The 55,599-nt window shown below is 63.7% G+C and carries 54 protein-coding genes, 1 tRNA gene and 1 pseudogene (2 of these 56 cut by a window edge); 31 read left to right on the top strand and 25 right to left on the bottom strand.

All coding sequences use genetic code 11. The features are described from left to right. The 10 genes from shn_RS03240 to shn_RS03285 form a co-directional block, all read left to right on the top strand. Nucleotides 1-488, top strand: the final stretch of a protein-coding gene (locus tag shn_RS03240) for an amidohydrolase family protein (RefSeq protein ID WP_064329124.1). It extends 709 nt beyond the left edge of the window; the window shows 488 of its 1,197 coding nt (coding positions 710-1,197); the start codon falls outside the window, past its left edge; the stop codon is at nucleotides 486-488. A gap of 45 nt (nucleotides 489-533) precedes the next feature. Beyond that, entirely contained in the window at nucleotides 534-1,373 is an 840-nt protein-coding gene (locus shn_RS03245; protein WP_064329125.1) for a transporter substrate-binding domain-containing protein, read from the top strand. A gap of 72 nt (nucleotides 1,374-1,445) precedes the next feature. Next, the gene (locus shn_RS03250) at nucleotides 1,446-2,945 is read left to right on the top strand and encodes an amidohydrolase family protein (protein ID WP_064329126.1); all 1,500 of its coding nucleotides are present in this window, start codon (nucleotides 1,446-1,448) and stop codon (nucleotides 2,943-2,945) included. Between the two features lie 151 nt (nucleotides 2,946-3,096). Further along, nucleotides 3,097-4,452, top strand: coding sequence for an FAD/NAD(P)-binding protein (locus shn_RS03255; RefSeq protein WP_064329127.1), 1,356 nt, complete (start codon nucleotides 3,097-3,099; stop codon nucleotides 4,450-4,452). A 63-nt stretch (nucleotides 4,453-4,515) separates the two neighbouring features. Then, nucleotides 4,516-4,980 carry an Rrf2 family transcriptional regulator gene (locus shn_RS03260; protein ID WP_064329128.1) on the top strand — a complete coding sequence of 155 codons (465 nt, stop codon included), beginning with the start codon at nucleotides 4,516-4,518 and terminating at the stop codon, nucleotides 4,978-4,980. Nucleotides 4,981-5,049: 69 nt separating this feature from the next. Further along, nucleotides 5,050-6,363, top strand: coding sequence for an FAD/NAD(P)-binding protein (locus tag shn_RS03265; RefSeq protein ID WP_064329129.1), 1,314 nt, complete (start codon nucleotides 5,050-5,052; stop codon nucleotides 6,361-6,363). Between the two features lie 243 nt (nucleotides 6,364-6,606). Beyond that, nucleotides 6,607-7,632, top strand: a complete 1,026-nt coding sequence (locus tag shn_RS03270) for a sulfate ABC transporter substrate-binding protein (protein WP_064329130.1) — start codon at nucleotides 6,607-6,609, stop codon at nucleotides 7,630-7,632. A gap of 5 nt (nucleotides 7,633-7,637) precedes the next feature. Beyond that, nucleotides 7,638-8,504 (top strand): sulfate ABC transporter permease subunit CysT, encoded by an 867-nt coding sequence (gene cysT, locus shn_RS03275; protein WP_064329131.1) that lies wholly within the window; start codon nucleotides 7,638-7,640, stop codon nucleotides 8,502-8,504. Beyond that, nucleotides 8,494-9,354 carry a sulfate ABC transporter permease subunit CysW gene (gene cysW / locus shn_RS03280; protein ID WP_064329132.1) on the top strand — a complete coding sequence of 287 codons (861 nt, stop codon included), beginning with the start codon at nucleotides 8,494-8,496 and terminating at the stop codon, nucleotides 9,352-9,354. The genes cysT and cysW overlap by 11 nt, the downstream gene beginning before the upstream one ends. Before the next feature lie 18 nt (nucleotides 9,355-9,372). Beyond that, nucleotides 9,373-10,425, top strand: a complete 1,053-nt coding sequence (locus tag shn_RS03285; RefSeq protein WP_064329133.1) for a sulfate/molybdate ABC transporter ATP-binding protein — start codon at nucleotides 9,373-9,375, stop codon at nucleotides 10,423-10,425. Nucleotides 10,426-10,590: 165 nt separating this feature from the next. On the opposite strand, the gene shn_RS03290 is transcribed toward shn_RS03285, so the two are convergent. The 4 genes from shn_RS03290 to shn_RS03305 all read right to left on the bottom strand — a co-directional run bounded on the left by shn_RS03290 (nucleotide 10,591) and on the right by shn_RS03305 (nucleotide 15,450). Then, nucleotides 10,591-11,994 (bottom strand): amidohydrolase family protein, encoded by a 1,404-nt coding sequence (locus shn_RS03290; protein ID WP_064332408.1) that lies wholly within the window; start codon nucleotides 11,992-11,994, stop codon nucleotides 10,591-10,593. 107 nt (nucleotides 11,995-12,101) lie between these two features. Further along, on the bottom strand, nucleotides 12,102-12,959 hold the full coding sequence (locus shn_RS03295) for a LysR substrate-binding domain-containing protein (protein ID WP_064329134.1): 858 nt from the start codon (nucleotides 12,957-12,959) through the stop codon (nucleotides 12,102-12,104). Between the two features lie 115 nt (nucleotides 12,960-13,074). Beyond that, nucleotides 13,075-14,313, bottom strand: coding sequence for a saccharopine dehydrogenase family protein (locus tag shn_RS03300; RefSeq protein WP_064329135.1), 1,239 nt, complete (start codon nucleotides 14,311-14,313; stop codon nucleotides 13,075-13,077). Between the two features lie 36 nt (nucleotides 14,314-14,349). Continuing rightward, a complete protein-coding gene (locus shn_RS03305; protein ID WP_064329136.1) occupies nucleotides 14,350-15,450 on the bottom strand; it encodes a carboxynorspermidine decarboxylase in 1,101 nt (366 codons plus the stop codon). A gap of 533 nt (nucleotides 15,451-15,983) precedes the next feature. On the opposite strand from shn_RS03305, the gene shn_RS03315 reads away from it, so the two are divergent. Together shn_RS03315 and shn_RS03320 are read left to right on the top strand one after the other, a co-directional pair. After that, nucleotides 15,984-18,233, top strand: coding sequence for a heavy metal translocating P-type ATPase (locus shn_RS03315; protein WP_064329138.1), 2,250 nt, complete (start codon nucleotides 15,984-15,986; stop codon nucleotides 18,231-18,233). Then, nucleotides 18,230-18,799, top strand: a complete 570-nt coding sequence (locus shn_RS03320) for an SCO family protein (RefSeq protein ID WP_064329139.1) — start codon at nucleotides 18,230-18,232, stop codon at nucleotides 18,797-18,799. The genes shn_RS03315 and shn_RS03320 overlap by 4 nt, the downstream gene beginning before the upstream one ends. A 6-nt stretch (nucleotides 18,800-18,805) precedes the next feature. Here the strand turns inward: shn_RS03320 and shn_RS03325 are convergent, their stop codons facing one another. Further along, nucleotides 18,806-19,222 (bottom strand): helix-turn-helix domain-containing protein, encoded by a 417-nt coding sequence (locus tag shn_RS03325; protein ID WP_064329140.1) that lies wholly within the window; start codon nucleotides 19,220-19,222, stop codon nucleotides 18,806-18,808. Between the two features lie 474 nt (nucleotides 19,223-19,696). On the opposite strand from shn_RS03325, the gene shn_RS03330 reads away from it, so the two are divergent. After that, nucleotides 19,697-20,632 (top strand): murein L,D-transpeptidase family protein, encoded by a 936-nt coding sequence (locus shn_RS03330; RefSeq protein ID WP_133034430.1) that lies wholly within the window; start codon nucleotides 19,697-19,699, stop codon nucleotides 20,630-20,632. Nucleotides 20,633-20,646: 14 nt separating this feature from the next. Next, complete coding sequence (locus shn_RS03335; protein ID WP_145925854.1) at nucleotides 20,647-21,369, top strand: L,D-transpeptidase; 723 nt, start codon at nucleotides 20,647-20,649, stop codon at nucleotides 21,367-21,369. Between the two features lie 163 nt (nucleotides 21,370-21,532). Here the strand turns inward: shn_RS03335 and shn_RS03340 are convergent, their stop codons facing one another. The 3 genes from shn_RS03340 to shn_RS35695 all read right to left on the bottom strand — a co-directional run bounded on the left by shn_RS03340 (nucleotide 21,533) and on the right by shn_RS35695 (nucleotide 25,436). After that, nucleotides 21,533-24,094 carry an FAD-dependent oxidoreductase gene (locus shn_RS03340; RefSeq protein ID WP_064329142.1) on the bottom strand — a complete coding sequence of 854 codons (2,562 nt, stop codon included), beginning with the start codon at nucleotides 24,092-24,094 and terminating at the stop codon, nucleotides 21,533-21,535. Between the two features lie 365 nt (nucleotides 24,095-24,459). Then, nucleotides 24,460-25,029, bottom strand: coding sequence for a helix-turn-helix transcriptional regulator (locus shn_RS03345; RefSeq protein ID WP_064329143.1), 570 nt, complete (start codon nucleotides 25,027-25,029; stop codon nucleotides 24,460-24,462). Between the two features lie 44 nt (nucleotides 25,030-25,073). Next, nucleotides 25,074-25,436, bottom strand: coding sequence for a hypothetical protein (locus tag shn_RS35695; protein ID WP_145925855.1), 363 nt, complete (start codon nucleotides 25,434-25,436; stop codon nucleotides 25,074-25,076). On the opposite strand from shn_RS35695, the gene shn_RS34785 reads away from it, so the two are divergent. After that, nucleotides 25,429-25,575: a DUF1127 domain-containing protein gene (locus tag shn_RS34785; RefSeq protein ID WP_064496051.1), complete on the top strand. Its 147-nt coding sequence runs from the start codon at nucleotides 25,429-25,431 to the stop codon at nucleotides 25,573-25,575. The genes shn_RS35695 and shn_RS34785 overlap by 8 nt on opposite strands. Nucleotides 25,576-26,163: 588 nt before the next feature. On the opposite strand, the gene shn_RS03350 is transcribed toward shn_RS34785, so the two are convergent. The 6 genes from shn_RS03350 to shn_RS03370 all read right to left on the bottom strand — a co-directional run bounded on the left by shn_RS03350 (nucleotide 26,164) and on the right by shn_RS03370 (nucleotide 30,844). Beyond that, entirely contained in the window at nucleotides 26,164-26,352 is a 189-nt protein-coding gene (locus tag shn_RS03350) for a YegP family protein (RefSeq protein ID WP_064329144.1), read from the bottom strand. Between the two features lie 236 nt (nucleotides 26,353-26,588). Continuing rightward, nucleotides 26,589-26,855: a hypothetical protein gene (locus shn_RS34855; RefSeq protein ID WP_084437735.1), complete on the bottom strand. Its 267-nt coding sequence runs from the start codon at nucleotides 26,853-26,855 to the stop codon at nucleotides 26,589-26,591. A gap of 10 nt (nucleotides 26,856-26,865) precedes the next feature. Further along, nucleotides 26,866-27,390: a hypothetical protein gene (locus tag shn_RS03355; RefSeq protein WP_064329145.1), complete on the bottom strand. Its 525-nt coding sequence runs from the start codon at nucleotides 27,388-27,390 to the stop codon at nucleotides 26,866-26,868. Between the two features lie 23 nt (nucleotides 27,391-27,413). Then, nucleotides 27,414-28,523, bottom strand: a complete 1,110-nt coding sequence (locus tag shn_RS03360) for a hypothetical protein (protein ID WP_064329146.1) — start codon at nucleotides 28,521-28,523, stop codon at nucleotides 27,414-27,416. Between the two features lie 111 nt (nucleotides 28,524-28,634). Further along, the gene (locus shn_RS03365; RefSeq protein ID WP_064329147.1) at nucleotides 28,635-29,597 is read right to left on the bottom strand and encodes a hypothetical protein; all 963 of its coding nucleotides are present in this window, start codon (nucleotides 29,595-29,597) and stop codon (nucleotides 28,635-28,637) included. Further along, nucleotides 29,594-30,844: an MBL fold metallo-hydrolase gene (locus shn_RS03370; RefSeq protein ID WP_064329148.1), complete on the bottom strand. Its 1,251-nt coding sequence runs from the start codon at nucleotides 30,842-30,844 to the stop codon at nucleotides 29,594-29,596. The genes shn_RS03365 and shn_RS03370 overlap by 4 nt, the downstream gene beginning before the upstream one ends. A gap of 130 nt (nucleotides 30,845-30,974) precedes the next feature. On the opposite strand from shn_RS03370, the pseudogene shn_RS34860 reads away from it, so the two are divergent. The 3 genes and pseudogenes from shn_RS34860 (at nucleotide 30,975) to shn_RS03380 (ending at nucleotide 33,314) form a co-directional block, all read left to right on the top strand. Continuing rightward, nucleotides 30,975-31,234: pseudogene (locus shn_RS34860) on the top strand (helix-turn-helix domain-containing protein). A gap of 164 nt (nucleotides 31,235-31,398) precedes the next feature. Then, on the top strand, nucleotides 31,399-32,667 hold the full coding sequence (locus shn_RS03375) for an AAA family ATPase (protein WP_064329149.1): 1,269 nt from the start codon (nucleotides 31,399-31,401) through the stop codon (nucleotides 32,665-32,667). After that, complete coding sequence (locus shn_RS03380; protein ID WP_064329150.1) at nucleotides 32,664-33,314, top strand: hypothetical protein; 651 nt, start codon at nucleotides 32,664-32,666, stop codon at nucleotides 33,312-33,314. Before shn_RS03375 ends, shn_RS03380 begins: the two co-directional genes overlap by 4 nt. A 98-nt stretch (nucleotides 33,315-33,412) precedes the next feature. Here shn_RS03380 and shn_RS03385 read toward each other — a convergent pair whose 3' ends face one another. Further along, nucleotides 33,413-34,492, bottom strand: coding sequence for an IS5/IS1182 family transposase (locus shn_RS03385; protein WP_064328982.1), 1,080 nt, complete (start codon nucleotides 34,490-34,492; stop codon nucleotides 33,413-33,415). Between the two features lie 161 nt (nucleotides 34,493-34,653). On the opposite strand from shn_RS03385, the gene shn_RS03390 reads away from it, so the two are divergent. Both shn_RS03390 and shn_RS03395 read left to right on the top strand, forming a co-directional pair. After that, entirely contained in the window at nucleotides 34,654-35,010 is a 357-nt protein-coding gene (locus shn_RS03390) for a hypothetical protein (RefSeq protein WP_064329151.1), read from the top strand. A 1-nt stretch (nucleotide 35,011) separates the two neighbouring features. Further along, nucleotides 35,012-36,700 (top strand): 6-hydroxypseudooxynicotine oxidase, encoded by a 1,689-nt coding sequence (locus tag shn_RS03395; RefSeq protein WP_064329152.1) that lies wholly within the window; start codon nucleotides 35,012-35,014, stop codon nucleotides 36,698-36,700. A gap of 57 nt (nucleotides 36,701-36,757) precedes the next feature. Here the strand turns inward: shn_RS03395 and shn_RS03400 are convergent, their stop codons facing one another. Then, complete coding sequence (locus shn_RS03400; RefSeq protein ID WP_145925856.1) at nucleotides 36,758-37,894, bottom strand: hypothetical protein; 1,137 nt, start codon at nucleotides 37,892-37,894, stop codon at nucleotides 36,758-36,760. 167 nt (nucleotides 37,895-38,061) lie between these two features. On the opposite strand from shn_RS03400, the gene shn_RS03405 reads away from it, so the two are divergent. Then, on the top strand, nucleotides 38,062-39,126 hold the full coding sequence (locus shn_RS03405; protein WP_145925857.1) for a hypothetical protein: 1,065 nt from the start codon (nucleotides 38,062-38,064) through the stop codon (nucleotides 39,124-39,126). A 129-nt stretch (nucleotides 39,127-39,255) separates the two neighbouring features. On the opposite strand, the gene shn_RS03410 is transcribed toward shn_RS03405, so the two are convergent. From shn_RS03410 to shn_RS03420, 3 genes are all read right to left on the bottom strand, one after another. Then, complete coding sequence (locus shn_RS03410; protein WP_145925858.1) at nucleotides 39,256-39,681, bottom strand: hypothetical protein; 426 nt, start codon at nucleotides 39,679-39,681, stop codon at nucleotides 39,256-39,258. A gap of 89 nt (nucleotides 39,682-39,770) precedes the next feature. Further along, nucleotides 39,771-41,537 carry a site-specific integrase gene (locus shn_RS03415; protein ID WP_064329156.1) on the bottom strand — a complete coding sequence of 589 codons (1,767 nt, stop codon included), beginning with the start codon at nucleotides 41,535-41,537 and terminating at the stop codon, nucleotides 39,771-39,773. A 54-nt stretch (nucleotides 41,538-41,591) separates the two neighbouring features. Further along, nucleotides 41,592-41,665 (bottom strand) — tRNA-Gln (locus tag shn_RS03420). Between the two features lie 237 nt (nucleotides 41,666-41,902). On the opposite strand from shn_RS03420, the gene shn_RS03425 reads away from it, so the two are divergent. From shn_RS03425 to shn_RS03435, 3 genes are read left to right on the top strand one after another with little or no spacing between them, the layout of a single operon-like run. Next, a complete protein-coding gene (locus shn_RS03425) occupies nucleotides 41,903-43,453 on the top strand; it encodes a Ppx/GppA phosphatase family protein (RefSeq protein WP_064329157.1) in 1,551 nt (516 codons plus the stop codon). Then, nucleotides 43,450-44,187 (top strand): RlmE family RNA methyltransferase, encoded by a 738-nt coding sequence (locus shn_RS03430; protein ID WP_064329158.1) that lies wholly within the window; start codon nucleotides 43,450-43,452, stop codon nucleotides 44,185-44,187. Before shn_RS03425 ends, shn_RS03430 begins: the two co-directional genes overlap by 4 nt. Next, nucleotides 44,187-44,570, top strand: a complete 384-nt coding sequence (locus shn_RS03435) for a VOC family protein (RefSeq protein ID WP_064329159.1) — start codon at nucleotides 44,187-44,189, stop codon at nucleotides 44,568-44,570. The genes shn_RS03430 and shn_RS03435 overlap by 1 nt, the downstream gene beginning before the upstream one ends. Nucleotides 44,571-44,604: 34 nt before the next feature. On the opposite strand, the gene shn_RS03440 is transcribed toward shn_RS03435, so the two are convergent. Beyond that, nucleotides 44,605-46,014, bottom strand: coding sequence for a DHA2 family efflux MFS transporter permease subunit (locus tag shn_RS03440; RefSeq protein WP_064329160.1), 1,410 nt, complete (start codon nucleotides 46,012-46,014; stop codon nucleotides 44,605-44,607). Nucleotides 46,015-46,325: 311 nt separating this feature from the next. Between shn_RS03440 and shn_RS03450 the strand changes: the two genes are divergently transcribed. After that, a complete protein-coding gene (locus shn_RS03450; protein WP_064329162.1) occupies nucleotides 46,326-47,321 on the top strand; it encodes an MBL fold metallo-hydrolase in 996 nt (331 codons plus the stop codon). A gap of 69 nt (nucleotides 47,322-47,390) precedes the next feature. Here shn_RS03450 and shn_RS03455 read toward each other — a convergent pair whose 3' ends face one another. After that, nucleotides 47,391-47,699 (bottom strand): ATPase inhibitor subunit zeta, encoded by a 309-nt coding sequence (locus shn_RS03455; RefSeq protein ID WP_064329163.1) that lies wholly within the window; start codon nucleotides 47,697-47,699, stop codon nucleotides 47,391-47,393. 280 nt (nucleotides 47,700-47,979) lie between these two features. Between shn_RS03455 and guaB the strand changes: the two genes are divergently transcribed. The 4 genes from guaB (at nucleotide 47,980) to shn_RS03475 (ending at nucleotide 51,489) form a co-directional block, all read left to right on the top strand. Further along, nucleotides 47,980-49,476 (top strand): IMP dehydrogenase, encoded by a 1,497-nt coding sequence (guaB, locus tag shn_RS03460; protein ID WP_064329164.1) that lies wholly within the window; start codon nucleotides 47,980-47,982, stop codon nucleotides 49,474-49,476. Between the two features lie 147 nt (nucleotides 49,477-49,623). Beyond that, nucleotides 49,624-49,983: a hypothetical protein gene (locus shn_RS03465; protein ID WP_064329165.1), complete on the top strand. Its 360-nt coding sequence runs from the start codon at nucleotides 49,624-49,626 to the stop codon at nucleotides 49,981-49,983. 128 nt (nucleotides 49,984-50,111) lie between these two features. Beyond that, a complete protein-coding gene (locus tag shn_RS03470; RefSeq protein ID WP_064329166.1) occupies nucleotides 50,112-50,531 on the top strand; it encodes an MAPEG family protein in 420 nt (139 codons plus the stop codon). Between the two features lie 82 nt (nucleotides 50,532-50,613). Further along, on the top strand, nucleotides 50,614-51,489 hold the full coding sequence (locus tag shn_RS03475; RefSeq protein WP_064329167.1) for a dienelactone hydrolase family protein: 876 nt from the start codon (nucleotides 50,614-50,616) through the stop codon (nucleotides 51,487-51,489). Between the two features lie 22 nt (nucleotides 51,490-51,511). On the opposite strand, the gene shn_RS03480 is transcribed toward shn_RS03475, so the two are convergent. Further along, nucleotides 51,512-52,084, bottom strand: a complete 573-nt coding sequence (locus shn_RS03480; RefSeq protein ID WP_206362197.1) for a GNAT family N-acetyltransferase — start codon at nucleotides 52,082-52,084, stop codon at nucleotides 51,512-51,514. Next, nucleotides 52,081-53,034, bottom strand: coding sequence for a LysR substrate-binding domain-containing protein (locus tag shn_RS03485; protein WP_064332411.1), 954 nt, complete (start codon nucleotides 53,032-53,034; stop codon nucleotides 52,081-52,083). The genes shn_RS03480 and shn_RS03485 overlap by 4 nt, the downstream gene beginning before the upstream one ends. 275 nt (nucleotides 53,035-53,309) lie before the next feature. On the opposite strand from shn_RS03485, the gene shn_RS03490 reads away from it, so the two are divergent. Both shn_RS03490 and shn_RS03495 read left to right on the top strand, forming a co-directional pair. Further along, nucleotides 53,310-53,606: a DUF1127 domain-containing protein gene (locus tag shn_RS03490; protein ID WP_064329168.1), complete on the top strand. Its 297-nt coding sequence runs from the start codon at nucleotides 53,310-53,312 to the stop codon at nucleotides 53,604-53,606. A 176-nt stretch (nucleotides 53,607-53,782) separates the two neighbouring features. Continuing rightward, complete coding sequence (locus shn_RS03495; protein WP_064329169.1) at nucleotides 53,783-54,268, top strand: GNAT family N-acetyltransferase; 486 nt, start codon at nucleotides 53,783-53,785, stop codon at nucleotides 54,266-54,268. Nucleotides 54,269-54,310: 42 nt separating this feature from the next. On the opposite strand, the gene shn_RS03500 is transcribed toward shn_RS03495, so the two are convergent. Next, entirely contained in the window at nucleotides 54,311-55,156 is an 846-nt protein-coding gene (locus tag shn_RS03500; protein WP_064329170.1) for a DUF937 domain-containing protein, read from the bottom strand. 83 nt (nucleotides 55,157-55,239) lie between these two features. Then, nucleotides 55,240-55,599 carry the end of a glutamate--cysteine ligase gene (locus shn_RS03505; RefSeq protein ID WP_064329171.1) on the bottom strand. The gene runs 1,014 nt beyond the window's last position, so 360 of the gene's 1,374 nt are visible here — the last part of the coding sequence; the start codon falls outside the window, past its right edge; its stop codon occupies nucleotides 55,240-55,242.

Here is a 55,599-nt window from a genome sequence, read left to right on the forward strand (position 1 = left end):
CGAACCGGGTGACGGTCAGCCACGGCTTCTGCCTCGGCATGCTCGCCGACAAGCCGCTGGCAAGGCTCGGCGGCATGATGGCCGAGGCCGGCGTGCACCTGATGACCAAGGGCGGTGCGGCAAGCCCGCGCCCGCCGGTGCTCGATCTCACCGAGATGGGCGTCAACATCGCCTCCGGCTGCGACGGCGTGCGCGATACGTGGCAGCCCTTCGGCAACGCCGACATGCTCGACCGCGCGGCGATCGTCTCCCAGCGCAACGATTTCATCAACGATGTCCACATCGAGCTGGCGCTTCGCCTCTGCACCTATGGCGGCGCGACGATGATGGCCATCGACGGCTACGGCCTTTCGGCCGGCTGCGATGCGAGCTTCGTGCTCGTCAGTGCCGAGACGCCGGCCGATGCCGTGGCATCCCGTCCGGTTCGCCGGGCGGTCTACCGGAAAGGGGTTCCGGTTGCCCGGGACGGCGCGCTCGCCGCCGCCTGAGGCAAGGGGAAGGTTTTGGAACATAGGCTAGGAGGAACTGCCATTATGTTGAAGTCGCTTGGTAAGACAGTCATCGCCCTCGGGGTGATTCTCGGCGCATCCGCGGCGCAGGCCGAGGAGCGCACGATCACGATCGCGACGGAAGGCGCCTATGCGCCGTGGAACTTCACGGAGGCCGGCGGCAAGTTGGCGGGCTATGAGATCGACATGCTGGAGGATCTCTGCCCGCGCATGAAGGTCAAGTGCGAGATCGTCGTGCAGGACTGGGACGGGCTGATCCCGGCGCTGAACGCTGGCAAGTTCGACGCCATCGTCGCCGGCATGCTGCAGACCGAGGAGCGGGAAAAGGTCATCACCTTCTCGCGCAACTACGGCACCGGCTCGGCCGCTTTCCTGGTGCGCAAGGATTCGCCGCTCGCCGACATGCCGGTCGGCAAGCAGGTCGACATGGGCAAGGACAAGGAGGCCGCCAAGGCCGCAGCGGCGGAAATGCTGCCCTTCATGGACGGCACCGTCATGGGCGGCCAGGGCGCGACGACGGCCGGCCAGATCATGGCCGAGCTGTTTCCGGGCGTCGAGTTCCGCGAATACAAGTCGACCGAGCAGCATGACCTCGACCTGGAGGCGGGCCGCATCGACGGCGTGATGGCCTCGCCCGTCGCGCTCGACCGCACGATGGAGAAGATCGGCGCCGACCAGGTGGTCTTTGCCGGCACCGAGTTCACCGGCGGCCCGCTCGGCGGCGGCCAGTCGGTCGGCCTGCGCAAGGCCGATACTGAGCTGAAGGCGATGTTCGACGCGGCGATCAACGCGGCGATCGACGACGGAACGCTGTCGCGCCTCGCCGTCAAATGGTTCAAGCGGGACATCTCGCCGAAGAAGTAATCCGGCATGGAAAGACCGGGCCGCGCGAAAGCGCGGCCCGCGCATGATCGATAGAACGACAGGACGAGCACCATGACGAGACTTCCCGCTTCCGGCCGCATCGACGGCCCGGTCCTTCTCACCGCCCGCTGGGTCGTCGGCCATCGTGATGGCCGCCATGTGATCTATGACGACGGCGTCGTCGTCTTCGAGGGCGACGAGATCGTCTTCGTCGGGCACGACTATCCGGGCGCGGTCGCCGAGCGCATAGACTACGGCAATGCCATCCTGTCGCCCGGCTTCGTCGATCTCGACGCGCTCTCCGATCTCGACACGACGGTGCTCGCCTTCGACAACCAGCCGTCCTGGAAGAAGGGCCGGGTCTGGCCGAAGAGCTACATGGACCGCGCCTACGAAATGTACACGCAGGAAGAGCTCGCCTTCCAGAAGCGCTACGCCTTCGCCCAGCTCATCCGCAACGGCATCACCACCGCGCTGCCCATCGCCTCGCTGTTCTACCGCGAATGGGGCGAGACGGATGCGGAATTCTCCGCCGCCGCCGATGCCGCGCATGAGCTCGGCCTGCGCGTCTATCTCGGCCCGGCCTACCGTTCGGGCAACAGCTATGTCGACGAGAACGGCAAGATCGCCTTCTTCTACGACGAGGAGCGCGGCTTCCGCAGCCTTGCCGAATCGCTCGCCTTCGCCGAGCGCATCGAGGGGCTGGCCTCGCCGCTGGTGCGCGCCATGCTGGCGCCGGACCGCCTCGAGACCAACACGCCGGACCTTTTGCGCCGCACGGCGGATGCCGGCCGCGATCTCGATATCCCGATCCGCCAGCATTGCTGCCAGTCGGGGCTCGAATTCGACCGCATCACCGGCGCCTACGGCATGACGCCGCTGGAATGGATGGATTCCCTCGGCGTGCTGAACGAGCGCATGCTGCTGCCGCATGGCGAATATGTCGCGGGCACGCGCAATGTCGATCGCCCCGGCCGCGACCTGGATATCCTGAAGAATGCCGGCGCGACGCTGGTGCATTGCCCGGTCGTCTCGGCCCGCCACGGTGGCTTCATGGACAGTTTCTCGAAGTTCCGCGACATGGGCGTGCGCATCGGCCTCGGCACGGATACCTGGCCGCCGGATTTCATCCAGAACATGCAGGTCGGCATCCTGCTTTCGCGGGTGACGGACGGCTCGATCGAGAGCGTGCGCGCGGAACACTATTTCGACGCCGGGACGCTCGGCGGCGCCGATGCCCTGAGACGGCCCGATCTCGGCCGCCTGCAGGCCGGCGCGAAGGCCGACATCATCGTCATCGACATGGGCCACGACCGCATCGGCCATGTCATAGACCCGATCCAGACGCTGATGATGTCGAGTTCCGGCCGCGACGTCACCAATGTCGTCATCGACGGCAGGTTCGTCATGGTCGATGGCCGGATCCCCGGCTTCGATGCCAAGGCGGAACAGGCGCGGGCGCAGCGCCAGTTCGACGGCCTCGTCGCCCGCTATCCCGAGCGCACCTACGGTCATCCTCCCGTCGAGGAGATTTTTTCCTCCGCCTATCCGCGCCTCGGCCGGAAGGGATGAGGCCAATCCTCGGTTCCGGCGGCAGGAGAGCCGCCGGAACCTGCGCCGCATCCCGGCCGTTTCCCTTTGCGCACCGTGCTTGATAATAGTCTATAGATTTAATGGATAAATCTCGCTAGAGTGTCGGCACGGTCTTCGCAGGAGGAAATGCATGACGCTGCAAACGGATGTGGCCATCATCGGCTCGGGTTACTCGGCTGTCGCCTTGGCGCTGAATCTCGTCGATCTCCTGCCGCCGACGGCGAAGGTCAGCCTGGTCGGCAAGGCGGCCGGGCAGGGCCGGGGCATTGCCTATGCCACCAAGGCGGAATGCCACCTCCTCAACGTGCCGGCCGGCCGCATGAGCCTTTTTGCCGACCGGCCGAACCATTTCCTCGCCTGGCTCGCCGGGCAGGGCTATCCCTGGTCGGCCGACGATTTCGTGCCGCGCCGCATCTACGGCACCTATGTGCGCCATTGCCTCGACGAGACGATGAAGCGCACCGGAAACCGCGCCGCGCTCACCCTTGTCGATGCCGAAGCGCTGGGTGCCGAGGCCTTGCAGGATGGCGGGCTCGTCTTCACGCTTTCCGACGGGGAACGGCTGTCGGCCCGCGTCTCGGCGCTCTGCACGGGAGCTGGCACGCGCCGTCTGCCGCTGCCGGAGGCGGCGATCCCGTCCGCGGCGCGGCCCTTCGTCGTCGAGGATCCCTGGGCCGATGCCTGGTGGGAGCGTCTGCCGGCGGATGCGGATGTGCTCTTCGTCGGCACGGGCCTCACCACAATCGACCAGTTGCTGCTGCTGAAGCGCCGCGGCTTCCGCGGCACCATGCATGCCCTGTCGCGGCACGGCCTGTTGCCGCAGCCGCATCTCGCCCACCGGGCCGATCCGGTGGAGACGGTGCTCGTTCCGGGTGGGGGCGAGGTCAGCGCGATGCTCGCGGCCCTGCGCAGGCAGGCCGAGGGAGCGACGGACTGGCGCGCCGTCATGGATGGCCTGCGGCCGGTCACGCAGGATCTCTGGAAGGGCTGGACCGCCGCCCAGCGCAGCCGTTTCCTGCGCCATGCCGCCTCCTTCTGGAATGTCCACCGCCACCGCATGGCCCCGGCCGTCGCCGAGGAGATCGAGGCCTTGCGCCGGTCCGGACAGCTCGTCATCCACCGTGGCCGGCTGGACGCGCTGCGCCTTGCGGACGGACGGCTTGCCGCCGTTCTGCGCGACGGTACGCCGCTGGCGGCCCATCTGGTCGTCAACTGCACCGGTCTCGACCGATGTACGGTTGCCGCCTCGCCGCTGCTGACGAGCCTTGCCGATCGCGGCCTCCTCCAGCCCGATCCGCACGGCCTCGGCATCCGCGTCGACGACGCGGCGGCGGTTCGTGCCGGCGAAGGCGTCGGCAGGACACGCCTCTACGCCCTCGGCCCGCTCACCGCCGGCCATAGCTGGGAGATCACGGCCGTTCCCGACATCCGCGTCCAGGCGCGCGCCGTCGCAGCAAGCATCAATGCCGAGGTCGTCGCCGGATGACGAAGGGCTCCGGCGCCCCGAGCGGCGTGCCGGTTCCGCGCCTTCAGCGCGCGGCCTGACGCCATGATCGCGCTGAAATCGAAATACGCCCTGCGTGCGCTCATCGCGCTGGCGCGCGCCGGTCCGGGCGAGACCCTGCAGATCGGCACCATCGCCGCGCGCGAGGCGATCCCGAAGAAGTTCCTCGAACAGATCCTGCTCGACCTCAAGCATGCCGGCCTCGTCGCCAGCCGCAGGGGCCAGCACGGCGGCTATCACCTGCTGCGCGCGCCGCAGGAGATCGCCTTCGGCGAGGTGCTGCGCATCCTGGAAGGCCCCTTCGTGCCGCTCGCCTGCCTTGCCAATGGCGGGCACCGGCGCTGCGCCGATTGCCGCGACGAGCGCCTTTGCGCCGTGCGCCGCGTCTTCGCGAAGGTGGCCGCCGCATCCGGCGAGATCCTCGACGGCACGACGCTGGCGGATGTCCTGTCCGACCCTGCCGAAAGGCCGGACGGCGAGCGGCCGTCAATTATTCTAGTAAAAAGGTAGAAAATTATCGGACGCTACGCTATCATGGCGATCGGGCGTCTCGGATCATCGAGAGGGAAAGGACAGCGCATGTTCTTCGAAAGGGCCGTCAGGGAAGAGGGCGCGCGGCCGGCAGGCCTGCCGGTCATGCGCATCGCCGTCATCGGCGCCGGCCCGTCCGGCCTTGCCACGACCATCGCGCTGATGCGGCGGTTCCATCGCCCCTTCGAAGCCTGGCTGATCGATGCCGAGGATGCGCCAGGCGCCTTCGCCGACGGCGCGGCCGGCCGGGCGCTGACGACGGAACCGGCGCGCGATCTTTCCGTCGTGCCGGATCGTCCGGACGATTTTTGCGAATGGCTGAAATCGGGCCTGCTTTCCGGCGGCGCCGTTGCGGCGCTGCGCGGGGCGCAGGATCTGCATGTGCCGCGCAGCCTGTTCCGCGACTATGTCATGGCCCGTTTCGCCGAGGCGCTGAGCTTGCGCCGGGACGTGTGCATCCGTACCTTCCGCGGCACCGTGCGCCATATCGGCGATTGCGCGGAAGGGCTGCGCATCGGTTTTCGCGATGGGGAATGCGCAGATTTCGACCATGTCGTCGTCGCCACCGGTTTCGGCATCGCCCAGCGCGAGGCGGCCTCCTGGCGTAGTGCGCGGGCCGCCGCCGAACGGCTGTCGCAGGCAGAGGTCCCGCCGCCGCTGACGCTGGTCGGCAACGGTCCGCGCCTTGCCGCCATCCTGCTCGATCTCAGGGCCGAGGGTTATGCCGGCGATATCCATGTCGCGGCCGCCGCGGGCCGCCTGCCGCAGCCGCACGGCCAGGGTGAAGGCGGCATGACGCTCGGTGTGCCGCCCGCCACCCGCTCCCTGAAGGACGCCTTCCGCTATATCCGCAAGGAGTGTAGCGCCGCGGAGGCGCAGGGCGGCGGATGGCAGACCGTCGTCGACGCCGCCTCCGCTCGCCTTTCCGTCGTCTGGCGCCATCTGCCCCAGGCCGAGCGCAACCACTACCGACGGCATCTCCTCGGCCTGCACCGGCACTTTTCCATCCGCATCGCCCGTGACATCCATCGCCGCCTTGCCGGCGAGTTCGAGACCGGCCGCACCCGCTTCGTGCCGCCCTGCGATCCGAAATCCTCCGGCGAAAACACCATAGACTGTCGCGAGATACCGTCGGCCCGCGCGCTCGCCGGCCTGCTCGGCCGTGATGCCGCGGCGCTCACCGTCGATGATTGCGGCCGTCTCGTCAGCCATGAGGAGGTGCTGTGCGGCCTGTCCGTCGTGGGCGCCGTCGCCTCCAGCCTGCGGCCCGGCCCGTTCACCTTTGCCGAAACGGTGCGGCAGGCCTATCGGGCCGTGCTCGATATCCAGACGCAGGGCCTTGCCCGCGTCTCGCAGCGCTGAAGGCGTGTTCGCCGCGAAAAAAGTTTCGGCGAGATGGCAAATACGGTGGTTTTCCGCGGATGCATTTTGCTTGCGGGGGCGGATTAGCCGGATGAAATATTCGTCCCTTGCGGGATTCCACAGGTCTTCCGTTGCGTGCTTCCGGCCTGTTTGAAACCCGTTTTGCAAGTTGCAGAGGCGTTGTTGACTAACTCTACTAATTCACTAGGGTTTGTGTGGGATAAAAATCCAAGGAGGTTGGAGATGTCGATATTGGCCAAACGGTTCGGGGCTTTGATCGTGGGTGCCGGGCTTGCGCTCGGCGGGGTGACGGGGGCGTTCGCACAGACGACGCTGCTCAATGTCTCCTACGACCCGACGCGTGAGTTCTACAAGGAATACAACGAAGCCTTCGCCAAGCACTGGAAGGCGGAAACGGGCGAAGACGTCACGATCCAGCAGTCGCATGGCGGTTCGGGCAAGCAGGCGCGCGGCGTGATCGACGGCCTGGAGGCCGACGTGGTGACGCTGGCGCTCGAAAGCGACATCAACGCGATCGCGGAGAACACCGACAAGCTCGCCAAGGACTGGCGCGGCCGGCTGGCGAACAATTCCTCGCCCTATACCTCGACCATCGTCTTCCTGGTGCGCAAGGGCAATCCGAAGGGCATCAACAACTGGGGCGACCTGGTGAAGGACGATGTGCAGATCGTCACCCCGAACCCGAAGACCTCGGGCGGCGCCCGCTGGAACTACCTGGCGGCCTGGGCCTGGGCGAACGAGGAATTCTCCGGCGACCAGGACAAGATCAAGGCCTACATCGCCGAACTCTTCAAGCGCGCGCCGGTTCTCGATACGGGTGCCCGCGGGTCGCTCACGACCTTCGCGCAGCGCCAGATCGGCGACGTGCTGCTTGCCTGGGAAAATGAGGCCTATCTCGCGGGCGCCGAGTTCGGCGCGGATTCCTTCGACATCGTCTGGCCGCCGATCTCGATCCTCGCCGAGCCGCCGGTCACCGTGGTCGACGGCAATGTCGACGCCAAGGGCACCCGCAAGCAGGCGGAAGCCTACCTGGAATACCTCTACTCGGACGAGGGCCAGAATCTTGCGGCCAAGCACTACTATCGCCCGTCCAAGCGCGATGTGGTGGCACCCGAGTTGCTCAAGCAGCTTCCCGACATTAAGCTGGTCACCATCGACGACCCGATCTTCGGCGGCTGGGTGAAGGCACAACCCGAGCATTTCGGTGACGGCGGCGTCTTCGACCAGATCTACAAGCCGGGGAACTGATACCTTTGACGACTTCTGCTGCTGCTTCTTCCGGGCGGTGGCGACTGAGACAGCCGAGCGTTATTCCGGGTTTCGGACTGACGCTCGGCTTTTCGCTCGCCTATCTGACCCTCATCATCCTCATCCCTCTGGCCGGCCTCGTCTGGCGCTCGGCCGGGCTATCGGGCGCGGAATTCCTCGCCATCCTTTCGGACCAGCGCACCCTCAATGCGCTGAAGGTCTCCTTCGGCACGGCCTTCATCGCCGCACTCGTCAATGTCGTCTTCGGCGTCATCGTCGCCTGGGTCATCGTGCGCTACGAGTTCCCCGGCCGGCGCATCGTCGATGCCATCGTCGATTTGCCGTTCGCGCTGCCGACGGCCGTCGCCGGCATCTCGCTTGCCGCGCTCTACGCGCCGAACGGCTGGATCGGCCAGGTCCTCAACCTCTTCGGCATCAAGGCGGCCTTCAATCCGACCGGCATCGTCATCGCGCTCATCTTCATCGGCCTGCCCTTCGTGGTGCGCACGGTGCAGCCGATCATGGAGGAGATCGACCGCGAGGTGGAAGAGGCGGCCGCGACGCTCGGCGCGGGCCGTTTCCAGACCATTTCCCGGATCCTGCTGCCGGGTCTCTCCCCGGCGATCCTGACGGGATTCGCGCTCGCCTTCGCCCGCGGCGTCGGCGAATACGGCTCGGTCATCTTCATCGCGGGCAACATTCCCTACGTCTCGGAAATCGCGCCGCTGCTCATCGTCATCCGCCTGGAAGAGTTCAACTACGGCGCGGCGGCGGCCATCGCCACCATCATGCTGGGGCTCTCCTTCGCCATGCTGCTGTTCATCAACCTCGTCCAGGCCTGGAACCGCCGGAGGTACGGCCATGGCGCATAAGTCCTTTCGCCTGCGCTCCCCGACGACGGAGGCGCCGCTTGCACGCTATACGCTGATGGCGGTCGCCTTCCTCTTTCTGGCGCTCTTCCTCATCCTGCCGCTCGTCGCCGTGTTCATCGAGGCCTTCCGCAAGGGCGCGGGCGAGTTCTTCCTCTCGCTCGACGATCCCGATACGCTGGCCGCGATCCGCCTGACGCTCACCGTCGCCGGCATCGCCGTGCCGCTCAACCTCGTCTTCGGCGTGGCGGCGGCCTGGGCCATCGCCAAGTTCGAGTTCAAGGGCAAGGCGTTCCTGACGACGCTGATCGACCTGCCGTTCTCCGTCTCGCCGGTCATTTCCGGCCTGGTCTATGTGCTGCTCTTCGGCGCCGGCAGCGCGCTCGGGCCCTGGCTCAAGAGCCACGGCATCGAGATCCTGTTCGCCGTGCCGGGCATCGTGCTCGCCACCGTCTTCGTCACCTTTCCCTTCGTCGCGCGCGAGCTGATCCCGCTGATGCAGGAGCAGGGCACGGGCGACGAGGAGGCGGCTTTGTCGCTCGGCGCCTCCGGCTGGCAGACCTTCTGGTACGTGACGCTGCCCAACATCAAGTGGGGCCTGCTCTACGGCGTCCTGCTCTGCAACGCGCGCGCCATGGGCGAGTTCGGTGCGGTCTCGGTGGTCTCCGGCCATATCCGCGGCCTCACCAACACGATGCCGCTGCATGTCGAGATCCTGTACAACGAGTACAATTTCGTCGCCGCCTTCGCGGTGGCCTCGCTCCTCGCCGCGCTCGCCCTCGTCACGCTCGTCGTCAAGACGGTGCTCGAACTTCACTACGGCGCGGAAATCGCCGCCGGCCGCAAGCATTGACCTGAAAGGCACGCCCGTATGGACGTCAGTGTAAAAAACATCCGCAAGGAATTCGACCGATACCCGGCGCTCAACGATGTCTCGCTCGACATCCGCTCCGGCGAACTCATCGCGCTTCTCGGCCCTTCCGGCTCCGGCAAGACGACGCTTCTGCGCCTCATCGCCGGCCTCGAGCAGCCGACCCTCGGGAAGATCTATTTCGGCGCCGAGGACGCCTCCCACCGGACGGTGCAGGAGCGCCATGTCGGCTTCGTCTTCCAGCATTATGCGCTCTTCCGCCACATGACGGTCGCAGACAACATCGCCTTCGGCCTCACCGTGCGCCCGCGCGGACAGCGGCCGGACAAGGCGGAGATCCGCCGCCGCGTCGGCGAGCTCCTGGAGATGGTGCAACTCTCGGGCCTCGAAAAGCGTTATCCGAACCAGCTCTCCGGCGGTCAGCGCCAGCGCGTGGCGCTCGCCCGCGCCATGGCGATCGAGCCGAAGGTGCTGCTGCTCGACGAGCCCTTCGGCGCGCTCGATGCCAAGGTGCGCAAGGAGCTGCGCCGCTGGCTGCGCGAGTTCCACGATCGCACCGGGCACACCACGGTCTTCGTCACCCATGACCAGGAAGAAGCCCTCGAACTTGCCGACCGCGTCGTGGTGATGAGCCAGGGCGCGATCGAGCAGGTCGGCTCCTCGGACGATGTCTATGATCGTCCGAACTCGCCCTTCGTCTTCTCCTTCATCGGCGACAGCGCCAGCCTGCCCGTCACCGTGACGGACGGCGCGATGCTCTTCCAGGACGAACCGATCGGCATTGCCCCGAAGCCGCGCGACATCCAGGGCGGCAACGGCACGCTCTTCTTCCGCCCGCAGGACGTCGCCCTCGTCGCCGATCCGGCAGCCCCCGCGCTCGAAGGCCGCGTGGCCACCTCCCGCCGCCTTGCCGGAACCCGCATCGCCGATCTCGACATCGGCAAGCCCGGCGAGGCGCACCATGTCGAGATCGAGGTGCCGCTGGAAGCGTCGGCTGCGACCGGCACGGTGCTGCGCTTCCGCCCGACGCGCTGGAAGACCTTCGCGGAATGAAAGAAGGCCGGCGCAGGACGCCGGCCTTTTTGTGCGGATGAAGTCCGCCAACCTCTCCTCCGTCATCCTCGTCCTCGGGTTCAACCCGAGGACGAGGATGACAATGGTGGATGGGGCGCGGGTGTGTGCGCAATCCGGGGACGGCGCCGACCTCGATCCCGGTCGTCAGCTCGATGCCTTCCCCACGCTGCCGGAAACCAGGCGCCCCTTGTGGAACGTCGCGGTGCGGGCGGGCAGGCGGGCGACCGCTTCGGCCGAGCAGCTTGCCGTGGTCAGCGAGAAGCCGGCCTCGTCGCCGGCCTTCGGCCAGGCGCGGTTGCCGTCCTCGTCGAGCGGCAGCACGCCGCCGGTCGAGATGGCGAGCGCGCGCGACAGATGGTACTCGTCCGAGCCGCGATAGAGCTGGGCGTAGAGATAGGCCTTTTCCAGCATGTCGCCGCTGCCGAAGGGCGACCAGTGGTCGATCACGCTGTCGGTGCCGGTCATGACGAAGACGCCGGCCCTGGAAAGCTGCGGCAGCGGCATCATCAGCCCGCCGATCGGCACGGTCGAGGCGATGGTCATGCCGTTCGCCGCAAGCCGGGCCGCCGTCTCCTCCAGCTTTTCCGGCGAGAGCGTCGTCAGCGCGAAGGCATGGCTGATCGTCACCTTGTCCTTCAGCGCCGGGTTCTTCTCCACCGTTTCGATCATGTAGTCGATCGCCGCGACGCCCGCCGGGCTCGTCTCGTGCAGGTGGATGTCGATGCCCTTGCCGGTATCGAGCGCGATCTGGAACATGGCGTCGAGCGACGTTTCCATGGCGCCGTCGACATTGGTCGGGTCGAGGCCGCCGACATAGTCGACACCCAACTGCATCGCCTCGCGCATCAGCCCGTCCACCTTGGAATGCAGGAGCCCGTGCTGCGGGAAGGCGACGATCTCGCAGGTAAAGTCGTCCTTGTGCTTTTCCAGCGCCAGCTTCAGGTGTTCGAGGCTTTTCAGGCCGCTCACAGGGTCGATGTTGCAATGGCTGCGGGCGATCGTGCTGCCCTTGGACTGCACGAGGGCGATGAGGCCCTCGGCGCGCTCGACGGAGGTCGGCAGCAATTGCGGCAGCAGCGTCTCTTCGAGCGCGATCATGTCCATGATCGTCTTGCCCTGGCGCGGGCGCGGGGCCTGCCAGGGACCGCCATAGAAGGTCTTGTCGAGATGAATGTGCATGTCGCGCATGGTGGGCAGCGCCAACTGGCCGTTCGCCTGGTAGGTCGGCAGGCCCGCCGGCAGGCTCGCGCCGGCGCCGTGCAGCGCGGCGATCCTGCCGTCCTTGATTTCCAGCGTGTGGAGCGCCGTGCGGGTGGCGACGATCACGTCGCCGTCCTTCTCGAAACCCTCCTCCAGCCGCACGTCGGCGATGAGGTAATGGCTGTCTTGCACAGACGTCACGGTGTTCTCCTGACCGCAATCGGTCGTCTTGGCTGCGGCGTCACGGCTCATGCCGCCGGTCAAGCCGGCGACGGCGGCCGCGGTGGTGAGCTGGCCGGTGCGGCTCAGGAAGGCCCTGCGGCTCTGCGATACGGCGTGTTGCAACATCGTCTCCTCGTCAAGCATGGAATGGATGGTGCCATTCTAGGAAACGCGGCCGCCTGATGGCAGCGACATTTGAAAATGCTGGCTATTCGATTTCCCACTGGCGGGGCTCAGCGCACCAGCCCGCAGAAGGCTATGAGCCGTTCGGCAAGGTCCAGCGCCACGGGCGTGGCGGTGTCGCGGTAGAACAGCGCGAGTTCGAAATCCTTGACGGGCGGCAGGCGCTCGGCAGCGCCGAGCACGCGGTGCGAGGGCAGGCGGCAGCTTGCCGGCAGCAGGCTGATGCCGAGCCCCGCGGCGGACGCCGCGGCCAGTGCCGCGAGGCCCCCGCCGCTGTAGCTGACGCGCCAGCGGATGCCGAGCCTGTCGAGCGCACCGCACAGTTCCTCGCGGTAAAGGCCGTTCACCGGGAAGACCGCGATCGGCACCGGCGACTGCTCGATGGCAGGATGCGCCTTGCTGTCGAGCCAGAGCAGCGGCTCCGGCCGCGCGGCGCGCGGCAGGTGCACCCGGCGCTGCTTGACGAGCACGAGGTCGAGCTCTTCCTGTTGGTAGGCGCGGTGAAGATCGGGGCTGAGCCCGCTCGTCACGTCGAGTCGCAGATGCGGATGTTCGCGCTTGAAGGCGGCGAGCAGGTCCACCGTCGGCACGGTGAAATCCTCGGGCATGCCGAGCCGCAGCACCCCGTCGCGCCAAGGGCCGGTCAGCGCGTCATGCGCCTCCTCGTTGAGCGCGATGATGCGGCGGGCATAGCTGAGCAGCTTGATGCCTTCCTCGGTGAGATGCACTTCATGCGAGGTGCGCTCGAACAGCGCCCTGCCGAGCAGTTCCTCCAGCCGGCGCACCTGCTGGCTGACGGTCGATTGCGACAGCGACACCCGGTCGGCCGCACGCGTGAAGCTCGCGGTTTCGCAGACCGCCACGAAGCTGAGCAGAAGCTGCGGGCTGAACATGGGGTAACGATTCATTCTTCCGCCGCCGCCGGTTGGTCCTGGCTCTTCGTAGCCGGTCGGGGCGCGTTCCACAACGACCGGGTCGTGCGGAGGGGCCGGCCGCGCGAGGAGGCGCGGCCGGCCCTGATGCTTAGAAGCTGACGGCGCGGTCGCCGTCCTCGTCCTTTATGCGGGTCGGCAGGCCGATCCGGTTCAGCAGGTTGATGAAGGGCTTCGGCGGCAGTTCTTCCACGTTGGCCATCTTCTTCACGTCCCATTCGCCGGTGGCCACGAGCATCGCGGCGGCGACCGGCGGCACGCCGGCGGTATACGAGATGCCCTGCGAGCCGACTTCCTCATAGGCTTCCTTGTGGTCGGCCACGTTGTAGATGAAGACGGTCTTTTCCTTGCCGTCCTTCAGGCCCTTCACATAGTCGCCGATGCAGGTCTTGCCTTCATAGCCGGGCGCGAGCGACGCCGGATCCGGCAGCACGGCCTTGACGACCTTGAGCGGCACGACTTCGAGGCCCTCGGCGGTCTTGATCGGCTGCTCGGAGAGGAGGCCGAGGCTCTTCAGCACGGTGAAGACATTGATGTAGTGGTCGCCGAAGCCCATCCAGAAGCGTACGTTCGCGCCGTCCATGTTCTTGGCGAGCGAATGCACTTCGTCATGGCCGCAGAGATAGGCGCGGCGCGTGCCGACGACCGGCAGGTCGTAATCCTTGCCGATCTCGAACATCTTGTTCGTCTGCCACTGGCCGTTCTGCCAGGAATAGACGACGCCGGTGAATTCGCGGAAGTTGATTTCCGGGTCGAAGTTCGTGGCGAAGTATTTTCCATGGCTGCCGGCATTGATGTCGACGATGTCGACGTCGGTCACCTTGTCGAGATATTCGTCCTTGGCGAGCTTGGCATAGGCGTTGACGACGCCCGGGTCGAAGCCGGCGCCGAGGATGGCGGTGATGCCCTTCTCCTCGCATTCGGCCGCGCGCTTCCACTCGTAGTTTCCGTACCACGGCGGGGTCTCGCAAATCTTGCCCGGCTCCTCGTGGATCGCGGTGTCGATATAGGCGACGCCCGTATCCATGCAGGCGCGCAGCACCGACATGTTGAGGAAGGCGGTGCCGACATTGATGACGATCTCGGACCTGGTGGAGGTGATCAGCGCCTTGGTCGCTTCGATATCGAGGGCGTCGAGCGCATGGCCTTTGAGCACGCCGGCCTCTTTCATCGCCTTCTTCTCATGGACCGACGCGATGATCTTGTCGCACTTCGCCTTGGTGCGCGACGCGATGTGGATGTCGCCGAGCACGTCGTTGTTCTGGGCGCATTTGTGCGCCACGACCTGTGCGACGCCGCCGGCGCCGATGATGAGCACGTTCTTCTTCATTTCGGGTTATATCTCCTTCTACCCGTTCAGGACGCCTCAGGAGAGGCTTTCTTCATAGTCCGCGTAGGTGAATTCGCGGACGGTTTTGATCTCGCCATCGAGTTCGCGGATGGCGATCGCCGGCATTTTCACGCCATTGAACCAGTTCTTCTTGACCATCGTATAGCCGGCCGCATCCTGGATGGAGATGCGGTCGCCCACCTTCAGTTCGTTCTCGAAATCGAACTCGCCGAAGATGTCGCCGGCCAGGCACGACTTGCCGCAGATCATGTAGCGGTGCGGCCCGGTGTTCGGGGAAAGCTTGGCCTTCTCCCGGTAGATCAGCAGGTCCAGCATGTGGGCCTCGATCGACGAGTCGACGATGGCGAGGTCCTTGCCGTTGTTCAGAAGGTCGAGCACCGTCGTTTCGAGCGTGGTCGACTTGGTGATCGAGGCCTCGCCCGGCTCCAGATAGACCTCGACGCCGTATTCGCCGGCAAAGCGCTTCAGCCGCTCGGCGAATTTTTCCAGCGGGTAGGTTTCACCGGTGAAGTGGATGCCGCCGCCCAGACTCACCCATTCGGCCTTCTTCAGGAGCGGCGCGAATTTCTCCTCGATTACGCCGAGCATGCGGTCGAACAGGTCGAAATCGCCGTTCTCGCAGTTGTTGTGGATCATGAAGCCGGAAATGCGGTCCATGACCGGCTCGACCTTGTTCACATCCCATTCGCCGAGGCGCGAGAAGGGGCGGGCCGGATCGGCGAGATCGAAGCTCGAGGAGGAGATGCCGGGATTGAGCCTGAGGCCCCGGACGATGCCGGCGGCCTTGTCGGCAAAACGGTCGAGCTGGGCGATCGAGTTGAAGATGATCTTGTCGGCGTGGCTGACGACCTCGTCGATCTCATAGTCCGCATAGGCGACGGAATAGGCATGCGTCTCCTTGCCGAAGCGCTCGTGGCCAAGGCGCACTTCGTTGAGCGAGGAGGAGGTCGTGCCGTCCATGTAGTCGCGCATGAAGTCGAAGACCGACCAGGTGGCGAAGCACTTCAGCGCCAGCAGCGCCTTGGCGCCGGAGCGTTCGCGAAGAAGCGCGATCTTTTCCATGTTGGCGAGCAGCTTCGACTTGTCGATCAGATAGTAGGGTGTCGTCAGGGACATGCTGGACCTGTCTTCTTGGAGTGTGCCGGCCGCCGGCAGAAGCCGGCAACGCGATAGAAACGCGAGGCGAGGGAGGCGCAGACCTCCCGCTCTCGCGTGGATTTCGGAAAGGAAGCCGGAAGTTACGGTATCGTCGTGCGGACACGGCGATATGACAGCGCTTTCGCGCTGTTGCCCCGCTCGCGGTGTCTCGTCGGGAAAAGAGCAAGCAGGCGCGGCGTCTTGACCGGCCGCACGGGGCGGGTCGGCGCAACGGCGTCAAAGCCAGAGCGTGCCGCCGGGGCACACATCGAAAAGCGTTCTTCCGTTCGGGGGGCGTCGACCGAGCCCATCCCCGATTGGAAGAGGGCGTCGCAAGACATGGCGTCCTCCCCAACCAGCAGATGAAACCTGCAATAAGTGGGGGCTCTGTAGCACAGCGCGGCCATGGATTTCAATGCACCTCTTTTTGCGCGATTTTGCGTTTTTCGCTCTTGCACCTCTAGTCGCTAGAGGTCGTAGAACCTCTTCACGAGACGAAAGAGGAATCTACGATGTCCGATGTGAAAGAGACCCGGTTCCGGGTGGGCGGCATGGATTGCGCCTCCTGCGCCAGCAAGATCGACACGGCGGTGCGCCGCATGCCGGGGGTTGCGGAGGTTTCCGTTTCCGTCACCGCCGGCACCATGCGCGTGCAGCACGATGCGACCAGCGACCTGGAGGCGATCCGCCGCAAGGTTTCCGGGCTCGGCTATTCGGTGATGCCGGCCGCGGAGGACGCGGAAAAGTCTGCCGCAGAACATGTGCACGGCCCCGGTTGCAACCATGACCATGGACACGGCCACAAGCACGATCACGGCCATGATCATGCCGGTCACGACCACAAGCCGAAGGCGGCGGCCGTCGAGGGGTTGCATGGCCATGACCATGGCCCCTCCGAAGGGCCGTGGTGGAAGGGCAGGAAGGGGCGGCTGACCATCCTTGCCGGCGCGGCGCTGGTCGTCGCCTACGGCATCGGTCAGCTCTTCCCGGCCATCGAGACCTATGCCTTCGTCATCGCCATGTTCGTCGGCCTCGTGCCGATCGCCCGGCGCGCCATCATGGCCGCGCTGGCCGGCACGCCGTTTTCCATCGAGATGCTGATGACCATCGCCGCCGTCGGTGCCGTGATCATCAACGCGACCGAGGAGGCCGCCGCCGTGGTCTTCCTCTTCCTCGTCGGCGAACTGCTGGAGGGCGTCGCCGCCGGCAAGGCACGCGACAGCATCCGCTCGCTCTCCGCCCTCGTGCCGAAGACCGCGCTTCTGGAAGACGGCGGCCGGACGACAGAGGTGCCGGCCGAGGGACTGACCGTCGGCGCGGTCATCCTCGTGCGCCCCGGCGACCGCATTTCCGCCGACGGCACGATCATCGACGGCGAGAGCGCCATCGACGAGGCGCCCGTGACCGGGGAAAGCACGCCGGTGCGCAAGGAGGTCGGCGACACCGTCTTCGCCGGCACGGTGAACGGCGAAGCGGCCCTGCGCGTGCGCGTCACCGCGGCGGCGGCGGACAACACCATCGCCCGCGTCGTCAAGCTGGTCGAGGAGGCCCAGGAATCCAAGGCCCCGACCGAGCGCTTCATCGACCGTTTCTCCAAATACTACACGCCCGGCGTCGTGGTGGTCGCCGCGCTCGTCGCGATCATCCCGCCGCTCTTCTTCGGCGGCGTGTGGAGCGAATGGGTCTACAAGGGCCTTGCCGTGCTGCTGATCGGCTGCCCCTGCGCGCTGGTCATCTCGACGCCGGCGGCGATCGCCGCCGCGCTTTCCGCCGGCGCCCGCCGCGGCCTCCTGATGAAGGGCGGCGCGGTGCTGGAAGGCCTCGGCAAGCTCACCGCCATCGCTTTCGACAAGACCGGCACGCTGACCGAGGGCAAGCCTGTTGTCACCGATATCGTCGCCTTCTCGGCTTCGTCCGACGAGGTGCTGCGCCTTGCCGCCGCGCTGGAGGCCGGCTCCAGCCATCCGCTGGCGCTCGCCATTCTCGGCAAGGCGGCGGAAGAGGGCATCGCGCCGCCGGTCGCAGGCGGCGCGCGGGCGCTCGGCGGCAAGGGGGTTGCCGCCACCGTCGAGGGCAGGGAGGTCTTCCTCGGCTCGCCCAGGGCCGTCGCCGAGACGGTGACGCTTTCCGACGAGGTGAAGGTTGCCACCGCCGCGCTCAACGACGACGGCAAGACCGTCTCCATGCTGGTGGTCGACGGCGTGCTCGCCGGCGCCATCGCCATGCGCGACGAGCCGCGCCCCGATGCGGCCGCCGGCCTCAAGGCACTGAAGGATGCCGGCATCCGGACCGTCATGCTGACCGGCGACAATGCCCGCACGGCAAAAGCCGTCGGCGCGGAACTCGGCATCGAGGTGCGCGCCGAGCTGATGCCCGAGGACAAGCAGCGCATCGTCGGCGAGTTGCAGCGCGAAGGCTATGTCGTCGGCAAGATCGGCGACGGCATCAACGACGCCCCGGCGCTCGCCGCCGCCAATGTCGGCATCGCCATGGGCGGGGGCACCGACGTGGCGCTGGAAACGGCCGATGCCGCCATCCTGCACGGCCGCGTCGGCGACGTCGCGCTGATGACGGACCTGTCGCAGCGCACCATGCGCAACATCGTCCAGAACATCGTCATCTCGCTCGGCCTCAAGGGCGTGTTCCTGGTGACGACCGTCGTCGGCATCACCGGCCTCTGGCCGGCGATCCTCGCCGATACCGGCGCCACCGTGCTCGTCACGCTGAATGCGCTCCGTCTCCTGAGGCCGATCAGGGGATGAGGCGCCGGGCGCTCCTTGGCCTTGCCGCAGGTCTTGTCGCGATCGTCGCCGTGACGGTCGCGGCAAGGGCGCCGTCCGGCGAGGCCACAAAACGGCGTGTCTTCGAACTTGAGACCGTCGACGGCACGCTCTTCCGCTCCGCCGATCTGGCCGGAAAGCCCTATCTGGTCTTCTTCGGCTTCACCCATTGCCCGGATGTCTGCCCGACCGCGCTCTTCGAACTGTCGGGTCTCTTGAAAGACATCGGCCCGGCGGCGGATCGCATCACGCCGCTCTTCATCTCCATCGATCCCGAGCGCGACACGGCGGACCTGCTGAAGCTCTACATGACCTCCTTCGATCCGCGCATCATCGCGCTTCGCGGCGACGCGGCCCAGACGAAGAAGGTGGCGGATGCCTTTTCGGCCTTCTACAGGAAGGTGCCGACCGCCTCGGACAGCTACACGATGGAGCACACCGCCGGCCTCTTCCTCATCCGTGCGGACGGGCGGCTGCAGGGCATGCTGGACATGCACGAGCCGCGCGAAACCCAGCTTCGGAAGCTGAGACTGCTTGCGGGCGCCTGACCGCGCTCAGTCGTGATCGTCGTGGCAGAGGTCGTGGTTGGCGAGCGCCCGGATGACGTAGCAGTCGCTGATCTGGTCGGAATGGCAATGGCTGGTGATGCGCTCCAGCTCGGCCTCCAGCTTGCGCAGCCGGGCGATCTTGCGCCGCACGGTGGCGAGCTGTTCGGCGGCGATGCGGTCGGCATCGCGGCAGGGGCGTTCGGGGTGCTGGCTGAGGTCGATCAGCGCGCGGATGGCATCGATGGTGAGGCCGAGATCGCGCGCATGGCGGATGAAGGCGAGGCGCTCGCGCTCCTCGCTGGAATAGCGCCGCTGGTTGCCTTCCGAGCGCTCGGCAGGGGAGATGAGGCCCATCTGCTCGTAGTAGCGGATGGTGGGAACCTTGACGCCCGTGGCCTTGGAAAGATCGCCGATCGTCAGCATCGCCTCTGCCTCTTAGAATGTAGCTACGCCACAGATGTGCCGGGATTGTCGGCAAATCAAGTCTTCCTTGCCGTCGGCCCGGTCCGGTGCCCGGGAAAGTATCCGCTAACGATTTTTTGTTCGCCGTGTGATCGTCGCCCGACGAAAATCGATAGATCGGGCCTTGATGCTCAAGGGGCTTGAGGTTTTATGCTCCCGCGGCGGCTGGTGCTTCGGATTCGGGGGGCCTGCCGGGGCATGATGCCGCGCTGGGCCGCTCGCGGCCACAAGATTAACGAAGTTCTAAGCAATCGCTTGGAATCTGTACCCCGAGATGCGCCGCCCTCGAACCGGCGCGCCCGGACCTCCAACAACCGAAAACGACCCATGTTTGCGCTTCGCCATCGTCTTTCCCGTGAAACCGCCCGCCTGCGCCTGCCGCTTCTTGCGCGGCTTGCCGCCGCCGCCGTCGCCGGCGGCCTGCTTGCCGGCTGCATGGCCATGGATGTCGCCTCGCTGGCCGAGGCGCCGCAGCTTTCCAGCAAGGTGAAGGCGGAGATGGCGAAGAAGAAGATGCGGCCGGAAAGCCCCGTGCTGGTGCGCATCTTCAAGCAGGAAAGCGAGCTGGAGGTCTGGAAGGTCGATGCGAGCGGCCAGTATGCGCTGTTCAAGACCTATCCGATGTGCCGCTGGTCCGGCAAGCTCGGCCCGAAGAAGAAGAGCGGCGACCGCCAGGCGCCGGAAGGTTTCTACCATGTCTCGGCCGGCATGCTGAACCCGAACTCGCAATATTACGTCTCCTTCAACCTCGGTTATCCGAACAGGCTGGAATCGGCGCTCGGCTATACCGGCGAGGCGCTGATGGTGCATGGCGCCTGCTCGTCCTCCGGCTGCTACGCGATGACCGACCAGGGCGTCGGCGAGATCTACGCCATCGTGCAGCGGGCTCTGGAGGGCGGGCAGCAGCGTTTCCAGGTGCAGGCCTATCCCTTCCGCATGACGACGCAGAACATGGCCAAGCACCGCGGCGATCCGAACATGCCGTTCTGGCGCACGCTGAAGGAGGGCTACGATGCCTTCGCCTTCACGCGCAAGCAGCCGAAGGTCTCCGTCTGCGGCGGCCGCTATGTCTTCAACACGGAATTCGACGGCGGCGAGCCGAGCGATCCGCTGGCGCAATGCCCGGCGGCGGTGAGCGAGCCGGCGACCGATCTCGTCGCCAAGCTCGGCGCGGAACAGAAGAGGCTGGATGCGGCGCTTGCCACCACGACGACGGTGTCGAGCTTTGCCTATATGGACGGCGGCATGCATCCGAGCTTCCGCACGCTCCTGAAGCAGCAGGGTGCGAAGGGCCTGGCCGCCCGCATCTCGCGCACGAAATATCCGGTCAGCCGGCCCGAAGCCGCCCTGGCCGATCCCTATGACGATTGACGCGAGGACATGTATTGACTGGTGAAAGCGTAAGCCGCCGATCCTTCCTGCTTGGCGGGGCGGGATTGGCAACCACCGTTCTGGCCGGCTGCACGACGCCGGTGCGCGAGCGGGTCGCTGTCGAGCCCGAACCGGTCGATACCAGCATCTACGCCGCCATGTACGGGCCGAAGCCGGACGAGCAGTTCCCGCTGCCGGCCATTCCCTACCAGAAGATCGACCGGCGCTTCTATCGCCAGATGGTGCCGAACCCGACCGGCGAGCGCCCCGGCGTCATCGTCGTCGATACGGCGAACCACTTCCTCTACCTCACCTACGAGGACGGTCAGGCCATGCGTTATGGCGTCGGCCTCGGCCGCGCCGGCTTCGAATGGGCCGGCCGCGGCGTCATCCAGTACAAGCGACAATGGCCGCGCTGGACCCCGCCGGACGAGATGGTCGCCCGCCAGCCGGAGCTGGAGCCCTACAGCATCGCGAACGGCGGCATGGAGCCGGGCCTGAAGAACCCGCTCGGTGCCCGCGCGCTCTACATCTTCCAGAACAAGGAAGACACGCTCTACCGCATCCACGGATCTCCGGAATGGTGGACGATCGGCAAGTCCGTCTCCTCCGGCTGCGTGCGCATGCTGAACCAGGACGTCATCGATCTCCACGACCGCGTGCAGAACGGCACGCCCATACTGGTGCTCGGCACCGCCGCCGTCGCGGCTGCGGGTAACGGCGTGACGTCGTTCTGAGACCGGCGGTTTTAACCTCTCTTCCGTCATGGTCGGGCTTGACCCGACCATCCACACCTCACTCGCCGCCTGGATCCTCGGCTCAAGGCCGAGGATGACGGGGAGGGGGCGCGGTTTGTCAACAAAAGGGGCCGGCAGCCCCGTCGTTTGACGGGGCGGCGTTTTACGTGCGCGGCTTCAGGTTTTCCGGGTCGTACAGCGGCTTGTAGCCGATGCCGACCACCTCGACCGGGTAGGTCTCGGCGAAATACTCGATCTCGAGCTTGCGGCCTTCCTGGCAATAGGCGTGCGGAAGGTAGGCGAGCGCGATGTTCTTGCCGATGGTCGGGCCGAAGGCGATGGAGGTCGTGTAGGAGCGGCGGCCGAGCTCGTCGACCAGCACCTCGCCGGTCGCGGGGTCGATGACCGGCAGGTTGCCGAGCGGGTAGCGCTTGACACCGTTCCTGTCGGTATTGTCCGTCATGACGAGCGTGCACAGCATGGCGGGCTGGTGGTCGCGTGCCTTGTATTCCAGGTGCTTGGCCTTGCCGCGGAAATCCGCTTCCTTGACCTTCGGGCGGGCGAGATCGGCCTCGATGAGGTTGTACTGGGTGAGAAGGTCGGCGTTCTGGAGACGCAGGCTCTTTTCCATGCGGCGCGAATTGGCATAGGTCTCGACGCCGAAGGCCATGACGCCCGTGGCGCGCAGCGCATCCCAGACGGCAAGGCCGTCCTCGTATTTCATGTGCAGTTCCCAGCCCTGTTCGCCGACATAGGAGATGCGGAAGGCGGTGACCGGCTTGCCGGCGATCTCGATCTGCTTGATGGCGGCGAAGGCGAAGTTCTCCAGGTCGAGCCCGGCCGGATCCGCCACCACCTTCTTCAGCGTCTCGCGGGCGTTCGGGCCCCAGATGCCGATGGTGATGAACTTCTCCGAGACGTCGGTGATGATGACGTCGAGCCCGCGGTCCTCGGCGACGCGCTTCATGTAGTGGAAGTCGCGCGGGCCGGCATCGGCGCCGTTGACGAGGCGGCAGCGGTCGGCCATGCGGAAGACGGTGAAGTCGGCGCGCACCATGCCCTCGTCGTCGAGGAAGTGGGTGTAGATGCCCTTGCCGATATTCGCGTCGCCGCCGATCTTGGCCGCGCAGAGCCATTCCAGCAGCTCGACATGGTCGGGCCCTTCGATATCCACCATGTGGAAATGCGAGAGGTTGACGATGCCGCAATCCTCGCTCATCGCCAGATGCTCGGCATTCGACACGCGCCAGAAATGGCGGCTGTCCCATTCGTTCTCGCGCACCGGCACCCGGTCGCCGTATTTTTCCAGCAGGTGCTCGTTGGCGGCGTAGCCATGCGCACGTTCCCAGCCGCCGAGCTCCATGAAGTAGCCGCCGAGCTCGACCTCGCGCTCGTAGAAGGGCGAGCGCTTGACGTTGCGGCCGGTGGCATAGGGCTCGCGGGTGTGCACGGCCGGGAAGTAGATCTTCTGGGCAGCCTCGTAGGTGCGGCCCTCGATGAACTTCTCTTCGAGCTGGTGCGGGTAGAAGCGGGCATAGTCGATCGAATTATGGTCGATCTCCGTGCGGCCGTCCGTCATCCAGTCGGCGATCAGCTTGCCGTAGCCGGGGCCGTCCTTCACCCAGATGGCGACGCAGTACCAGAGGCCGCGCACCTTCTGGCTCTCGCCGCAGGAGGGGCCGCCGGCGGCGGAAACCTGCAGGAGGCCGTTGAAGGAATGGCCCTCGTTATAGCCGAGCTCGCCGAGGATCGGCGTCAGCTCCATGGCCTTTTCGAGCGGCTCGAGGATCTGCTCCATGTCGAGGTCGCGCTGCGAGGGGGAGAGGCGCGCCTCGTGCTTTTCGAGAATGTCGCGCGGATGGCACAGGCGCGGATTGGTGGTCTCGTAATAGCCCCACTCGATCTGGCCGCCCTCGGTGGTCTTCGGGTCGCCCGTATCGCGCATATAGGCGGAGTTGCCCTGGTCGCGCAAAAGCGGGAAGCCGATCTCCTTGCCGGTGCCTTCGAACTCGTTGTACGGACCGAAGAAGGTGAGGGGATGGTCGACCGGCATGACCGGCAGGTCCTCGCCGACCATCTCGGCGATCAGGCGGCCCCAGATGCCGGCGCAGACGATGACATGGTCGGCCATGATCGTGCCGCGATGGGTGACGACGCCCTTGATGCGCCCGCCCTCGACGATCAGCGACTGGGCCGGCGTGTTGCCGTAGACCTGCAGCTTGCCGGATCTTTCGGCGGCGTCGACCAGCTTGCCGGCAACCGTCTGCGAGCGCGGCACGACGAGGCCGGCGTCCGGGTCGAACAGGCCGCCCATCACCTGGTCTTCCTCGATCAGCGGGAACTTCTCCTTGATCTCGGCCGGCGAGACATAGTGCGCGCGCGTGCCGAAAGCCCGGGCGGAGGAAAGCTTGCGCTTGATCTCCTCCATCCAGGCATCGTCGCCGGTGCGCGCGACCTCCAGGCCGCCGATGCGGGCGTAGTGGCCCATCTTCTCGTAGAAATCGATCGAATACTGGGTGGTCCAGACCGAAAGATAGTCGTGGCTCGTCGTGTAGCAGAAGTCCGAGGCATGCGCCGTCGAACCGATGTCGGTGGGAACGCCCGACTTGTCGATACCCACGATATCGTCCCATCCGCGCTCGATGAGATGATGGGCGATCGATGCGCCCACGATGCCACCCAAACCGATGATGACGACCTTCGCCTGTTGCGGAAACTCTGCCATGTGCTGGACCCCGATGAAATATTGCGGCCGATTTTAGGGCCTGCTTGCCTGCCAGTGCAGCCTGTCTGCGACTCGCCAGCGACCAGTTCCGACAGTCGCCGGAGCCGGACCGGTCGCAGGCCCCTCCTGCCGGCGGCAAGACCCTAGCCGATCACCGGACGGGCGCAACGCTTTTCCTTGGTGGGCGTGCCTGCGGCGATCCCCGCCGCCGTGGCCGGGCTTGGTTCGACCTGCACACGCTGTTCGGGATGGTCCTTGCCGCGGCCCCGCTGCGCATCGAGCCGCCCGATCCGTCGACGCTCGTCCTGCCGTCGGTCCTTCCCGCCGCCACCGGCATGGCCTCGATGCCGCCGGCGGGCCGAGCGTCAGGAGATCACGTTGCGCACGAAGCGCACGGGCAGCGTGCCGGCATTGGCATAGGCATAGGCCTGGTCGGTCGCATAGATGGTGAAGCTGCCCGCCGGAAGCTCCTTCGCCGCGCCCGAAAGTTCGAGCCGCAGCGTGCCCTCGGTCACGAACAACATCTCGTGCCAGCCGGCCGGATCCGGCTCGGCGGCATAGCGCTCGCCAGGCCCGAGCGACCAGAACCACATCTGCGCCTCCGTCGTCGCCGGCGCCGTGCCGAGCAGGATGGCGGTGCTGTCCGCCTCTGCCCCCCGCCACGCCACCTCGTTGATCTCCGCCGAGGGTGCGCGGGCCGGGTCGCGCACGAGATCGACGAAGCGCACGCCCATGGCGGCGGCCAGCTTGTCGAGGCTCGACAGGCTGATATTGGCATCGCCCCCCTCGACCGCCACGATCATGCGCCGGCTGATGCCGGAGGCCTGCGCCAGCGCCGCCTGGCTGAGCCCGGCCGCCTGGCGCAGACGGCGCAGATTGCCGGAGACATGGGCGAGCACGTCGCCCCGTATGTGAGCCTGCAGATTGTCGCTCATGGCGTTCCGTCGTCGAAAGGGCGGCGCTGCCGCGGGACGCCTTCTTAGAGCAAGTCCGGGCAAAGTGCGAAGCGCTTTTGCTGTGGCGATTTGCAAAGTCCGGAGACGACACGGATGGGCTTTTTTGCCGCCAGCGGAGGACAAATGAGCCTCCTTCGCCCGGTTTTGCCATGATGCCGGCCGGAAAAATCGTATTTTTCGCGGAAAACAGCCGCTGCAGCAGTCATCCTGCCGGGGCGCAACCTTAACAGAAGATGACCAGACCCATGCGCCGAATGCATGGGTGGCGTGCTCGCTTGGCGCTGTTCTGCATTGCAGCATAAGCCTATAAGACGGCCATCGAAAGACGCGGCGCCACGGACCGGTGCCGAACAGAGAACCTCCGGAAAGGGGATCATCATGAACATGGCACGTTCCTTCAGCAATTGGCGCAAGTACCGTCAGACCGTCAACGAACTCGACCGCATGACCGCGCGTGAACTGCGCGACCTCGGCATCGAGCGTTCGCAGATCAAGGCCGTCGCACGCGCTGCCGTCGGCTTCTGACCGACACGCCGCCACCCGGCAGAATTCGAAGACACCCGCCTCCGGCGGGTGTTTTTGCATGTGCGAAGGGATTGCGGTGCGATCGGGCAATTCGACGGTATTGAGACATACGCTACGCGCATAACGCATAGCTGCCCTGCAAAACGATGCCTATCAAATAATCAGGAATCAGCTATAGTCATACTTATCGAAGCAACGTACCTCCTCCCACGACGCTTCGATGATTGCAGAAGGCCCACTCCTCCTCCCAGGGCCGACTGCGGGAATGGCGGCACTCCTCCTCCCAGTCGCCATTCGGTTCTATCGGAAAGCCTGCCGCACCTCCTCCCGCGGCAGGCTTTTCCATTTCGGGACCATCGTTTTCCTTCCTCAAAGCCAAAGATGCTCGCCGTCAGGCGGGCGCAGCGCGTCATCCGCTCCCGACGGTTCGAGAAGGCCGCGAATGCCCAAATCGGCTCCGCTTTCCCGGACGGGCGTTGAAGCTTGCGGGAAGCCAGCACCGTCTTTGGTCGTCATCGCGATATGGCGGCATCGAAACGCAAAAGGCCCGCCGGCGGAACCGGCGGGCCTTTCGAAGGACGGGGTCGATCAGGCCTGCGACGTGGTGTTGTCCTCGACGGGCGCGCCCGGGCCGTTCTTCTTGATCGAATCGATGGCGTTCTGCGCGCTGGCCTTGCTGGAATAGCCTTCTGTGGAGAACATCACTTCGCTGTTATACTTGAAGCGGACGCGAAACTCGCCAGCCTTGTCCTTGTAGATCTCAAACTTGTGCGCCATGGGCTTTCCTCCACGCAGATGGGAATCACACACAAGCAACGTGCCAGCCGGAAAAACCGCTGGCAAGGGAGCATGCAAAGCAGACCACTTGTTTCTGGGGGAGTTTGGCTGGGGAACCTGGACCCTGCACGGTCAGCTTTTCAGCCCGAAAACCTCAATGAAATCAGCACATCGCGATAGGAAATGGTTTGAAGATTGTAGCAGTCGATTGGTCCGCTGCAAGAGGCTCTGCATCGCTATCCCAAAGGTCTTGCTCCCTTGTCGTAAAGATAGACGGTGACGGCAAACGGCCAGTCTCGTTCGGCTCTCAGCAGGGCCTCCCGTACCGTCGTATCGACCGAATCCAGCACATGGAAATAGGCAGGATCGGCTTCCGCCTCTTCCGGGACGAACCAGGGACGCCCGTCCGGGCGTCTGGCATTGTCATGGGCGGACGGTTCGAAGACGGCATCGCATTCGGGGGTACTGCGGTCTGTTCGGTGATCGATGATGTTGCCGAGCATGAAGGCTGACCTACTGGAGCGGAACGGGTGAAAGATCGGAAACAATCGTCAGGATAAACTGGACGATCTCCTCGTCCGACACCGTGACCCGGTTATAGGCCATGCTCTCGATCCCGGCAGCAGGACCATTGAAGACACCGATAACCCTGCCGTCCTTGACGGGGCCGTCCAGAGCCACGAACTGGATGGCATATTCTTCGTTTCGGCGCGTCAACGCATCGTTGCCGCTGGCGCGCATGACGAAGGTATCGACATCAATGGCCTCCCACGCAATCTCGTAGTTGAGCCCCTGCAAGTAGTTCGTGAGCTGGCCGAGCGTTATCTGCGCGCTGACGAAGGGCCGCGCAGCGGCAACCTGACGGTTGAACATATCCTGCGTCGGCTGGCCGCCCGGCAGCAGGCGGGACATTCTGGCCTGCGCAATGCGCGTTGCCGTGTCGGGGCCGAAGATGGCCTTGTACCCGGAAACACCAAAGGTAACGACGGCGGCGATGAGCAAAGCCCCGCGCCAGGACTGAAAAAACTGGGCGTTCATGGAAAGTCCTGTGATGAAAGAGGTTAGGCGGAAATCGGTTTCCAATGGTCGATACGAAGCCAGCGATTGCCGGGAATGCCTTTGGTCGCGGCACGGCCGCTGTAGCGTGTGCCGTCGCTTGAGCGTGCCTCGACGGTGTAGATGACCAGAAAGTCCCCATCGAAATAGACGTCGTAGGCCTCGACTAGGCGACCAGTGCCGGATGGAATGCTATCGATTTCCTTTCTCGACGGCGTGGTTTCAACGTGATCGCCGTCCATGACGGTCGTGCCGATGCCGGATATCGTCACATCAAGGAGGTCGCCTCCGGTGGCATTGGCGAGATAGAGCGGCACATAGCCATGCGTCCATTGCTTGCCGAAATACAGGGCGATGGGGAACGGGCAATGATCCAGTGGAATCGTATCCGGCCACTCATAGGCTTTCCGATAGGCGACCTCATAGGGAACGTCGGTGAAATCCGGCAAGAACGCCTCACCGTCTCCGATGGCATCTGTCGTGCCGATGAAAAGCCGTGCCTTCTTTTCACGGCAGAGCGCAAGCGCCCGTTGAAGCTGCGGGCGCTCTGCCGAAAGAAGCGGCTCGGTTTCCACAAACTCGGCCAGCACGTTGGCGGATCGCAGCATCTTGACGATTTCTCGGCGTTGCTTTTCCAGAAGGGCTTGCGCTTCCTCGGGGCCGGCGAGTGCGCGAAAATAGACCACGACATTCCGGGATCGCGCCCAGCTTTCACGGTCGGCCTCGTCCGGGTCTTCCAGGCGGACGATTTCCAGCCCGTCTTGCGAAATGGGCGCGAAGCGTTGTCCGGCGAGTGCTTTGGTCGTGGCGATCAGCACAGCGGCTCGCTCCCGGCCCGCTGCCTTCCGGGCAGCGCCATAGGAAGGGCGGCGGCCTGAGCCATTCTCCATCTCCGTAAAGGACGCGACGACAACACCCCGCTTTTCCTTCAGCCACCGATTGGCAGACTGAAGCTGGACAAGAATTTCCGGTGCCGCATCGGCCATTGCGTCCGTATCGAACTGGCTGAACAGGGGAACGGGCTGTTCATCCTCGTCTTCGGTCCAATGGGTGAGGAGCGGATATGTCCCGGCGACGGTTCCGCCTGCCTGACGAAAATAGATGACAACTTTCATGGGCTCCCCATCGTGATTTCTCATGATGCGGCTCCCTCGGGCGATGAACCGCCCCACGTATTCACGTCAGCCTCGTTTGAATTGCCCCGAATTTGCAAGAAAGTCCCACTGTTACCGATTGAACACAGTCGTCCGGGTCGGATTGCCAATGGCCCTTACCCGTCCCGGTATCGCAGCCTGGAGCTTGGCGAGATGTTTGCCCCAGGCGGGGTCGTCCCGCTGGGCCTTGTCGAACCCATAGATGATGAGGTGGGGAAGCGCGTCGATAACGGGTGCTGGCCCCGTCTCAGCAATCTGGCGGATCGTCGGTGCAATGCTGCGGCTGGCGCTTTCTCCGAATGCCCGTATGCGCATGTCGTTGAAACGAAGCAGCGCCCTTGCCGTCTCGATATACCCTGCCGAAAGCTCGGCCCGGTAGGCTTCCAGCGCCTTCTCGTAATCCGTGATCTGACGGACCACATCGGGGAAATTGTCACCGCTGGCGCGCAGGGCCGGATTGGTGAAGTGCTTGGCTTCGTAGAAGCGGATCGTCGGCACGCCTTTTTCCAGGATGGCAATCGCCGCGTCGATACGATCCTGCCTGCGGTCGGATGCGCCGGTCTCCTCCTCGCCATCGTCGTCCGGCAAGGACAGGCGCGTCAGGGCGATCTCGGCATCGATCACATCGGCATTGCCGGCGAGCATGGGATGAAGGCCGGCTTTCTCCGCGCCGGCATATCGCGATGCGGCCCTGCACATCTCGTTCAGGGTTTCCATGCCCAGATATGTCTTTTGAAGCACGTCGCGGGCATCAAACCGGAACTCACCGCGTTCCAGGGCAACATAGGTCTGCGTTGGCCGAACAAGATATTTCGCGTGGGTGAACGGGATCACCTGACCCGGTTTCCAGCCGATGCGAAAGATGGAAGCGCCTCTATGATAGGCATTGATGGAGTTGCGCCGGACGGCGAGAACAAGGTCGGGATGCTGGAGCACATCACGCCACCAGTTGCCGGTGCTGTCGTTCGCCAGTTCCTCCAGCGCATCCAGGAAAGCCGGATCAAGCGCGCGGTGCGGAGCGATGAAGGGTGTCATGCGGCGACCTCCCACCATTCACCGTCGTTCTTCTGCTGGGCGATGGCTCCGAAATGATCAGGGAAGCGGTGCGGTTCGAACGTATGGATCGGCACCAGCATCCGAGGTGCCAGCGCTGCGGCGAGCCGCTTGAGGTCCGCGATGCTGGCATGGCCGGAGGTGTGGGCATGTTCGAGGGGAATGCCGCGCGCATCCAGCGCCTCGGACACCTGCATACCCTTTTTCTGTTTCAGATAGCCGTCCCATTGCGACCAAACGGCGACCGCCCCGTCCAAGCACTCGGCCCGGTCGAGATCGGACAACATGGCAGGACGAAAGAGGAAGGCTGCTTTCGAGGCGAGCGCCTTCAAACCCTCTGCGAAGATGCGGTTGGCCTTGTGGGGTTCGAGGAGGTCGAAACGCTCGGTCTGCTTGACGCGGACACGCTGGTAATGCGGCACATAGACGGCCATGTTCGGCCAGTCCGATTGTGGTATGTTGGCATTGCCGGTCGCGCGCAGCACTTCGGCGGCATAGAGGTCGATAACCAGGGTGCGGCCCGTCCGCTTGCAGGCGCGGTAAAGGCTCACCATCCGGTCGATGTTCTGCGCGGATGCCGCCACCAGCGCCATGCCGGGCGCCGTCCGGAAGATATCGATGAAACGCGCCTCGATCTCTGCTTCGGTCGGAAATTTGTGGTCGGCGTCGAGCCGTCCCAGCGTGGAACCTTCCATCAACAGCGCATCGACGCCGCGAGGCGGGTTTGCGACCAGCTTCTCGAACATCGCCGCCTTGCGCCCATGTGCGCGGAAATCGCCGGAATAGAAAAGCTTCTTGCCGCCCGCCTCGACTTCCAGAGCATAGGCGTCATAAGCCGAGTGATCGACCAGATACGGTGTCACCTTGAAGGGACCGAACGACATGGCCGTCCGGTCGCGAAGCTCTAGCGTATTTTCCGGGACATAGGATCGCGGCAAAAACGGCGCCGCCGCCTGGAAGATGCGATGGGTTGCGGCTCCCAAAGCGACGGGAAGTTCCTTGCCGGCGAGATGCGCCAGCCCCCAGTGGTCAAGATGTCCATGCGACAGAATAAGCGCCCGAAGGGAGGCTTGCCCGTCCAGGCCGTCAATTGCCGGATGAACCGAAACATCCTCTGGATCGCCGTCCAGGGGCAGTCCCAGGTCGAGCAACAGCCTTTCGCCGCTCTCCTCAAGCTCGATACACGAGCCGCCGATTTCCTTGGTGCCGCGATGAATTCGGACCCGCATTCCCCCTCCGGTTCAACCAGGGAAGATGTGACTTGGCTATGGTTCGCTCCGCTTGGTTCGCTGCAACCTAGAATATTCCTGTGGCTATAGCCAGTGGTTTCTTGGGCAACATGACTGTTGTCCTCGTTTCATGAATGGAAGGGCTCTTGTCGCATGGAATCTGAGGCGCATAAGAGTCGGCCAAGGCATCTCGCAAGAGAAGCTCGCTGCCGACGCTGGCGTTGATCGCGCATATCTGGGTGGATTGGAAAGGCAGACGGAAACCCGACTGTTGACCTATTGGACAAGGTGGCCGGGGCGCTGGCGGTGTCCGTGAGCGAGTTGTTTACTGTGCCTGGGCCAGATGATGAACCGCCGAAGCCGCTGAGGAGCGGGCGAAGGAAGGATTAGATAGTAGGAGGATAATCACTCGCGGTACTGGCTACGCAGCCGCACCACGAACACGGATGATCTCCGGAGTAGTGGGCTCACCGGCAAGACGTGTTGGCAAGGCCTTGACGTGAGAGGCGAATTCACGCAACGCAGAAGAGTAACAATTACCTTGGGCGCTGGAAATGAAAATCAAGGCTTTTAGTTGGTCTCGCTACCGCGCATTCAAGGAAAGGCAGCGCGTAGAAGTTGCGCCTATCACGATAATTATTGGAAAGAACGGTAGCGGCAAGAGCGTCGTGTCACGATTGTCGGTACTGATCGCTGGAGCCATAGAAGTCGGCGCGGGTGGGCCTCTTAATTTGACTGCCGGCCGGCTCGATCATGGGGCGTCTTTCCAAGATTTGGTGAATGCGCGCTCAAGTCTGCCCTTTACGCTCGGCGTTGAGATTACCGACGGACGTGAGTCGTTCGAGTTCGAGGCCACTCTCCGTTACATTTCGGAATCGCGATCGCTGGTCGTGGAAAAGTTTGTTTTGTCTGACGGTAAAGGGCAACTTCTTAGCGCGGAGATCGACGTTGAAGAGCAACTCATTGCCGCCGAGCCAAATTATCGTTTAAGTGTAAGGGGCTGTTCGGATGTCGAGCGGGTGCTGACATTCAATGGCTTGTTTCCCGATATCGCCGACGACCCCGCTATTGATGCCATCTTCCGGAACTTTCGCACTGCGCTGCCTGAACCCTCCTATCTGGGTCCGTTTCGCGCGGAGGCGGAACACTTTATGCGCACGCCCAACCAGGATATTCGCGACCTTGGTCCCCGTGGCGAGAACGCGCTTGAGATGCTCGCAGATGATCGTCTTCGCAGAGGAGGGCATCTAGCGAAGGAGGTTCAGCAATGGTTTTCTCAGTCAATGGGACAGGGTATCGAGGTTGATGTCACTTCAGAACAACCCAAGGTCCGAGTCGTGGATGGGAGTGGTTTTCCAGTATCGTTGACGGATACCGGCGCTGGGTTTCCACAATCGTTGCCGATAGTGGTCCAGCACTTCGGTTACCGATCTGGCCGCATCCGGACTCCAATCTTAATTGTCGAGCAGCCTGAGTTGCATCTCCATCCCGCTGCTCATGGGGCCCTAGCGGACTTGGTAGTTGATACCGCAAGCGCCGGGAGGGATTGGGCTCCAGCCACTTGTATTGTGGAAACGCACTCCGAGCAGTTCATCATGCGCGTGCGACGTCGGATTGCGGAACAGAAGATCGCGCCTGAAGCTGTAAAAATCTGGTCGCTTAATCATGTAAGCGCGGGCGCCGAGGACTCTCCTCCCGAAGCGCTACGGGTGATCTCACTCGACGCGAACGGCAACCCGGACAGTTGGCCGGTTGGAGTTTTTGAAGAAGCGCTCGACGATCTTACGGCTATGCGCCAGAGCATTCGCGAGCGCAAAAATTGAAGATTTCAATCGCACCGAACGTGCTTGAAAACCCGAGGTGGTTCCCCATCCTCGATGTCGTGCTTCTAATCGTCGAAGATGAGCGTCATTCGCTTGCTACGGAAGAAGTTCCCGACATTCTCGCAAGTCAATGGCTTAAGGAGCGAAGTTTCGATACCCGGGATTTCGTGAGACTCGCTGCTACGAGCCGATCGGTGGATGGGTTGGCGGATCGGCGCACAATCACAATCGATAGTAACGCCCGTCGCGGCGGTTGCGTTGGCGCAAATCGCGCTACGATGGTCCATCCGCTCGACGCGATTCTATTTCTCTCCACGCCCTTTCAAGTGATCGTTGAAAATGAGTGGTTTGATGGCGGCTTCATGCTATGGATGGCAAAAGGGCTCGGCTTCACGCAGTTGCTGCACGCGTATCACAAGCACCGTTTCATATTTCGGCACGCTGGCGGCAAAGATTCAATCTCTCGCTCTGCCAAAGCTTTTTCTGAAAGTGTTTGGCCGCGTCCAGATCGAAGCACCGATCGCGCCTTCCGCGAATGGATGTGCGTTGTCTTGGACAATGACGCTCGCGACCCCGATGATGATCCAAACCGCAAGCTGGACACCCGCAAAAACCCTTTGATTTTGGCGCCAGAACGGGCGGTTTGACCGTGACGAGGATATAGTCGCCCTGATCGGGACCATTTCGGCTGATTTTGGTGGGTTCGGTTCCCGGTTTCGGCGGCTTCGCCGAATCCCGGACAGATTCAGGCCATGGCGCGTCGGCGTTCGTGGAAGATCAGGCGGTCGAAGTTGTAGGCCAGGTTGGCAAGGGCCAGTTTCGCCTCTGCGCGGGCAAGGCCGATGGTGCGGATGAACAGGCCGAACCTGTTCTTCTGATGGGCAAACACATGCTCGACATGAGCGCGGATTGAGGACTTCTGCGCATTGGCCCGTGCCGTCGCCCTCGGCATCGGTTTGCCCATGGGCTTCTTGCGATGGATGCGGCTGGTCAGCATCCTGTCGCCGAGCCACTTCTCGTTGCTTTGCGAGCGATAGGCGCTGTCGGCCCAGACCTCGGAACCGGTGTTGTCGGTGCTGATGACCCGCCTGAGAAGACGTCCATCGGCCGTCGATGCCGAGGTCACCGCCATCGACCGGATGAACCCATAGCGGCGATCAATGCCGATATGGGATTTGTAGCCAAACACCGGCAAGGCGATCATCGGCAGCGGCGTTCCGTCTTCCCGATACCGCACCTTGCCGCCGATCTTCAGTGTCCAGCGCGCATCGGTGTCCTTCTGGGCCGCCTTGTTCGGTTCATCGGGCCAGATCTCTTCGGCCGACTTGCCCGCCTTGATAGCCTCCCGTTCTCTATCGGTGTTGCGCTGCTTGGGCGCCGGCACCAGCGAGGCGTCGACAATCTGCCCCGACATCGGGATGTAGCCCTTCTTCTGGAGTTGCCAGTCGAAGGCCTTCATCACCCGCTTCAGCGTCCCCGTCTCGGTCATGCGGTTGCGGAAATGCCGGATGGTGTTCTCGTCCGGAGTGCGATCCCCCAGCGATAGTCCCAGGAAGCGCATCCAACTCAGCCGGTCCCGGATCATGAATTCCATGCGGGCGTCCGACAGGTTGTGCTGCGCCTGAAGAATCAGCGCCTTGAACATCATGACGGGGTCAAAAGGTGGTCTTCCACCCTTGGAACCGTCGCCGTATCCCAGTCCCTCGATCAGCCAGGTCCGGAAATACTCGAAATCCACCGTCTCCTGCAGAACCTCGAGCGGATCGCCCTCCTTGCTCAGGGCCTTAAGGTGATCGTTCAGGCTGAACAGTGACTGCGGGTCCATGACGGCGCTCCATCTTTGCTCGCCGCCAGTGAATCATTCCGCCGCCGCTAACGCCACGGGTTTTTGCGGGTGTCCAGCTCATTGAGGATGTCCAGCCACACGTTAGTTTCGTCCACCAACTCCAAGGGCGTTCGATCGAGAGCTATCTGTCCGAGAAGAACTTGCTGAAGATCGATACCGGCAATTTGTTCAAGCAACGCGTTGCCGCGTTATTCCGAATGTCTCCTGATCAGCGGCGCTTCTACCATATGAAGCGGGGTTTCCGCTTCCAAAGAGACAGCGAGCCGAGCAAAGAAAACTTTCTGTCCTCGACCCATGTGACCATGGGGCAGAAGAATCTTTATGGCAACATTTGCTCCAACGACTGGAATCTTCTAATGCATGGGTTCGGTCGCAGCCTCTCTGAGATATTCGTCGATCCGAGAAAGCGTCCGAACACGAATGAGCAAGATTTGGTTTCCGCAGAGATGCGTGCCGAGCTATTGAACCTGTTTCGCTCGATCTACGAGAGCATGTGATATGACGATGCTTCCTGCGGCTACGGCCAAACCTGAGATCGTACCGGTCGCAGACCTAGTCGATCTCGTTATGTCGGGCGAATACCGCGTCCCTCGCTTCCAGCGGCCTTATGTTTGGTCGCCCGACGATATGATCCAGTTGTTCGACAGCGTGGTGCGAGGATTTCCGATCGGCTCATTATTGATCTGGCAGACCGATCGAAAGGACATCACCAGTCTGGATGCTATCGGCCCGATCGAGCTTCCTGTCTCAGAGCCGGTGATGAAGTCCTACGTGGTCGATGGGCATCAGCGGCTCGCCACGCTTCTTGGGGTGCTGAGACTGCCTGATAACTATCCTCGAGATCGCATGGATCAGTGGAGGTGGTGGATCGCCTACGATCTTCGGGCAGAGCAGTTCGTCCACCTCAAGGATCGCAGCGGATCAGCTGTGCCGTTGTATTTGTTGCCACTTCGCAGTGTCTTGCGAACGGTCGATTTTGCGCGTCGAACCCGCGAGTTGGCCAGTTCGCCGGATTTCAGTGAAAGCGAGGCGAACCTGCTCCTGGATCGTGCGGATGCGGTTCAGAGGGCGATTCGAGACTACCGCATTCCCATGACCGTTATGCGATCGGGTTCACTGGACGACGCGGTTACTATTTTCGCGCGCGTGAACCAACGCGGGCGCGACATGACCCCTGACCAGATGGTGTCGGCGCTTACATTTCGCGATGTCGGCGAGGGCGATTTCGATCTGTCAACCGCAATCGACGACATCATCGGTATGCTTCGCGAAAAGGGCTTCGGAGATCTACAGCGCCGGATTGTACTCCAGGTAGTTTTGGCGCTTGCTGAACTAGATTTTACACGGCCTTCGTATGAGCGGATCGTGAATCGAGACTCTCATGATCGGATGCGGCCCGCCGTCGTTCGTGCAAAGGCGGCGATGGCGGAGGCGGCGGACTTCTTAGTCGGCCTTGGCGTGCGGACGAGCAGACTGCTGCCCTATGCATCGATCATGGTGATGCTCTCGATCTACTTCAGCGAGCGGACGAATAACGCCGTTCAGGAGAATCACCCAGACCTGTTGGCCAAATGGTTCTGGGCCACGTCATTCAACGGGTGGTTTGCTGGAGCGAATACAACCGATCTTCGACAAGCAGGTGACGTCATGCGGGCGCTTGCTCTCGGAGGCGTGCAGGCGACGAAGGATGTTGAAGCCTTCTTTTTCAATCGACCTATCCGGCCATTTCCAGAATCGTACGATCGTCGCTCCGCTCGCGTCCGGGCCTCATTGCTCGTTCAGATTATCTCAGGGCAGCCACAAGAACCGACAAACGGCAACCAGATCAATGGTTCGGCAATCTTCGGTGATGCCGCCGCCCGCGACATTCCTTACTTTTTCCCGAATCGACGGCGCCCGACTGTCTCGAATCCAGCTAACCGGGTGATTCTGCCAGAAGGCTATGGGCGCAACGCACAAGCGGCATTTGTTCAGCTGCAGAGCAGTCCGTATCGCGATGGCGTACTACGATCGCACTTTATCAGCGAAGATGCGTTTTGCGACCTTATCAATGACAACTTTGAGCAATTCATTGCTAAACGCGAAGCCACCATTCTTGCTGCAGAGCAGAGTTTTCTCGCTAAATTCGGCCTTGCCGTTGATGCAGCTGCGCAACGAAACGTCGAGGAGATCGACTCAGACGAATGAGGACGCTATCCTTTCGGGCCGCAGCAGTGTTCCGGCCCTTTTGATAGACTTTATCCTTCAGCCAGTGAACGTTTCACCCGGCGAACTGGTCAGTGTCTCCACGCTTGCCTGATCCTCGACTTCGAGATAGGCATCAATGATCTGGTCGATCCGTGCAAAATCGCAATAACGGTGGTGTAGCTGCTGGGCGAAATCGAGTTCTCCGGCCGTCCCGATAGCTTCGATGAAGCGTTCGAGGAAGATGCCGGTAAAGGCCGGCTGGCGGGCTTCCGGCTTTTTCAGATGCCGGGCATAGGCGGTGATGCCGTTCTGGGCGTACCAGTTGGGACGAGGTGCGATGACGATGAAGGTGCCTTCGTCATAGATGCCGCGCTGGATCATGCTGGCGGCAAGCAGATGCTCGCGCCAAAGCTGCTGGCAGGGGTTGTTGCGCAGGCTGTCGGCATGGGGATCTTTGAATAGACCGGATTGTTCCGAAAGGCGGTCGAGATGCGGCCTGGTCGGCTGCGTCGTTTCCTGGAGCGTTTCGGTGTATTTTTGCTCGACGGCGATGAAGCCTCTTTTGCCATCCTCGGTGCGATAGCGCACGAAGGCGTCGAAGGCGCTGTAATCAGCGGTGAAGGCCGGATGGCCTCGCCCTGGTGAATGTTCGAACAGAACCTGGGTGACGGTGCCGGTGAAGCCCGGGAGGACAAGGCGCATGACGCGGGTGGCAAGCTCGGGATTGCGCTTGAGCAGCCCGAAGAGATTGAAAACCAGCGGCATGGATGAAAGCAGATTGCGGAACAGCCGGTCGGCGTCGATGCAGGCCCCGATTTCTCGGTAGATCAGTTCACGACGCACCAGCGAGGCAATGGAAGGGTCGAGAAAGTTGGCCCCGGCTCGGCCAGCGGCCATGGATAACCGGGAACCGATCTCGCGGGTTTCACCGGAGGGGCTGCGATGGCGGCCGATGGGCAGGTTCTGGTCCTGCCTCCAGAGAGATTGCAGCAGGCGGGCGGCAGCGGTGAAACGGGTGTCGTTGAGTTCCAGGCAACGGTGCTGGCTCAGGATCGGCTCGGGGATCAGCGGTATGGTTTCCGCGAAATTATCCTGAATGAAGGGTGTCGGCTTTGCAGCGGCGTTCGGCATATGGCGAAAATCCTCGATTTCAGAGAAGCGAGGATGATTCAGATTAAGTCGCTGGAAATTCATATGAAATGCGACTTATTCCCGAAGTGTCGCCTGTTGCCATCATGCAACTAGCGCACCTTCTTCCCCATTGAAGTGTGAAAGGGAGGCCGAAATGACTATATTGCAGGCGGTCATTGCTACGCAGACGCTGCCTGCAATCGAGATCGCGATCAATATGGAGATGTCCGATGACATTTGATGATCGCATGAATGCCCTGCCTGATGATGAGGAAATCTCTCGGAAATACCCGCGCCAAGATGCGTCGGGGATTTTCGAGATCGACACGGAAACGGACATAGATACCCATTTCGCCTGTTGGAAGTTTCCCATCATACCGTCGCCTTGCGCCCGTTGGGCGGATGTGGACCTGTTCGGAACAGCGTTTGTAAAACCGACAGCGCCAATGAAAAATTGGCTGCCGATGCCTGATACTCTGCCGTGCCGGAAGAAGGTGCGGCAATATGTTGATGGACGCGCATATTCCGGAGAGTTGCGGGATGAAGCCCGGAAGCTGTACAACGCCATGTCGTTCAAGGTGCTGCGTGACGGCTGGGGCTTCAACACCTTCATCACGGTGACGGCCAAATATCTGGGCCTGACGAGCCACGCGGAATTCGCGACGTTGATCCCGGTGATGAACAAAGCTGTGGCCGGTTGGCTGAAAGCCCGCCCGAAGCGCTCGGCGCGGTTCCACATGACCGAGGAAACGAACCATAGTTATATCTTTGTGCTGGAGCGCAGTGGATATACGCACGGCTTGCATTTCCACATGCTCTGCACGGTTCCGGTCGATTTGAGGGATGAATTTCGTGTTTTCCTGGCAGATTGGTGGGAACAGCAGTCTGGATTGGCCGCGCCCAAGAACGCGGTGGATGTAAAATACTCGAACAGTTGGGGACGGCCGGAACACTACGCCAACCAGGCTCTCAAGTTCCGCTACACGATTAAGACAGTGCCGGAAGACTTCTGGGTCTTCGATCACGAGGGCCGGAAGCAGTATGCAGTGGAGTTCATGAAGCCGTGGTTGCCACACGGAGAGCGGCCCGACATCCTGCCTATTCGGACACGGCAGATTTATGGGATTTCCCGCGATCTGGACACGAAGGCCCGTCAGAAGTGGGGTGAGGAGGTCGGCTGGACGTTCGTCTCGAAATTTGACCAGCGCCGCCTTGATGAACTGTATTCCGGGTCTGAGGTTCAGGCTTGGCAGGCACGGCTTATCAACGAACCGGATTGGTGGGAATTGTACTGACCTGAAAACTTCGGACCTCCATTCATCTGAAACTCTGGAGGTCCGTTGAGAAAAAGTGACGATAAAACCTGCGTTTAGGGCGTAGGCGGGACCTGGCGATTTCCCGCCTACGCCCATTCATGGTTTGCCTCAATAAGTCTCGAAGCCGGGCTCTTGCGGCGGCAGCTTCACGATAAATGCATCGGGATCGTTGACGACACTGAGGGCATGGGCATTTGTAAGTCCGGCATCGCGAAGCAGGCGGATAAACACGGCGAGGCCCAGTTTTTCGCCCTTGGTCGAACCACGAGCAATCCTGCCGGTCGAAGGCCAGAAATTGAAGCTCTGGACCTTGAGATGAAATGACGAGTGCTGCACGAATTTGACCCCGGCGCGTGTTAGGACTGCCTCGGCTTCGGCCATGGCTTTGGTGGGGTCGGTACGGCGTTTGGACGGCATGGATTGGTTTCCTGATTTTGCTTCGTTTCGTTCTCTGATCGGGAGAAGAGGGAAGGCAGAGGGGAAAGGGATTAGATCGAAGGGGAGAGAGGGGATTGGATCGATGGGATCGATCATTCTCCCCTTCGCGATAAAGGCGGGCGTAACCAGTTCGGCCAGTTGATTTTCGGCGTACACCCGGAGCGTTTCGGGCTCCGGGTGCGCTTTCAACGGCCACTATGAAGATGTTCCAGAGATAGGCCGGGCTTGATCGCCTCTATCGCGGTCGCGAGCTGTTGCAGGCTCGAATTTTTGGTGTACCGAGCTGTTTCCCCTGGCGTGCTGTGGCCCGTCAAATGATCGATGACGAGCGTCGGAACGTTGGCCTGGTGCATCAACGTCGTCGCGGTATGGCGCAGGGAATGGAAATCGAGGTTCTTGCGATAAACGCCGATGGCCTTCCGGTAGTGGGTGAACCACTTGGTGAAGCCGTGGCCGAGCTTGTCGTCCGCTCCGCCCGGCTTCAAGGCCGGAAACACCGGCTGCGATCCTTTTCCAAGCGTCTTGATGTAGGTGAGGAAACCCATGCGGATGAGATCGCTGTGGATCGGGACGCGCCGAATGGCGTTCCTGTCCTTCAACTGGCGCGGCGGGCGGTCGTTGATGTCGAAGAAGGAGATTCCATTTTCCTCCCGGATATCATCGGTGCGAAGCTGGCAGATTTCCTCCAGCCTCATGCCGCTGAACAGGGTGATGAGCGGTATCCAGAATTTCTCGTCCCGGATGATTTGCGCACCTGCCTGAGAGCGACGGCCTGTGGACAAGCACCCGGACCAGACGGGAGAGCCGAACAGAACCGTGAGTTCCTTATCGGTCCACTGGTCCCGCTCATCGACAGCCCGCTTCACCGAAGCAAATTTGAAGCCGGAGAAGATGTTTTCCGTTGCCTTGCCGGTGGCGATGGCCTCACTCCACATGGCGGAGAGAGCAGAGAAATGACGCTTGATGGTCTTCTGCGTCAACAGAGGCTGTTTCTGGCTATCAGGCAGCTTTTCATGGGCGCGGATGATTTCATCGGGTGTGAAGGTTTTGTATGAGGAAGCCTTACCGTAGTCGGAAGGCAAACGCTCCGCCGTTGCGCGGAATTGTCCGGCATCCGCCCGCGTATACCGGCTTACCGGTTTGTCCCCGCAAATCTGGATGAAAAGCCGGTACGTGGCATCGGCCTGGTTACCGGTTTGCTGTTTCCATTCTTTGCGCCGGAGCTGGCCTTCGATGTAGATCGGATAGACCGTCGAAAAAAGCGGCTCCGACTGCACATCCGATTGCCGCGCCGGCACGGGAGCAGACGTTACAGGGCGTGCCTCGGCCAAGGTCTGGCGGAGGAGCTTGCTTTTCGGTTCATAGTCGAAGTCGCCTTCATAGCGAGCTTTCAGTGCTTCCGCGAGATCGATGCCAGCGCGGTGAACCGCTTCCTTGCACTGATGGCGTTCTTCCTCGTCAAGCGAGGGCCAGGACAAGCCGGCCATCTGGGCAGCGGCATGGGATGCCCAAAGCCCGGTGTCAAGCGTATTGCCGCCAAGGGTTTTGCGCGTTTGTTCGGCTACGTCGGCCCAGAATTTGGCGCGTGCGGCACGCCCATCCTCTGTAAGATACGTGCCGGAAGCGCGGCCGGCGTGCTCCCTTGCCAGAATATGGTTGTAGAATTGCTGTGCGAGGCGGGTGATTTCGTCGTCGGTAAGCATGGGATTTGCGCGGGCTCTCTCGAAAAGTTTTTCGGTGAGCCGATATAGTTCGTCCGCTCGCAGCCGCGCTGTCCTGGGGGAGCAGGCTCCCAACGTGCGCACGAACTCGCGTCGTTTCAGCCTGTCGCGCAAATCGGCGGGAACGACTCTTCGGAAATGAAACATGCGCCCGCGTCGGACGACGTTGGAAGGAACTGCCAAGCTGCTTCGCTCGCCTTTGTAGCGGCGGTTTGTAGCAAAGCGCTTCATCCCGCCGGAGATGGCGCGATGTTTGCAAATGATTTCAATGAGTTAAGAGGAAAGTGGCTGGGGAACCTGGATTCGAACCAAGATTAACGGAGTCAGAGTCCGTCGTTCTACCGTTGAACTATTCCCCAGCAGGGGCGAAGCCGGCTTGGCCGGTGCCTGTGAGGCGGGCTTATAAACAAAAGGCGGCGAGATGCAAATGGTTTTTTCGGGAAAAATGCATCTGCCCTGTCCCTGGCCGTGCATCGCGGTTCCGTCATAAAAAGAATTTGGCGAACGGGCCGGGCGCTGGTAATGTCGCGGCAACGAAGATCGAGAGAGCGCCTGCTTGCAGCTTTGAAGCTTTGCGCGGCGCCATAGGCAGTAACGTGAACGACCCCGACAGCGGCGTGAAGCCGCCCGTTTCCGGGGCGCGAGATGCGGGCGATGCGGGGCGACCGAAGCGGTCGCGCCGCCGCAAGGGCAAGCAGAAGGGCGCGACAAGTCCCTCTGCCGCGTCCCTGTCCGCAGGCCAGGCGGCCGGTTCGTCCGGATCGGCTGAGCGCCCCAAGGCCACCGACGGTGGCGATACCGCGCGCAGGAACAAGCGTCGCCGGCGCGGCAAGGCTGCCGGCGGCGAGAACGTGCGCCCGCTTGTCCCCGTCGGCCAGCGGGAAGCCTCCGGCGAGGACCAGCGCCAGGCGGAAGGCCGCAGGAGCCGTCGCAAGCATCGCGGCAAGAAGGCGGCTGCGCGTACCGTGCCTGTCGCCGCCGAGGCGGCCGTCCCGCATCCCGCGACCGCGCAGGCCGTCGAGACCCGGCCCGTTCCGCACGCTCCGGAACCGCGCCGGGAGGTGCACTCGGCTCCGCGACCGGCCGAGCGCGAGGGCTATGACGCGCCGCTCTATGCCGCGCTCGACCTCGGCACCAACAATTGCCGCCTTCTCATCGCCCAGCCGACGCGGCCCGGCCAGTTCCGGGTCGTCGATGCCTTTTCGCGCATCGTGCGCCTTGGCGAGGGACTTGCGGCGAGCGGCCGGCTTTCCGACGAGGCGATGGACCGCTCCGTCGAGGCGCTGAAGATCTGCGCGGCCAAGCTGAAGAACCGCAACATCCGCCGCGCCCGGCTGATCGCCACCGAGGCCTGCCGTGCGGCGATCAATGGCGAAGCATTCCTGGAGCGGGTGCGGCAGGAGACCGGCCTCGACCTTGAGATCATCAACCGCGAGACCGAGGCGCGGCTTGCCGTGTCCGGCTGCTCCTCGCTGGTCGGGCGCGAGGCGAAATCGGTCGTGCTCTTCGATATCGGCGGCGGCTCCTCGGAAATCGCGGTCATCCGCATCGGCGAGAACCGCTCCAGCCGGCTCGCCAACCACATCACCCACTGGACGTCGCTGCCGGTCGGCGTCGTCACGCTGTCCGAGCGCCATGGCGGGCGGGACGTGACGCCCGAGAGCTTCGCGGGCATGGTGTCGGAGGTCGAGGCCATGCTGGCGAATTTCGATTGCCCGGGCGATGTGGTGCGCGTGGCGCCGGAGGATTTCCATCTCATCGGCACGTCGGGCACGGTGACGACGCTTGCCGGCGTGCATCTCGACCTGCCGCGATATGACCGGCGCCGGGTGGACGGCGTCTGGCTCTCGGACGACGAGGTGACGGCCATGCAGGCGCGGCTCCTCTCCTGGGATTTCTCCGCCCGCGCGGCCAATCCCTGCATCGGGCCGGACCGGGCGGACCTCGTGCTCGCCGGCTGCGCCATCCTGGAGGCGATCCGCAAGCGCTGGCCCTCGCGCCGCATGCGCGTCGCCGACCGGGGCCTGCGCGAAGGCCTGCTCACCGACATGATGGCCGATGACGGCGTCTGGCGCCGCGGCCGCCACCGCCGCAACCACCGCGGCGGGCCCCGCAACCCGGCAAAGCCCGAAGGACAGGCGTCATGACCAAGCCCCCCGTCGGCGGCAACCGCACCGGCCGCAAGCTCGGCCAGAAGGTCAAGAAGGGCAAGCTGAAGGCCTCCTCGCGCCGCTGGCTCGAACGCCACATCAACGATCCCTATGTGCAGCGCGCCAGGCTGGAGGGCTATCGCGCCCGCGCGGCCTTCAAGCTCCTGGAGATCGACGAGAAGCACAACATCCTCGCCGGCGCGAAGCGCATCATCGATCTTGGCGCGGCGCCCGGTAGCTGGTCGCAGATCGCCGCCAAGGTGACCGGCTCGACGGATGCCGATCCGCGCGTCGCGGCCATCGACTTCCTTGAAATGGACCCGCTGCCGGGCGTCACCATCCTCCAGATGGACTTTCTCGAGCCCGATGCGCCGGAGAAGCTGATCGCGGCGGTCGGCGGAACGCCGAACCTCGTCATCTCCGACATGGCCGCCCCGACGACCGGCCACCGCCAGACGGATCACCTGCGCACCATGCATCTGTGCGAGGTCGCCGCGCATTTCGCCGTCGAGGTGCTGGCGGAAGGCGGTCATTTCCTGGCCAAGACCTTCCAGGGCGGCACGGAGCGCGAGCTGCTCAACATGCTCAAGCAGAATTTCAAGCAGGTCATCCATGTGAAGCCCGGCGCCTCGCGCGCCGAATCGGTGGAGATGTTCCTGCTCGCCAAGGGCTTCAAGGGCCGCAAGGCGAGGGACGGGGCGGCCGAGACGGAAGCGGACGCGGACGCCTGATGCTGCTCTATACCACCGTCGGCACGAACGATCTGGAACGCGCCGGCCGCTTCTATGATGCGGTGCTGCCGCTGCTCGGCTATATCAGGCAGAAGCAGGCGCCGGATGAGATCGGCTACGCGGGAAGGGATGACGTGCGCTGCCGCTTCTGGGTGGTGGAGCCGTTCAACCGTGAACCCGCCACCTTCGGCAACGGCGTGACCATCGCGCTCGTCGCCCCGACCCGTGCCGCCGTCGACGCCTTCCACGCCGCAGCCCTTGCCGCCGGCGGCATCGACGAGGGCGCCCCCGGCCTGCGCCCGTTCCACGCCAGCTTCTACGCGGCCTTCATCCGAGATCCCGACGGCAACAAGCTCGCCGCCGTCTGCGAGAGGACGGAATAGGCCGCGCCGATCCGCGGGATGGGGCGGGGTGAGGTTATTTCACCGCCGCCGTTTCTTCCTCCCGCGCCGGCAGGCGATGGCCGGAGACGGTGGCGCCGGCGTTTTTGGCCATGGTGATGAAGGGCAGGACGGCGGCGAGCGTCAGGGCGGAGATGATCATGAAGGCGGTCTGGAAATCCTCAAGTTCGAGCGGCGAACCGGTGATCGCGGTTTCGATTTCGAGGATCGCGCCGGCGACGGCGACGCCGAGCGCCAGGCTGATCTGCTGAAGCACGGCGCTCATCGAGGTCGCCTTGCTGGCATCCGCATCGGGAATGTCGGCGAAGGACAGCGCGTTGACGCTGGTGAAGAAGAAGGAGCGGGCGAAACCCGCGATCAGGAGCACGCCGGCCATGAACCAGAAGGGCGTTGCGGGCGTGAAGAGGCCGTTCACGAAGGTGAGGATCGCCCCGCAGATGCTGGCGACGATCAGCGTCGTGCGGAAGCCGGCGAAGGTCAGAACGCGCTTGGCGAGGAATTTCGTGGTGATGGCGCCGATAGCGCCCGTGAAGGTGACGAGGCCCGACTGGAAGGGCGAGAGGCCGAAGCCGACCTGCAGCATCAGCGGCATCAGGAAGGGCACCGCGCCGACCGAGATGCGGAACAGCGTGCCGCCGATGGAGGCGGCGCGGAAGGCGCTGTCGCGGAAAAGCCGGAGGTCGAGCAGCGGCGCCGGGTGGCGGCGGGCGTGGCGTACATAGAGCACGCCGCAGAGAAGTCCCACGAGGGTGGCGACGACCCCGATGACGGGCGGCAGGGCCGGCAGGCTGACGACCGAGAGGCCGAACATCGTGCCTGAGGCGGCCACCGCGCTCAGGACGAAGCCGAGCCAGTCGAGCGGCGGCGGCGCGGCGGCGCGAATATCCGGCAGGTAGATGCCGGAAAGCACGTAGCCGATGATGCCGACCGGCACGTTGATCAGGAAGATCCAGTGCCAGGAGAAGTAGGTGGTGATGAAGCCGCCGAGCGGTGGACCTGCGAGCGGGCCGACGAGGGCGGGGATGGTCAGCAGCGCCATGGCGGAGACGAGTTCGGAGCGCGAGGTGCTGCGCACCAGCACGAGGCGCGCGACGGGCGTCATCATCGCCCCGCCCATGCCCTGCAGGAAGCGCGCGACGACGAAGGCCAGGAGGCTGCCGGAAACCGCACAGAGGATGGAACCGGCGACGAAGACGAGGATGGCGAGGCGGAAGACGCGTTTTGCGCCGAACCGGTCGGCCATCCAGCCGCTGAGCGGAATGAAGGTCGCGAGCGACACCATGTAGGAGGTGAGCGCCAGCTTGAGCGTGATCGGCCCCACGCCGAGATCGGCCGCGATGGCCGGCAGCGAGGTGGAGATGACGGTGGAGTCCATCTGCTCCATGAAGAGAGCGACGGCAAGGATGAGCGGGACGATACGGTTCATCGGCAAATCGGGGTACGAGGCCCTTGCGCAGGCCCGCCCGTCTTCTGCGCCCCTCGTTGCGATCTGTCAAATCATGCGGATGGGCGTCGAGGCCGGCCTGTGCAAAAGGGCGCGGCGGTCTTGCGGGGGCGACATGCAAGACGGCGAGCCAAAGCAAGGGGCACGCTGAACGGCCGGCCCCCATTTGGGCATCACAAGCCCGTGATGCCGCGTGCCCGGATCGTGACAGCGCCCTAGATGGACGCGTGTCATCTTCATGCCGATGCCGGGGGTAGACCGGCAAGGCAGCCCTTCACCAAAGAGGAAGTTCCATGGGAGACCATTCGACAATCTCGCGCCGGTCCTTGTTTCTCGCCGCCGGCATCGGCACATTGGCCGCGCCGCTGGTGCTGAACCGCGCCGCCGCCCTCGCGCAATCGGAAAGCGACGCCACCGACAGGCGCGTAAGCCCCCTTGAGACCCGCAGCTTCAAGCTCGGCAGTTTCCGCGTGCTGACGGTGCGCGACGGCATGCGCCCCTCCGGCGCGCCGAACGAGACATTCGGCACCAACCAGTCCGCCGAGGCCGTCGGTGCGCTGCTGACGGAAAACTTTCTGCCGGCCGACAGCTTCGTCAACAGCTTCACGCCGACGCTGGTCGATACCGGATCGGAGGTCGTGCTGTTCGATACCGGCATGGGCGAAGGCGGGCGCGCGGACGGCATGGGGCGCCTTGTCGAAGGGTTGAACTATGCCGGCTACACGCCGGACCAGGTCTCCGTCGTCGTCATCACCCATATGCATGGAGATCATATCGGCGGCTTGATGGAGGGCGGCAAGCCGGCCTTCCCGAATGCGCGCTACGTCACCGGCCGCACGGAATATGATTTCTGGGTCAACCCCGAGCGCATGGGCACACCGGCCGAACAGGGCCACCAGGGCGTGCTCGCCAAGGTGCAGCCGCTGGCGGAAAAACTCACCTTCATCGAGGACGAGGGCGAGGTCGTGCCCGGTATTCGGGGGCTCGACGCCTTCGGCCATTCGCCGGGGCACATGATCTTCCGCGTCGAATCGGAGGGCAAGGCGCTGATCCTGACGGCGGATACCGCCAACCATTTCGTGCTCTCGCTGCAGCGGCCCGACTGGGAGGTGCGCTTCGACATGGACAAGGCTCAAGCGGCCGCGACGCGCAAGAAGGTCTTCGACATGATCGCCACCGACAGGCTCGCCTTCATCGGCTACCACATGCCGTTCCCGGCGGCCGGTTTCGTGGAGAAGGCCGGCGAGGGCTACCGCTTCGTGCCGGTGAGCTACCAGTTCGACGTCTAGGAATTTCCAGCCTTCGCAACCGAAACGGCCCGCCTCGTCATGGGCGGGCCGTTTCAACGAAGGGATTTCTCAGTAGCCGCGCATGTCCCTGGCGACATCCTTCAGCATCACGACCATGCGGTCGCGCAGTTCCTCGTCGGGACAGTCGACGCCCGCCGAGCGAAGGTCGGCGCGGACGCGATTGAAGGCGCCATCCGGTGCGCCGACATCGGCCATGGCCAGTTCACGGGCATAGGCGTCGCCATCGGGGCGATGCATGGTATTGGCAGCCCACAGACCGAGAAGCGCATTGCGGCGCGCCTGGGCCTTGAACATGAATTCCTGCTGGTAGGCAAATTCGTCTTCGAGCGCGCGGGCTCTCTTCTTCAATGCAGACATCGATTTCCCCGTTCTTCTATTGTTGCTTTGAGCGCTGGCCTTGCTGTCCTGGCCACGAAAACGGTTATACACGCAAAGATTTAAAAGACCGGCAGGAGACACGGCTAAGAATTCGTCAATGCGGCAATGCGGTGAACCGGCCGCTTTTGCTATTCCCAATCCGTCATGAACGTGTTACCAGCCCTCGCCAACTTCCAAGAATTTCTTGCAAGCGACCGAGGCGGACAACTCCCAATGTTCCCCTTGGTGCGCAAGCTTTACCCTCAAAGGAACTTGGCCCATGGCGCGCATCATTGAAACGGCAACCGGTCTCGAAGCCCTGACCTTCGACGACGTTCTCCTGCAACCCGGCCATTCCGAGGTGATGCCGGGCCAGACGAACATCGCCACCCGCATCGCGCACGATTTCGATCTCAACCTGCCGATCCTCTCCTCCGCCATGGACACGGTGACGGAAAGCCGCCTTGCCATCGCCATGGCCCAGGCCGGCGGCCTCGGCGTCATCCACCGCAACCTGACGCCCGCCGAACAGGCCGAGGAAGTCCGCCAGGTGAAGAAGTTCGAGAGCGGCATGGTCGTCAATCCCGTGACGATCGGCCCGGACGCGACGCTCGCCGACGCGCTGTCGCTGATGAAGGCGCATGGCATTTCCGGCATCCCGGTCGTCGAGAACGGCGGCAACGGCAAGGCCGGCCGCCTCGTCGGCATTCTGACGAACCGCGACGTGCGCTTCGCCTCCGACCCGACGCAGAAGATCTACGAGCTGATGACGCGGGAAAACCTGATCACGGTGAAGGAGACCGTCGACCAGCAGGAAGCAAAGCGCCTGCTGCACCGCCACCGCATCGAGAAGCTGCTCGTCATCGACGGTGACGGCCGCTGCGTCGGCCTGATCACGGTGAAGGACATCGAGAAGTCGCAGCTCAACCCCAATGCCTCGAAGGATGCACAGGGCCGGCTTCGCGCCGCCGCCGCCATCTCCGTCGGCGACGACGGTTTCGAGCGCGCCGAACGGCTGATCGAGGCCGGCGTCGACCTCATCGTCGTCGATACCGCGCACGGCCATTCGCAGCGCGTTCTCGACGCCGTCACCCGCGTGAAGAAGCTGTCGAACTCCGTGCGCATCATGGCCGGCAACGTCGCGACATCGGACGGCACCAAGGCGCTGATCGATGCCGGCGCGGATGCCGTCAAGGTCGGCATCGGCCCGGGCTCGATCTGCACGACGCGCATCGTCGCCGGCGTCGGCGTGCCGCAGCTTGCGGCCATCATGTCCTCCGTCGAGGCGGCGCAGGCCCAGGACATCCCGGTCATCGCCGACGGCGGCATCAAATTCTCCGGCGACCTTGCGAAAGCGATCGCCGCCGGTGCCTCCGCCGTCATGGTCGGCTCGCTGCTCGCCGGCACGGATGAGAGCCCGGGCGAGGTGTTCCTCTACCAGGGCCGTTCCTTCAAGGCCTATCGTGGCATGGGCTCCGTCGGCGCCATGGCGCGCGGCTCGGCCGACCGTTACTTCCAGGCGGAAGTGCGCGACACGCTGAAGCTGGTGCCCGAGGGCATCGAGGGCCAGGTGCCTTACAAGGGCCCGGTCTCGGGCGTGCTGCATCAGCTCGCCGGCGGCCTCAAGGCCTCGATGGGCTATGTCGGTGGCAAGGACATCAAGGATTATCAGGAGAAGGCGACCTTCGTGCGGATCTCCGGCGCCGGCCTTCGCGAAAGCCACGCCCACGACGTGACGATCACCCGCGAAAGCCCGAACTATCCGGGCGCCGTCTGATCGATCGCCATAAGCTGATATGCCTTTCAATGCCCGGCTTTGCCGGGCATTTTCGTCTCCGGATCCTGCGCGAATCCAGTTTTGTTTTTCCACGCATGCGCTAGGATCGCGTCACCGGCAATCTCGCCGGTTTCACTGGGGGACAACATGAAGAAGATACTGGCTGGCGCCCTTCTGGGCCTGGGGCTGGTCGTGCCTGCGCATGCGCAGACGGTCAATGCCGGCACCTATGATGTCGAAGGCACGAATCTCGACGGCTCGACCTATGAGGGCACCGCGACGATCGAGCTGACGAGCGAGACGACCTGCTCGATCGAGTGGCACACTGGCTCGACCACATCGAGCGGCATCTGCATGCTCTATGGCGACGCCTTCGCCGCCGGTTACGTGCTCGACGATGCGGTCGGCCTCATCGTCTACCAGGTCAAGGGCGACGGCTCGCTGGAAGGCGCCTGGACGATCAGCGGCAAGGACGGTTCGGGCACCGAAACCCTGACGCCGCAATAGGGATGGCTTCCTTCGGCCTGCCGGGCCGGCCTTTCGGGTTGAGGCCTGCGCCGGAAACCCGTATGCATCGGGTGCATTTCCCCGGAACTGCATGAAACGAAGACCTGCCGACAGGCCGAAGGATAACCATGTCTCCCACGGAAGCCACGATCTGGCCGATGATCGCGCATGTCGCGCTCGTCTTCTGCCTCTATCTGCTGCTCTCCATGCGCCGCATGCGCGCGGTCCGGGAGGGGCATGCGCGGCCGGAGCAGTTCCGCGAAAACCGCGAGGAGCCGGCCGAAAGCCTCGTCGTCAAGAACGCCATCGCCAACCAGTTCGAGCTGCCGGTGCTGTTCTATGCGGTCAGCATCCTGCTCTATCTCGTCGATGCGGACAATCCGGCGACGGTTGCTGGCGGCTGGCTCTTCGTGGCGCTGCGCTATGTCCACGCCTATGTGCATGTCACCGGCAATCGCCTGCGCCATCGCCGCCCGCTCTTCATCGCCGGGTTTGCGGTGCTCGGCCTTCTCTGGGTCTGGCTCGGCATCTGGCTCGCCTTTACCTGATCTGCCGGTAACGCAGTTGTGTTCGGCAGGTTTTCGCGCGCGGCCTATCTTATCCTGCGAAGAACCAGCCGGAGGATCCGCCATGGACAAGCCGCAGATCACGCAGGCGATGATCAACGCCTATGACGAATACACCCATCTGACGCTCGACCGCCGCCGTTTCATGGAGCGCCTGACGGCGCTTGCCGGCTCGGGTGCGGCGGCGGCGGCCATCGTCCCGCTGCTGGCGGCCAATTCCGCCAGCGCCGAGATCATCACCTCGGACGACCAGCGCCTTGCCGCCAAGGATGTCGTCTATGGCGGCAGCTCGGGCGAGATGAAGGGCTACCTGGTGCGGCCGAAGGAGGCGACGGACCCGCTCGGCACCGTCATCATCATCCACGAGAACCGCGGCCTCAATCCGCACACCCGCGACGTCGCCCGCCGCATGGCGCTGGAAGGCTTCATCGCGCTCGCGCCCGATTTCCTGTCGCCCGCCGGCGGCACGCCGGACGATGAGGACCAGGCGCGCGAGATGATCGGCAAGCTCGATCCGGCGGCGACGGTGGCCAATGCGGAGGCGAGCCTGCAGTTCCTCGCAAAGCTCGACGGGGCGAACGGCAAGGTCGGCGCCGTCGGCTTCTGCTGGGGCGGCGGCCTCGTCAACCGCTTCGCCACCAGGTCGCCGGACCTGAAGGCGGGGGTCGCCTATTACGGGGCGCAGGCGGAGGCCGGGGACGTGCCCGGCATCCAGGCCGCGCTGATGCTGCACTATGCTGGGCTCGACGAGCGCATCAATGCCGGCATCGACGCCTATCGCAAGGCGCTGGAGGAAAACGGCAAGACCTTCGAGATCCACATGTATGACGGCGTCAACCACGCCTTCAACAACGACACATCCGCCGCGCGCTACGACAAGGCCGCGGCCGATCTCGCCTGGCAGCGCACTGTGGATTTCCTGAAGAAGAATCTCGCCTGAGCGGCCGAGGGGCCTGCCGGCTTCATGCCTCCGGCAGGTCGAGGCGCATGGCGCAGCGCGTGTCGCGCTGCAGCCCGTGTTCGGCCTCCAGGTCGAGCACCGCCTTGAGGCGCGGCGAGAGCGCGGCCTCGTCCAGCGTGCGGAAGCCGAGCCGCTCGTAATACGGGCAGTTCCAGGGAATGGTGCGGAAGGTCGTCAGCGTCACCGCGTCGAGCCCGCGCGCCGCCGCCGCGTCGATCGCGTGCCGGATCAGCTTTCGGCCGATGCCGAAGCCCTGGTGCAGGTGATCGACGGAAATCTCCCAGATATGCAGCTCCCGCCCGGCGATCTCCGCACTCAGGAAGCCGACAGGATGATCGTTTCCGGCCGCCGCCGCCCAGTTCGTTCCCGTTTCGATGAGCGCGCGGTGCCGCTCGGCGCTCTGTACGTCGCCGACGGCGAGCCACGAGAAGGCCTCGATCAGCCGGAAGGCCTGCGCGGCCGAGCGCTCGATCTGGCGCAGCGCCTCGATTTCGTCTTGACGGGCAGGGCGGATTGTCACCGTCGACGGCCCGGCCTTGCCTGCGGGGATGCCGTCGAGGGGAAGCTGCGTCACCATCCGGGCAGGATGTTGCCGGGCCTGAGCCGCTGCATGCGCGGGAAGAGTTTTACCTCGGCCTCCGGCAGGTCGTCGGCGGCGCTCAGCGGCGTGATGTTGTCGAGACAGGCGGTGATATGGCTGGTGATGGCATTGGAGAGCGAGGGCGAAAGGCCCGGCCGCCGCATGATGCCGATCTGCACCGGCGCGAGCGGCGGAAAGCCGTCCGCCTGCGTCAGCACCTTCATGCCGGGGCGCAGCGCTGATTCGGGCAGAACCGAAACGGCCATGCCTGCCATCACGGCAGCGGCAACGACGGTCGACGACCAGCTGGTGAACAGCACCTGGTAGTCGCGTCCGACCGAATCGAGCGCGGCGCAGGCGATCTGCCGCCACTGGCAGTCACGCCGGCCGACGGCGAGCGGCACCGGCGCGTTTTCCGGCATCGGGTGGTTGGCCGACATCACCCAGCAAAGCGGCTCGGTCCGCACGACGTCGGACTGGCGCTGGCGCGGATTGTGGGTGACGAGCGCGATGTCGAGCTCGCCCTTGGCCATCTTCTCCGCGAGGTCCACCGAGGGCTCGCAGACGATGAAGAGCTCCACATTCGGATGGGTCTTGGCGAACCGCATGATGATCTCGGGCATGTAGCGGTCGGCATAATCGTCGGGCGTGCCGATGCGCAGAAGGCCTTCGAGGCGGTTGTCGTCGAAGGCGGCGATGGCCTCGTTGTTGAGGCGCAGCATCCGGCGCGCATAGTTGAGCAGGCGCTCGCCCTCGGCGGTCAGCCGGTTGCCGCGGCCGTCCTTCATGAAGAGCTGCTTGCCGATGCGCTCCTCCAGGCGCCGCATCTGCATGGAAACGGCCGACTGCGTCTTGAAGACCCGCTCTGCGGCACGGGTGAAGCTGCCGGTATCAGCGATCGCGACGAAGGTCTGGAGCTGGTCTATGTCTAGCGGAGCGGACATAACGATATCCATAAGATTGTTTGATTGATACTATTAGAAACATTCGTTGGACTGATCAATGGCTTTCTGCGAAAAAGCAAGTGTCGAACGATTGACCTTTCCGCCGGGCCATCCTTCGACAGGATCTGCCGCCTCCCTCGACCTCCCGGTGACGGCTCTTCTTGCAAACCGACTTTGAACCGCCGCCCGATCCCTGTGGGCGACGAACGATCACGAGTGCCGCGCGAAACCCCATCGAAGGACGATGGATCGCCGGGCCGGAAAGGAGAAATGCCATGCGCATGATCGACCGCAGACTGGAAATCGATATCCTCGCAACGCGCCGTCCGGCTTCGAGCCTCTTCGCCCGTGTTCGCAACGCCGCCTACAAGCTTGTCCGCGCCTGGCAGAATCGCCGCATGGTCAATCGCTTGAGCGAACTCGACGATCATCAGCTCTACGATATGGGGCTGTGCCGGAGCGATGTGCAAAGTGTCCGGGCCGCGTCCTTCTTCGCCGATGCGGGCCTGCATCTGACGATCGCGGCGCGCGAGCGCGCCCGTCGTCACCTGCGCAGCGGCCGTATGGATTGATTTCCGATGGTGCCGACCTATCTCCCGGGTCGGCACCTGACTTCCCCGCAGGGTGAGAGCCAATAGCCCTGCCGCTTGCCCGGCGTGCGACTCCCAAGGTCCACGTCGGGCTTTTTCAAAGATTTCCCGAGAATCGATTTCACCCTGGAATTGCCTGAAAACAAAGAGATAGCGCGATGATCGACGAGATTTCGATCCGTCCGGCGCGCCCGCAAGACTTCCCTGTCATGAGGGCCATACTGCGCGATACGTTCGAAAGCACCTGGCAGCCGCAGATCACGGAAGCCGCCGCCCGCCGCTATGTCGAGACGGATATCGGCGGACGCTTCGTCGCGCGCTGCGGTGCGGACATGCTCGTGGCCGAGGCCGACGGGCAGGTTGCCGGTCTGCTCTATCACATTGACGATTTCATCGACGCCTTGCATGTGCCTTGCGCCTTCCAGCGCCGGGGCATCGGGCGCCGTCTGCTCATCCGGGCGGAGCGGTACATTGCCGAAAAGGGTTTTCGGCAGGCGCGGCTTGAAACGGATACGTTCAACGCGCAGGCCCAGGCCTTCTACAAGGCGCTGGGCTACATCGAGATGGCGCGCTATCCGGACGAGGAATGGCAGAGCGGCCTCACCACCGTCCTGTTCGAAAAACCACTCGGCGGCATAAAATAGCCAGCCTGCCGGCGCTCGATGCCGGGGAGGGACGCCTGATACTCAGGCCTTCTTCCCGCCGTCCGTCTCCATGCCGTTGCGCATGGTCTCGAAGATCGATTCGATGTTGCGCTGATAATCCTTCTGCATTTCCAGGCCCGTATCGAACATCGTGTTGACGAGGGTTTTCAGCGCATCCGCCGGCGAGCCCTCGGATGCGCCCGGCTTTTCGCTCGCCGCCGGCTGTCCGCCCATGCCCGTCATCATGTCCTGGAAGGCCTTGGCAAAGGGATTGTCGGCGAAGGGATTGGCGGGCGCAGCATCCTTCTTCGTGCCGAAGAATTCCTGGGCGGCCTGGGTGAAAGGATTGTCGGTGAACGGGTTGGCCGGCTCCGGCTTCTTCGCAAAGCCCGTCGCCTCGGCCCATTGCCGCATCATGTCGGCAAAGGGATTGGCCTGTGCCGCGCTGCCCGTGCCGGGGAAGAAGGGGGCGAGGGACTGCTTGAAGATGCCGCCCATCAGCGTGCTCGCCATGGCCGGCAGCATCTGCTTGTAGATTTCCTGGCCGATGCCGGTCATCTGCGCCGCCTGCGCGGCGATGGCGCGGGAAACATCCTTGTTGCCGAAGAGATGGCCGAGGATGCCGTTGCCTTCCGCAAGCCCCTGCGGCGTGAAGGCCTTGCTGATGTCCTCGAAATATTTCGCGTGGTCGCCCGAGGTCAGCGCCGTCATGAAGGCGGCAAGGTCGTAGGGATTGGCGGCATTGCGCTTGAAGCCCTCGGAAAAGGCCGGCGTCAACGCCGCGATGGCCTTGGCCGCCTGTTCCTGCGCCAGCCCGAATTGCCGCGCCATGGTCTCGACGGCATTGCCGTTCTGCGCCTGCATCATCATGTCGTAGAGCGAAAGCATAACGAACCCTTTCCCGTTGGCAGGCATGTGCCTGCACTATAACGGGAATTCTGGCCGCGCAAACCGCTTTTTGGTGTCGTGCCTCAGTACTGGTAGTCGGTGAAGACCGGCTCGACGGAGCCGTTCCAGCGGCCGTTGTAGAGCGCCAGCATGTCTTCGGCGAGCGTCGCCTTCTTCGCCAGCACCTCGTCGAGCGGGGCAAGGAAGATCGTTTCGTCGATACCCTCGCCATTGACCCGGGCACGGGCGGCAAGGCCCTGGCGGGAGATCGAGACCACTTCGCGGGCGACATCGAGCAGCGGCTTGCCGCGAAAATCGGCCTTGAGGCCTTCTGCGGGCACGGCATCGCGCAGCGCCGTCACCTCCTCGACCGTCCAGTCGCGCACAAGCCGCTCGGCGGCATCGAGCGCGCCATCATCGTAGAGCAGGCCCACCCAGAAGGC

Origin of the sequence: Shinella sp. HZN7, from assembly GCF_001652565.1 — a bacterium.
Classification (GTDB): domain Bacteria; phylum Pseudomonadota; class Alphaproteobacteria; order Rhizobiales; family Rhizobiaceae; genus Shinella; species Shinella granuli.

Coding starts and splice junctions, on each gene's coding strand:
- shn_RS03245 (WP_064329125.1), top strand. CDS start 534: ATGTTGAAGTCGCTTGGTAAGACAGTCATCGCCCTCGGGGTGATTCTC.
- shn_RS03250 (WP_064329126.1), top strand. CDS start 1,446: ATGACGAGACTTCCCGCTTCCGGCCGCATCGACGGCCCGGTCCTTCTC.
- shn_RS03255 (WP_064329127.1), top strand. CDS start 3,097: ATGACGCTGCAAACGGATGTGGCCATCATCGGCTCGGGTTACTCGGCT.
- shn_RS03260 (WP_064329128.1), top strand. CDS start 4,516: ATGATCGCGCTGAAATCGAAATACGCCCTGCGTGCGCTCATCGCGCTG.
- shn_RS03265 (WP_064329129.1), top strand. CDS start 5,050: ATGTTCTTCGAAAGGGCCGTCAGGGAAGAGGGCGCGCGGCCGGCAGGC.
- shn_RS03270 (WP_064329130.1), top strand. CDS start 6,607: ATGTCGATATTGGCCAAACGGTTCGGGGCTTTGATCGTGGGTGCCGGG.
- cysW (WP_064329132.1), top strand. CDS start 8,494: ATGGCGCATAAGTCCTTTCGCCTGCGCTCCCCGACGACGGAGGCGCCG.
- shn_RS03285 (WP_064329133.1), top strand. CDS start 9,373: ATGGACGTCAGTGTAAAAAACATCCGCAAGGAATTCGACCGATACCCG.
- shn_RS03290 (WP_064332408.1), bottom strand. CDS start 11,994: ATGTTGCAACACGCCGTATCGCAGAGCCGCAGGGCCTTCCTGAGCCGC.
- shn_RS03295 (WP_064329134.1), bottom strand. CDS start 12,959: ATGAATCGTTACCCCATGTTCAGCCCGCAGCTTCTGCTCAGCTTCGTG.
- shn_RS03300 (WP_064329135.1), bottom strand. CDS start 14,313: ATGAAGAAGAACGTGCTCATCATCGGCGCCGGCGGCGTCGCACAGGTC.
- shn_RS03305 (WP_064329136.1), bottom strand. CDS start 15,450: ATGTCCCTGACGACACCCTACTATCTGATCGACAAGTCGAAGCTGCTC.
- shn_RS03315 (WP_064329138.1), top strand. CDS start 15,984: ATGTCCGATGTGAAAGAGACCCGGTTCCGGGTGGGCGGCATGGATTGC.
- shn_RS03320 (WP_064329139.1), top strand. CDS start 18,230: ATGAGGCGCCGGGCGCTCCTTGGCCTTGCCGCAGGTCTTGTCGCGATC.
- shn_RS03325 (WP_064329140.1), bottom strand. CDS start 19,222: ATGCTGACGATCGGCGATCTTTCCAAGGCCACGGGCGTCAAGGTTCCC.
- shn_RS03330 (WP_133034430.1), top strand. CDS start 19,697: ATGGCCATGGATGTCGCCTCGCTGGCCGAGGCGCCGCAGCTTTCCAGC.
- shn_RS03340 (WP_064329142.1), bottom strand. CDS start 24,094: ATGGCAGAGTTTCCGCAACAGGCGAAGGTCGTCATCATCGGTTTGGGT.
- shn_RS03345 (WP_064329143.1), bottom strand. CDS start 25,029: ATGAGCGACAATCTGCAGGCTCACATACGGGGCGACGTGCTCGCCCAT.
- shn_RS34785 (WP_064496051.1), top strand. CDS start 25,429: ATGAACATGGCACGTTCCTTCAGCAATTGGCGCAAGTACCGTCAGACC.
- shn_RS35695 (WP_145925855.1), bottom strand. CDS start 25,436: ATGTTCATGATGATCCCCTTTCCGGAGGTTCTCTGTTCGGCACCGGTC.
- shn_RS03350 (WP_064329144.1), bottom strand. CDS start 26,352: ATGGCGCACAAGTTTGAGATCTACAAGGACAAGGCTGGCGAGTTTCGC.
- shn_RS34855 (WP_084437735.1), bottom strand. CDS start 26,855: ATGCTCGGCAACATCATCGATCACCGAACAGACCGCAGTACCCCCGAA.
- shn_RS03355 (WP_064329145.1), bottom strand. CDS start 27,390: ATGAACGCCCAGTTTTTTCAGTCCTGGCGCGGGGCTTTGCTCATCGCC.
- shn_RS03360 (WP_064329146.1), bottom strand. CDS start 28,523: ATGAAAGTTGTCATCTATTTTCGTCAGGCAGGCGGAACCGTCGCCGGG.
- shn_RS03365 (WP_064329147.1), bottom strand. CDS start 29,597: ATGACACCCTTCATCGCTCCGCACCGCGCGCTTGATCCGGCTTTCCTG.
- shn_RS03370 (WP_064329148.1), bottom strand. CDS start 30,844: ATGCGGGTCCGAATTCATCGCGGCACCAAGGAAATCGGCGGCTCGTGT.
- shn_RS03375 (WP_064329149.1), top strand. CDS start 31,399: ATGAAAATCAAGGCTTTTAGTTGGTCTCGCTACCGCGCATTCAAGGAA.
- shn_RS03385 (WP_064328982.1), bottom strand. CDS start 34,492: ATGGACCCGCAGTCACTGTTCAGCCTGAACGATCACCTTAAGGCCCTG.
- shn_RS03395 (WP_064329152.1), top strand. CDS start 35,012: ATGACGATGCTTCCTGCGGCTACGGCCAAACCTGAGATCGTACCGGTC.
- shn_RS03400 (WP_145925856.1), bottom strand. CDS start 37,894: ATGAATTTCCAGCGACTTAATCTGAATCATCCTCGCTTCTCTGAAATC.
- shn_RS03405 (WP_145925857.1), top strand. CDS start 38,062: ATGACATTTGATGATCGCATGAATGCCCTGCCTGATGATGAGGAAATC.
- shn_RS03410 (WP_145925858.1), bottom strand. CDS start 39,681: ATGATCGATCCCATCGATCCAATCCCCTCTCTCCCCTTCGATCTAATC.
- shn_RS03415 (WP_064329156.1), bottom strand. CDS start 41,537: ATGAAGCGCTTTGCTACAAACCGCCGCTACAAAGGCGAGCGAAGCAGC.
- shn_RS03430 (WP_064329158.1), top strand. CDS start 43,450: ATGACCAAGCCCCCCGTCGGCGGCAACCGCACCGGCCGCAAGCTCGGC.
- shn_RS03435 (WP_064329159.1), top strand. CDS start 44,187: ATGCTGCTCTATACCACCGTCGGCACGAACGATCTGGAACGCGCCGGC.
- shn_RS03440 (WP_064329160.1), bottom strand. CDS start 46,014: ATGAACCGTATCGTCCCGCTCATCCTTGCCGTCGCTCTCTTCATGGAG.
- shn_RS03450 (WP_064329162.1), top strand. CDS start 46,326: ATGGGAGACCATTCGACAATCTCGCGCCGGTCCTTGTTTCTCGCCGCC.
- shn_RS03455 (WP_064329163.1), bottom strand. CDS start 47,699: ATGTCTGCATTGAAGAAGAGAGCCCGCGCGCTCGAAGACGAATTTGCC.
- guaB (WP_064329164.1), top strand. CDS start 47,980: ATGGCGCGCATCATTGAAACGGCAACCGGTCTCGAAGCCCTGACCTTC.
- shn_RS03465 (WP_064329165.1), top strand. CDS start 49,624: ATGAAGAAGATACTGGCTGGCGCCCTTCTGGGCCTGGGGCTGGTCGTG.
- shn_RS03470 (WP_064329166.1), top strand. CDS start 50,112: ATGTCTCCCACGGAAGCCACGATCTGGCCGATGATCGCGCATGTCGCG.
- shn_RS03475 (WP_064329167.1), top strand. CDS start 50,614: ATGGACAAGCCGCAGATCACGCAGGCGATGATCAACGCCTATGACGAA.
- shn_RS03485 (WP_064332411.1), bottom strand. CDS start 53,034: ATGTCCGCTCCGCTAGACATAGACCAGCTCCAGACCTTCGTCGCGATC.
- shn_RS03490 (WP_064329168.1), top strand. CDS start 53,310: ATGCGCATGATCGACCGCAGACTGGAAATCGATATCCTCGCAACGCGC.
- shn_RS03495 (WP_064329169.1), top strand. CDS start 53,783: ATGATCGACGAGATTTCGATCCGTCCGGCGCGCCCGCAAGACTTCCCT.
- shn_RS03500 (WP_064329170.1), bottom strand. CDS start 55,156: ATGCTTTCGCTCTACGACATGATGATGCAGGCGCAGAACGGCAATGCC.